Below are 57671 nucleotides of genomic sequence, written 5' to 3' on the forward strand. Positions count from 1 at the left end.
ATATTGGGGAAAGGTGGTGTCTTATTATTATAATTATATAGAAATGTTTCCAGCCGTGAAATTTATTAACTATAATCCATCTTAGCCCTGATAGAAATGATTACCCCGCAGCACGCGGAGGAAGATCAGCAGCCAGCACCGAAAGAAGGGCGCGAGGAGTATGAATGGATAGCAGGATATAGCTCCTGATATTTTTTGAATTGTAGATGATTTAAATTCGAGATATGCCTATCTATTATCAGAAAAAACGTCTGATTCCTATCTTATATATATAATACCCTATTAAGCATCCTAATGTGTCTGCTACAATATCCAGAGTTTCCATAGATCTTCCCAAACCCATTTCTTCTTGTAGGATTTCAGTAAGGAAGGCATAAATCAGAATAATCTGAAAAAAGTATGAGAATTTAATTTTGGGGAATGTGGCAATAAAAAAGAACCCTAAAGCCGCAAATATACTTACATGCAAAACTTTGTCAATGCCACTAAACATGAACCAATATTCATGGTTCTCTTCTCCCGGCTTGAGAAGCATATAAGTAAGAAATGCCCAGTAAATGGGCAAAATCTTACTGAATATTTTTGAAATTTTATCCAATGATAGCCTGGTAATCTTCTGCAGAAAGCAATTCAGACTGATCTGCACCATCAGCAACTTCTAATTTAATGATCCATCCGTTTCCATAAGGATCTGTATTCAACAATTCAGGCTGGTCTTCTAATTCTGAATTAAATTCAATAACCTTTCCTGAAACAGGTAAGAATAAATCTGAAACAGTTTTTACTGCTTCTACACTTCCGAAAACATCTCCTCCATTAAGATCATCATCTACAGTATCTACATCTACATATACGATATCTCCAAGTTCTCCCTGAGCAAAATCTGTAATCCCGATTGTAGCAACATTACCTTCGATTTTGATCCATTCGTGATCTTTAGTGTACTTTAATTCTGATGGTGTGTTCATTTTTAAATTTTTATTTTGTACAAATGTATTCAAAAATATACTAGCTTCAAAGCCTTAATAGGCATCTTCATTAAATTTTGATTGGAAATAAAAAAATCGCTGTAAGAGCAGCGATTTGAGTCAAATATTTATTTCTTGATAATCTTATTTAGATATTTTTTCCCGGTTGAATCTATAAGCGTTACCATATAGATACCTGCAGGATATTGAGATAAATTGACCTCAGTAGTATTTAGTGATAATACATCTTTGGTTATTATTTTCTTAGCATCTATAGAATATACTTCTAGAGTTTTGAATTTCTTACCATTGAAATCAATATTCAGTATATCTTTGGTAGGGTTAGGATACAGTCTTACTGCTCTATCAATAATAAACTCTTGATTTAAGTTATCATCATTTAGTACAATTTCTCCATAATATGGTTTATTCCCAAATTTCCCTATGGCCTGCTTAAGGTACAGCGTTTCATTTGGTGTTTCTGTAGTTTTAGGATTAAGCATATCATCAAAGGTGAGAGAACATGCAGGTATATCTGTAGGTAAAAGAGCTTGAGCTTTTGCCGTAAATTCTACTCCACTTGTAGCAGAAATGCCAAACCCAGGTTTCATGACAACAGAATATTTTCCATATATAACCACACTTTTATATCCTGTCAACTTCTGTGTTTTATCATCTAAAATTACGGTTTTGGTATCATATGTTGTGGCATTAAAATCATATCCAAAGTTGGGGGATCTATACAAAAACATGTTTAAGTTGGTCCCAGCTAAATTTCTAAACTCTTCTCTTCCATTGATAACAATACCACCACTAAAATAATAATTGTCCAATTTTTTGGGACGATGATAAGCCGCTGGATAAAATATATTATCATCATATCTAATATATGGATGTGCTAAATAATCAACTTCTCTTATACTAAACATCCTACGTCTTGGACCAGTACTATTAGTATAATAATCATCAGAGCTAATTATATATCGGTTGTCAAATGCTACAATATCTTTCCATTTAAGCGGGAAATTTTTATCCTTTATCCAATTTCCACCTCCATCTTTTATAAAATTCTGATAAAAGTGATTTCCATATTCTGTAGTTGCGGTTGATGTCCAACCCACTTTAGTTAGCTTGATAATTTCATTATCTTTAATAATAAAATTAGCCCCCGAACCATATACATATCTAAAGTCTGCCGGCATTGTAATATGAGAAGAGGTAGCTGAGTTTCCTGATAAATTGACTTGCATAAGCTCATAAAATCCAACACCATTGGTATTTTTATAGACAATATTATATTCGTCATCTGATTTTTTAAAGACAAATAGAGGATCACTTCCTCCGTTTGTTCCAGGAACAGATAAAAATTGATTTGACAATGATGCTTTTAAACTAAAAGCAGGTGAATTTGAAACAAGATTATAAATATCAATTTTATTTTGTCCTGATGATTGTATAAAAACTTTATCCCCTAAAATTTTTGTAAATACACCAGAAGATCCATTGGGTATTGGATTAACATCCATTGACCAGGCACCATTCTGTTCATTATAAAAACATGAGTATATTTTATTTACTGAATTTGAATTGTGACTTGCATGTAACATTAAATGCCCATTATCAAAATCATAATATTTTGAAATATTAAAATTTACCTGATCATAAAAAAGCGTTTTATAATTTTCAAATACGAGTTCATTATTTACTATTTTAAAAGATTGAAGTTCGTATGTTTTATATAATTCAAATGCTGTATTTCTCCTCCAAACTTCAATAAGAATATGAACTCTATCATTAGTCACTCCTACAACATCTATTAAACAATCATGGATTTCACCAATCGTTCCTGGATTTTTTATTGTTATTTTTGCAGGTTTTATATATTTAATTTTATTACAATCAACTATTTTATATATTCCCCAAAGCTGAAACTTAGATAAAAAATCGTTTATATTAAAATAGTATATATCATATATATTTTCACTAATGGCAAATGTATTTTGATTTGCAGACATGACTGATCTATAATAATAAAAATTTGTGTCAACCTCTTGAGAATTATAAGACCCACTTTTTTCTCTTAAATAGATTTTTTTGCCCCATGTATTAGCAGGATGTACTTTTTCCCCATTTATATCAATAGGTTCTTCTTCCCAATTGGTTTGAGGATTACCTCCACCTGGAGTATTACCAGTAATTGGCGCTCCAATTTGAATATTATAACCTGTGGGACAATATGGTCCTATAGATTGTACATTTGTTCCGGTAGGGTTTAACCATGGAGACATAGTATAATAATTATTAGAAAATCTTGAGTAGTATGTAAACCATTTATTGTTATAAATATCCGAATTATTACAATTAAAATAATTCGGATCAGGACCTGTTGATAAAGACCCTATCAATCTATCAGAACTGTTAAACAATGGGGCCCCCGAAGATCCCTTCTCCACAATGCCATTCCTCCATGAGTTTTGCAGAAATGTGCCTTGTGTATTTAGTGGCCATGGGACACCATAATATCCTGATAGACCAGATTGTTTTATAGGTTCATTGCTCATCACTGGATATATTTCCTGAACCATAGATATTTTTTTTACATCACCTTTCGGGTGATGTACTGAATATACATTCGTAGGATTTACCGAATATGCATTAGGATTGTTATCCCAGCCTGCATAACAAACTTTATATTGAGACAATGCACTTGCTGTTGTATTTAGTTTTATTAAAGCATAATCTAAAGAAGAGCTTGGGTTTTGCGTTAACAAGGTACATCCAAAAACTGAATTATTAGATAATGCAGCCGGGGCATCTGAGCCATTACTTGTACAGCTTAAGGCTTCATAGTTAAATAAAGTGATTAACTCTATACTCCAATTTATATTATTATTTGCAGCTTCATATCCTATACAATGTGCAGCAGTTAAAAAATAAGGCTCTCCATTTTGAGCAGTATTATTCATTAAGCTCCCTGAGCAGCTGGCTGAATAAGTATGTGTATTTGCTCCCCATTGGTATATGGGGTATAACATTAAACCAACAGATTTTATATTTCTTGATTTATTCTCTCCAGGATTAAATACACATGCTATATTCTTATGACAGTTACCAGCCGCACCATAGACACCACTATAAAAATCTGTAAAAGAATGAATTAACTTTTCGGTTATTAACAATGGTTTATCACTACTATCTATTGGATAAGAAAGTTCAATATAAAATGTATTCCCAGGTATTGGCTGGGTTCCAAATTCTAGTCCCTTACTTTGAGAATTGGGATTATTTTTATTATTAAACTCTCCTAATATAAATCCGTTTTCAGCGTAAAGGAAAAACTTACTATCTTTTGGCAAAAGATACTTCTTAAAATAAATCTGTAATGCTTTGGCATCTGATGATCTAATTTTGTATAAATAATAATATCTCCCATTGTATTCAATCCTATTGCTATCATCCGTTATATTAATTTCTTTATAAAAAGCTTTACCATAAATATTTTGATTTTTATATGCTTCATCTTTTAAGTTAGCAACTTCATTTATTATTTGCTGATTATTAAATCCATTTGTTTCAAAGGCCTTAATATTCTGTTTTAGTTGTAATAAAGGAATTGTTTTGCCCAGATAGTCTTTATATTCCTCTCTGATTGTAATATGGCGTTCGGAAACTAGTTTCTCATACAAAAATGGATATCCATTATCTCCTACTTGAGATTTTATAAAATTCAAGCAGAATAAAAAAAATATAATTAAATATTTCATCATTTGTTTTTATATTTTTTTTTCAATTCTTCAATTTCTTCAGCCTGCTTCTTCAATTGCTTATTCTGGCCAATTATATATAAAGTCAACTCTTCTACTTTCTGCAACAACTTAATTTGAAATTCACCAACATTCACTCCTTCTTTTTCCATTTCTTTTGCAGAGGAAATTTCCGGAAGGTGCTTTTTCTCTCTAATATGTTTCTCAACATCTTCAAGCTTTGGAAGGGCATAACTCTCTTCAAAAACAAAATCGGCAGTAGGAGTCAGAGTCACTTTTATTTCTCTAGCTTCAAGCTTACCATTTAAAGATGCATCTCCATTTTCACCATTAATTACAAATGATTTAGCCCAGTCCCAATCACCATTAATAGAATTTATGGGTGTAATATGTAATGTTTTCCTATGATCATCAGGAGTATGAAAAATCCATGAATTACTTCCCCCGCTAACAATATCCCAGAATCGACCATTACCAATTACATCAAGTTTAGCTGCAGGAGAGTTAGTCCCGACTCCAACATTTCCGGTTGAAGCATTGATTGTCGCCCCTGTTATGTTTGAATTTGGAGTGTATAATTGGGCAAAAAAAGATTGGACGAACAAAAATCCGCTAAGAAATATTATTTTCTTCATATTTTATTATTTTTATTAAAGATATTAATTAAAACTCTAAAGTTCCAACAAAAGTGAATTAATACTAAAAATCCCTTTCATTATAGAAAGGGATTAACAAATATGAGAATTGCATATTATTTTTTCCTAGAAACCACCACCATTCTCACCAAACGTAAACGTTGCAGATATACCTGCTCTGATTGTTGACAATGGGAATGCTGTAGAGATCTTATATTTTGAGGTCATCTGTTCGTAGAATACTCTCAGATTCAGATTTTCTGAAACATTATAATCTGCAGAAAGTTTAACATTTAAAAGTTTCTGACCTCCTGTTACCTGGGAATCATTTAAAAGAATATTCATAATTGAAGTTCTACTATCCCTTAGTGAAATATCACCTCTGATATTAAGGTCGCTTCCTTTTCCTCTTGATCCTCTTACATTTGTCATTCCAAGTCTGAAGTTTCTGACAATGTATCCTAACCTTACAACATATTCTGTATTTGAATCTTCAGTCAGGGTATGATTTACCAGCCCCAGTACCATCATTCTGTTTCTGTTATACTGTAACCCGAACTGCATATTATTTCTCATGGTCACATCAATTCCGATAAGCGGTGCATAGGATTCCACATATCCTACCTGGGCAAATGTAAATGGATTGATATAGTCATTATTAACATCAAATACAGCATCCGGATTGCTGAGACTGTTAAAATAATCTATACTGGACTGTACTCCTGTAGCCGTATAGGTTGCAGTATAGCCATGCAGGATATCAAACTTAGTAAACTGCCCGTTAATCATTGGAATATTTCTCAATCCGGAATAAGTAACCCTCCAGTTTGGTAAAGGGAAACCAGCTTTTTTAGGATTACTCATCTCTTTCACTGATTTACCTTCAACCGCAGCCCTGAATGCTGGAATTAAAACATATGCATTGGCAATACTATAATGTTCTGCAAATCCATCGTTGGTAATCACAGCATTAGGCCCTCCAAGTTGTCGGGAAAGAGTCTGTGCATTTGCTCTGATTGCCTGATAAACAGCCTGTCCGTCTTTAAAGGAAGTACTTAGCAGCATTGTAGAATTAGAATAGGTGATCAGATCATTTGCAAATGTATAATCCGGATTGGCGACTCCTCCATTGGTATAATTAAATCCGGTATGTGTAAAGTTTCTGTTATAGTTATGCAATATGTTCAGATCAATCCTGAAATCATTCATAGGAACAATCTGAAGGTTTGCTCTTAGTTCTTTTGTGGACATTCTTACATATGGATCTGTCATATAAGTAGAGTTACTTACCCATCCATTTTCCATAACAGTTCTTCTGATATCCGCCTGAGATCCTAATAAGAATCCAATAGTAGGACCTCCCAATGTTTGTCCATAACCATACCAGTTCGGTGCTGATAATAAACCGGGAAGTACCGTACCGTTATTCTCTGAATAATTTACATCCAGTTGTTTGAAAGAAGTCAGGAAGAATGCAGCACTTTGAAGTACTGTAAGTTTATTTTTAAACTTATAATTCTTATACCGGTATCTGTTCTTTGCCCATTGCTGAGTATACACATTATTGAGGGAATCAATTTCCTGTTTACGCTTCTGAAGTTTAGCCGAAATATTTTTAAAGTATTTGAACTGCCCGAAGAACTTCGGAATATCTGCGGTTGCTGTAACCTGAATAACATTTGTATTCTGTCCTATCGAGCCTAAACTCTCAGCTCTTTGTGTATCAGGATTAACAAAATCGTATTGAGCAGTACTTCTTGCATTCCAGTTGTAGGTAAAACCATACCCCAATTCAGCATCTATAAAATCCAGATAAGGAAGATACTGGAATGGCAATTTGTAATTTAACTGTACCCTGTGATTGTACAATACCGGTCTTCCGGCTCTGAAAACATTTCCAAAGATAGACTTATTGTCCATGGTATTTACATCCACATTATCGTTCAGTGTTCTGGTTGCAGAATTAATTTCCAGTTTTAGGGATTTGGTAAAATTAAATCCTAGCCCATACTGCCAGCCAAAATAAAAATTCCGGTTTCTCAGTGTCTCAAAATCGCCATTGGTATTCCCTCCCAGAATCGCCTCTACATTTCTAAACTCCAATTCATTGTAATTTCTGTCGATCTCTGTCCGGAATGCCAATCTTGTCGGAATCGGATTAAAGTTGAATTCCTTAACCCATCTCAGATATTTAACGGATTTTGCCGTATCACTGATCATTTTATTAAATGGTTTGATTACCCATGGTTTAAAAGTATAATTATAGTCAATATATCCTCTCAGGTATTGCCTGTAATTTTTCTTGGTGTAGATATCCCTGAAATAATCATCGTTATAAACCGCAGTTACTGAAACGTTTTCAATATCGTAGAATTTTGGTTTCTTATTCTGGTTTACTCTTTCCTTACGCATATTAACAACTCCGATACTTCTCTGTTGGGTATAGGTTCTTGCCACTTTTTTAAGCTGTTCTTTATTGGCTGCCTTACTGAACTCAACATCGGTATCCAGAGGATTGTATTTCGGATCTTCAATTGTCTGGGAATAGGAGTAGTTCAATGGAATTTTCATTCCACTTTTTTCAGGCAATAGCTTATCTACATTGATCGCGGTGTTGATACTGAATGCGGATTGAGTAGACTGGTTTCTTTCTGCAGGTTTTGAATCGATATTTCCAAACCCTACAGAGGTATAGGAAGCACTGGTATTTACTGTAGCAAAGTCACCTAAATTGAAATTCAAACTTGCGTTTCCTGCATATCCACCATCATTCTCAATTTCAGAAAGACGAATTTCATTAACCCAAAGAACTCTTGTTATAGTGGACGCCCCTCTTGGATCAGAATTTCTTACTCCAACCATAATTGTAGTAATATTTCCTAAACTAGGTCTTCCTTTGATATAAATATTTTTATAAGGTTCCTGATATATAAGGTCTTTTGTTCTTTCCGTGATTTTCACCCCAGACTTATCTCTTCTGAGTTTCGCATCTACAAAATTCTGAACATCAAAATCAACTTCATTTTCCATTGGCCAGATCTCCATAGGAGCTGTTGCTGTAGTGGGAGTCATTTTTAAAGATGATTCATATTCATAATAGTTGTCAGTAGCATCACTTCCGAAACGGATAAAGAACTTCGTTTTCTCATCAATCCCTGTGATAATATTAGATGGATCATGAGCATGAACAAACAGTTTCAGCTTTTTGTATCTTCTCATATCCAAAGTCGTATTTTTGAACACTCCTCTTGCCTCAGTCTTAAGGTCTTTTACTTTCATGTAAAGTGAAGCTTCATTCTGTCTTTGAGCTCCTGCATTTCCACTTAACACTTGTCTGTCAATTCCCGGAGGCAATACATATGGAGGCTGATTGAATGCATTCTCTTCAATATTCACACTTCCTACCTCAAAATTCGGGTCTGTAACAACCCCTACACCTTCTCCTGAACCTGGGATGTTTGTGCTGGCAATATTACTATTATATTTTCTCCAATCTGATCTTACAAGATCCATTGTTCCGAATCTTAAAGTAGACGTTTGATCAAATCCTGCCAACATTAATCTCGCAAATCTTACGTTATTTAACACAGATGGGTCTGCTGTTCCTTCAGCTGGATCATAATTCGCCACAGGAATTCTGAACAAATACCATTTAACGTCAGAAGTCTGTCCGTTCTGGAATGTTGCTTTTACTGTTTTTACGTCTACAATATTATTTGATCCAAGTGATAAACTTGGCTGGTCAAGCTTTATAACATATTGATTATAGTTTTCAGTCTGATCAAGGTTATAATCTTTGTTGATATCTTCTGCGTCCGGAGTTTGTGAAGCTACATTCAGAGAGTTTGCTTCTGAGTTTCCTTCAGGGTTTCTGAAGTATTTGTATCGTTCTATCACTGAAGCAGCCTGACTTCCTGTAAATTTATCAGAAAGATAAAATACGAAGTCATCCACTGCGGGGTCTACAATATTTGTCACCGGATTTACAAATGTATTTCCGAATCTGGCTGACTCCTGATCCGAGCTTAATCCATCATATCCTACATCCTGTATTCTTCTATCATCTCCTTCACTCGAGAAAGCATACAGAATAGGAGGCTGTTTTGGCTGTACCCCCCAATTGGAGCTAGTAGTGGTTGATGGTGTACCTGGAGTTGGAAGACCATTCTCATACTGCATTTTCCCATCTTTCAGAATGTCTTCAGAAACGTTTCCTAAATGCAATAAAAGTTTTGGATTAACTCCCAGTTGCTTACCATCTGCATAAGGGTCCATCATCCAGAATTCAACATATTCGATATTTGAGCTTATAAAGTTCGAAACACTGATCGGTCTCATAATCCCCGCCCATCTACTCTCTGCCATTTCTGCTGCTGTATTTACATTATATGGTCCTTTTTCTTTAGGGAAATAAGAGATATCAAAGGTGTTGGTATAAGTCTGCTCTCCTGCTACAAAGTCCCTGTTGTTATAAATCTCTGATAGCTGAACTCTCCTTGAGGCATGATTGGATACAGACTGCGGTGTAATCCCACCAGGAGCCTTACCTCCTATACCCCAGAATCTTGGATCAATATTATACCATGTTAAGAGCCCTCTTCCATAGCCACTCGTTAAATCATCATTAGGAGGAGTACCATTGAAAGGTGCCAACTTATTTTTCTCAGGCCTTGATGCCAGACTCCAGGCAGCAGGTTCTTTTAAAGATATTTTAGAAGTAGTCTGTTCAAAATCATCAATATATGACTGATCATTTGTTCCTTTATTTAATCCCGGAAGTAAATAGGCTGCCTCCATTTTGAAATTCAGATTGGAAGGTGCTTCAGTTTTCACCAACGGTAGTTTATCGGTAAGTCTTGTAAGGAACGGAAGCTGATTGTTATACATCAGGTTGATTCCAGCCATTGTATTGTTAACGGCTTCCTGCCCGTAATTTACCTTCTGAGTAAGTGGGGATTCAGAATAGTTAACTACAGTTCCTCCTAAGATAAAGTTTTCACTGAATCTTCTTTCCAGATTCAGTCCAAGAAATCTTTTTCGCTGTGTGTTAAAGGTTAATTGATTTTCCAATGAAATATTAATGGCCTGTCCTGACTGCTTTACATTTTCATTGATGATTGTTACTGTTCCCAGCATATAGTCGACTGTATAGTCTACCCCTTCATTAAGCTGTACCCCATTGGCTGAAACCTTTACAGATCCCTGTGGAACATTTACCGCTCCTAAGGAGATACCCTGGCCTTGAGATCCTTTATAACGGCCTTCTATGGTATACCATTGAGGTAAAGGTGATTGCGGGAGTTTTTGTTTATCATATAAGTCGTGAAGAACATATTTGGGATCATTTCCCACTAAACTCTGCATATAATCTCCAAAGGGCTGTACTTTAGTAAAGATAATTCTACCAGTTTCCGATCTGATTGTAATTCCATTAACAAAGTCAAAAATACCGTCTCCTTTGGAACCATCCTTATTATTCTGTACATCTCCATTCATGTTAAGACGGTCCCAATTCATTAATTTCAAAAGGTTCTGGTCCTGCACCGGTGTATCTGGGAGGTAATTAACCTTTCCTCCGGTTTTCTGGTCCCTATAATATAAATTCAGGATAAAGCCATCCTGAGCAACCTGTCCTGCATCCAAAGAATAAATATTCTTCATCATCAGATCCCACATCGGAGATTCGGTATTGACCCTGTTATTAGGTCTTAAAACCTTCGTAATTAAAACAGGGCTTTCTTCTGAGAATTCCCCTACTTTATAGACCTTATTGCTACCCCCTACTGTAAATGAGTATGAAACGGCTAACAGCTGATTTTCATTTAATTTTTGGTTTAATGAGATATACCCCAGCTGTGGCTGCACGGTATATTCATTGCTGTTCAATCTTCTGGCTTTTGTGTTGAAAATAAAATGTTCGCCATTATCATAAGGCTGTGTACTTCCAGGAAATACCTGTCCCTGAAAAACAGCACTATAATTTTTTCCAGGTTCCCTGGTACCGGCTGCAGTACTTATTTCACTATATAACCCGTTTAAGGAGTTATCCGGCAAAGCTGCTCCTCCTTCACCCAGGTCCCTGATCCCGATAATACTTTTTTGATAAGCAAGATTGCTATTTCCCTGATCTAATACCCAAACCTCTAACCTGGTAATGTTTATATTCGAATTGATCTGCGGATAATTGAGCAAAGCACCATCATATTTATCAAGAAAATAATGGCCGAGGAAATAGTGCTGGTTATCTTCATAGTCAATAGCATTAACTTTAAAGTTATTCATCACACCACCTCCCTGAACTACAATATTTCTTGCTTCACCCTGTTGCTGGGAAAGCACCACCGTACCAAATGTTTTTCCAAGCTGAAATTCTGTCTTTACCCCGAATAAGGACTGGGAACCCCGGATTAAGCTTGTTGAAAGCGGCATGTTTACGTTACCAAACTCAACCCTCTTGATAATTTTATCTTCGCCGCCGGCATTAGGTTTGTCCACATTTCCAAGGCCTTTACTCTGAAGATCCTTCCAACTTCCTTTGGCCTGCCATACAAGATTCATCCGGTTCTCAAAAGCAAATCCGCTCTGGGTATCATAGTTTGCTTTTAACTGGAGGTTTTCCCCTACTTTTCCTAATAATCCCAATTGAATTCTCTGATTAATATCAAAGGTAAAGCTGGTCCTGTTCTGTGGCAGGATCATAGGATTATCTATTTTCTGATAAAGGCCGGCAAAGTCAAGGGAAGCATATCCTGAAGGAATAATTTCGATTTTATTTCCTCCGAAAATTGTTTCAAACAGTTTATTATTAATCTGTAGAGAAGGAATAAGTCCTTTTTTACGGGCATCGGTTTTATCCTTTCGGAAAAGAAGGCTATACTTATCTGATTTTTCTTTGTAATATGCTCTTGTCTGGGTTGCCAGCATATACTCCTTATATTCTTCCGGAGACATTGCTGTAGGAGGTCCCGTAATGGTGTTTCCTATTTTAGGATACACGTAATACATTCCGGTTTTTATATCGTAGTAGGCTTCATACCATGTAGGATCGGCCACTTCATACTCTTTTCTTATGATCGCCGTGTCCCGGACCTGCTGTGCAAATGCACTGACAGACATACACAGGAATGACAGGAACAAAAATATGTTAAAATGCTTATTATTTGCCACCAAATGTTAAATGTTTTTTAAAATTTGTTTTACCAATTCTTCAACCGAGATGCCCGGATTTTGTTTTAATATTTTATCAGCAATCTTCTCGCTCATCCGCTTAGGAATTCCTAAAACTTCTAATGCAGATAACGATTCTTCCTTGATTTTATTATCTGCCAAGGAAGAAATATTCTCTGCCGGACCGCTGAATTTCTGGACTTTATCTTTAAGATCGACAATAATTCTTTCAGCAGTTTTTGCTCCGATACCTTTGGCTTTTTGAATTAAGGCACTGTTCCTGGAAAGGACTGCTGAAGCGATTTCGTCAAGACTTAATGTTGACAATAAAATAAGAGCAGAAACTGCTCCTACTCCATTAACGCTTATTAACAGATTGAACATTTCTTTTTCTGAACGAGTGTTAAATCCAAAGAGAAGATGAGCATCTTCACGAATGATCTGCTGAACAAATAAAAAGGTCTGCTGATTCAAAACCAGCGTCTGTGAGGTCATTAAACTGATACCTACATAGTAACCAACTCCTTGTACATTAATTACTGCGTAAGTAGGCGTAAGTTCCTGGACTGTGCCTTGTAACGAAAATATCATTATTAATTTTTAAAACTCCCAAATATAGCAATTTAAACTAATTAATATTTTCATTTCACGAACGAATGATTTTTAACTTAATTTTCAGAGGAAAGTTTAAGGAATTAACAAAAAAACAAAAGACTCCAAAAATATGGAGTCTTTTTCTATATCATTATTAATAATATTATAATATTAATGTACTAACTGATCATAATTATTTTTTCTCTCTTCGTTGAGCATCAAGAACAGCTATTGTTGCCAGGTTTACGATCTCATCTACACTGGAACGCATCTGAAGTACATGAACCGGCTGTTTTAATCCCATCAGAATCGGACCGATAACCTGTGCCACTTTCATTCCTCTGAGAATTTTATATGACAAGTTTGCACTTTCCAGATTCGGGAATATAAATGTGTTGGCCGGAGTAGTTCCTAATTTTGAGAATGGGTAATCGCTTAAGTGATCAGCATTCATTGCAAAATCCGGTTGAATTTCACCATCAACGATCATTTTAGGATATTTTTCATGAAGGATACTTACTGCTTTTGCCACTTTTTTTGAAGTATCAGAAATAGCAGCAAAGTTTTCAAATCCAAGCATTGCAATCCGTGGTTCAATAGCAAAAGATTTCACTGTAAATTCTGCCATTTTAGCAATATTTACAAGGTCTTCTGCTGTAGGATTCTGATTGATGGAAGTATCTGCAAAGAAAATAGGTTTCTTTTCGGAAAGAATCATCATCATTGCAGCTACCTTATCTACGCCTTTATCTTTTTCAATTACTTCTAAAACAGGACGTAATACAGAGGCATAATTTTTAGAAAACCCGACAATAAGACCATCAGTATCTCCATGTTTCAGCATCAGAGGCCCAAAATAATCCCGCTGACGGACAAATCGCTTTGCCTTATACTCGTTCATCCCTTTTCTCTGACGAAGCTTCCAAAGCGTTTCTCTGTATTTTTTTCTATTTTCTTTCTGATCATCATCACTAGGGTCTATGATTGGAATGTCCAGGTTGATCCCAAAACGCTCCATCTGTTCCTTGATGTATTTTTTATCTCCCAAAAGACTCGGATAAGCAATCCCCTCTTCATAAAGAATCTGAGCTGCCTTCAGTACGTTATATTCTTCAGCATTCCCAAGGGTAATTCTTTTCGGATTGGATTTTGCACGGCTCTGCATCATTCTTACCAACCTTTCATCTCTACCCATTCTGTCTAAAAGCTGATGCTCATACTCCTCAAAGTCTGCAATTGTTTTTCCGGCAACTCCACTTTCTATAGCAGCTTTAGCTACTGCGCTTGATACTTTTGTAATCAATCTGTTATCGAAAGGTTTCGGAATAAAATATTCTCTTCCAAATTGCAGGTTCTGAACATTATAAGCCAAGATTACGGCTTCAGGAACCGGTTCTTTTGCAAGGTCAGCAATAGCGTGTACTGCAGCCAGCTTCATTTCTTCGTTGATACCGGTAGCCTGCACATCTAATGCACCACGGAAGATATACGGGAATCCCAGTACATTATTAACCTGATTAGGATAATCACTTCTTCCTGTTGCCATAATTACGTCTTTACGGGTTTCTATCGCCAGATCATAAGCAATTTCCGGATCGGGATTTGCCAACGCAAATACAATTGGATTTTCATTCATGCTTAACAACATTTCCGGAGTCATTACATTTCCTTTGGATAACCCTACAAATACGTCAGATCCTTTTACAGCTTCTTCCAGTGTTTCAATATCCGTTTGCGCAATAAAATCCAGTTTTTCAGGGGTAAGATTCTCTCTCTTATGATTAATTACCCCTTTACTGTCGCACATAAGGACATTTTCTTTTTTAAGACCTAATGAAATATAAAGTTTGGTACATGCAATAGCAGCAGCTCCTGCTCCGTTCACCACCATTTTCACTTCATCGATATTCTTATTGGCAATCTGCAATGAATTAATGAGTGCAGCTGCAGAGATTATTGCGGTTCCGTGCTGGTCATCATGCATCAAAGGAATATTCAATTCCTCTTTCAGTCTCTGTTCTATATAAAATGCTTCAGGAGCTTTAATATCTTCAAGATTGATGCCTCCAAACGTAGGGGCAATTCCTTTTACAATTTCTATAAATTTATCCGGATCTTTTTCATTGATCTCAATATCAAAAACATTGATATCAGCAAAAATTTTGAACAAAAGGCCTTTTCCTTCCATTACCGGTTTTGAAGCTTCTGCTCCGATATCTCCTAATCCAAGTACAGCAGTACCATTTGAGATTACCGCTACCAGGTTTCCTTTTCCTGTATAGTCATAAACAGTCTCCGGCTTGTCATGAATTTCCATACAAGGAACGGCAACTCCGGGAGAGTATGCCAATGACAGATCTCTTTGTGAAGAGTGCGGTTTTGACGGAATAACTTCTATTTTCCCTTTGGGTTCTGCTTTATGATAATCTAACGCGGCCTGGCTAAAGGTCTTTTCGTCACGATTGTTATTACTTGACATAGAATTTTATTTTTTATTAAAGTATATATTTAATGTGGTAATCAACTAAGCTTTCAATTGGTTTCTGAACAACATGTCCCACATTTAAATTAAGTTCTGATGCAACAGAACGTAGAATATTTTCATAATAATAAGCAATAGAGCCAATGAAATTAATCTCGGCATCTTTTGCCTCATCATAAGGAAGAACCTGATACTCGAAGAAACTTTTCATCTCTTCGAAAACCATATTCTTAAAATACGGATGCTCTTTTCTTTCGATAACAAATTTATTGAAATTTGCCAGATATGCATTTGGTCTTGGTGCATGATACATATTTTTCAATGCATCTTCTATCGTAAGCTGGTAATCAGATTCAAACTCATTGTGAAGGTCAGCAGGCAGTTTTTTCATAAAATATCTGCGTATCAATTGTTTTCCGATTGCACTGCCACTTCCCTCGTCCCCAATAAGAAACCCAAGAGAAGGCAATTCAATTTTAAGATTTGTTCCATCAAAAAAACAAGAATTAGAACCTGTTCCCAGGATACACACAATCGCCGGCTTGCCACTATATGCAGCATAAGCAGCTGCCATGAGATCCTCCTTCACAATAATTTCGGCTTTTCCAAAGACCTTCTTAAGTTCATTCTCTATGGTTTCGCAGTTTTTTTGCACACCACATCCTGAACCGTAGAAAAAAACTTTGGTAATCGAATTTTTGACCAATATAAGATTGCTGTTTTTCTGTATTTCAGGGGCGATAAGTTCTTTATTTATGAAATTCGGATTAAAGCCGATGGTTTCTGTTTTCAGAAATACTTTTTTAAAATCATCAAGTATTACCCAATCCGACTTAGTAGAACCACTATCTACAATAGCAACCATATTTTAAAATTTAATTTAAGGGTGCTAAATTATGAATTTATCTTCAATTAGCATTTAAAACAACCCGGAAGCTGTCTAAAATTACTAATGTTTTATATCAGTTTTTTTTTCATTGAATTGCAAAAGCCAATCTTCAATTTCATCTTCCAGATAAGATGTCTGTAATACCATTGCATTGATAAAATCATCAGGTACAGGCTCACCAGTGGAATTCTCAAGATTCCAAAGCTCATCAGACATATTTTCATATTCAGAATATACTCTTTTGAAGCGGGAATTTTCTCTTTCAAGAGCCTCAATATTTTTCTGTTGAAGCTGGAATTTTCTGTATTTGTTTTGACGTTTCATACAAATATTATTAAAAAATTGGTCATAAAAAGTTGGATAGTATGCTTTCAATCACGCATTACAAGATAGAAAAAACCATCAACACAAGGCGTTGAAAATGAATTTATTATCAGGTGAGTATTCCATCATTTAGATTATTAAATTTAGAAATAATTTTTATTTAAAAAAATATTTTAACAACTTTTTTCAGTGTTTAACATATAGTTATAAATTTGCATTTCATACTATGAGGTATATTAATTATTGCAAGAAAAAAACTTTCTCTGACAATCAATATTATAGTAATTACATCGATAAATTATGCCTGATAATATGGAGTTTTTAAATTAATCAATGAAAGAAATACTAATACGCCAGAAACAGGTTTTATTCTTCATCATCGCAGGAGGACTTAGTGCTGTTGTAGAAATTGGCAGCTTTAAGGTATTCAGTACCTACCTTCCCCAGATTCTGGCCAGAGAAACAAATTTCCATGGCATACACTACCCTTTAAGTAATATTTTTTCCACAAGCTGCGGGATTATTACCAATTATTTCCTGAGTATCTGGTTTGTATTTGAAAGAGGAAAACATTCCAAGAGAAAAGAGTTTGTTTACTTTATGGCAGTATCCTTTATTTCAACATTATTTAGTTTAGGATTCTTTCAGATCTTTTACAGTTTCGTATTTAAAGATAATATCAATTTATTTTTTTATACCTTAAGCCCGGAAATGATCAGCAAGATTGCGGCAATTCTTCTGGTTTCAATTCTTAATTATTCTGTAAAAAAGAAAGTAATTTTTAATGGTTAGGCTGTGACAAAAGTTTTAAATTATCTCTGGAGATTTTGGTTATTGTTATTGGCGTTTGTCCTGACAGTCACGATGGGGATCCCTGTCTATATTTTATCTTTTAATAAAAAGCATTATAAATATGCGTATAAATTTATCCGCATCTGGTGTTTTGGAATGTTTTATGGAATGGGCTTCAGATATGATCTCATCAAGCTTTCTGAGCAGAAAAAAGATAGGAATAAACAATACGTTTTCATTTCTAATCATACTTCCATCATGGATATCATGCTCACCTGTATACTTTTTCCACATCATCCGATATGTTTTGTAGGCAAAAAAGAACTTGTGCAGATTCCTATTTTCGGAACTATCTACAAAAGGATATGTGTAATGGTAGACAGAACCAGTGCCAGAAGCCGTGCGGATGTGTACCGCAGGTGTGCTGAAAAAATGGAAGAAGGAAACAGCATAGCCATTTTCCCTGAAGGCGGCGTACCTGATGACACCTCTATCCTTCTGGATGAGTTCAAGGATGGAGCATTTATCCTATCCTCCAAGCATCATTCCCCGATCGCTGTTTATACCTTTGTCGGGCTTAAGAAAATGTTCCCGTTTGATAATTCCAAAGGATACCCTGGAAGGGTAAAAGTGTATTTTAATGGAATTATAGATCCCACGGATTCTCCAAAAGACTTAAAAACAGAGGCTTACCAAGAAATTAAAAAAACTTTACAAGAGCATTCTATTTAAAAGAAATAGCTATATTTGTTTGCGAAATTTTCAATAAAATATGTCAAATTATTCTAAACAAACCAATTGGGGCCAATTCATTCCGTTGGTTACTGTATTCTTCTTTTGGGGATTTGTAGCAGCCAGTAATGATATTCTGATCCCGGTTTTTCAAAAAGCCTTCAACCTTTCTCAGACTGAAAGTATGCTGGTACAGATATGTTTTTATGTAGCATATACTGTAGGTTCTTTAATTTATATGATTGTCTCAAAAGGGCTAAAGCAGGATCTGATTAATAAAATCGGATATAAAAACGGTCTTATTATAGGACTTCTTATTTCTGCATTGGGAACTCTTTTATTTTATCCTGCTGCCAATATGCATTCTTTCCCGCTAATGATCTCAGGTTTATTTATTGTAGGACTCGGATTTTCTCTACAGCAGATTGTTGCTAATCCGCTTGCTATTGAAGTAGGACCTACGGAAACAGGGTCTCAGAGATTAACCATGGCTGGAGGAATCAATAATCTGGGAACCACAATAGGCCCTCTTATTGTTGCTTTTGCCATTTTTGGTTCTGCAAGTGCAGCCAATACAGAAGCGAGCATCGAAAGCGTAAAGACTCCTTATCTTATATTAGGGGCAGCTTTTGCTCTTGTGGCTTTAATGCTTAAGTTTTCTTCCCTTCCTGCTATAACGCCTACAAATGTAGAAGATACGGATGATACAACTCCGGGAGAACACAGAACTTCCGCATTCCAGTACCCTCAATTGGTAATGGGAATGATCGCTATCTTTGTCTATGTAGGAGTAGAGGTATCCACAGCCAGCAACCTTCCTGCCTATATGGAAAAAGGATTAGGTTTTGAGACCAAAGAAGTGGCTCCTTATATTTCATTATACTGGGCTTCATTAATGATCGGCCGTTGGACCGGTGCTGTAGAAGCCTTTGATTTCAGTGCAGGGTTTAAAAAAATCCTAAGGTTCTTAGCTCCTTATCTTGCATTCGGTGTATTTTTATTGGTGAACGCTATTGCCAAGCATGATCTTTCGCCTTTCTATGTATATGGCCTGATCATTATTGCTATGATTATCTGCGATATATTAAGTAAAGGAAACCCGGCAAGAATGCTTCTGATCTTTTCTCTGGCAGGAATTACAGCGTTGCTTATCGGTATGTTTACAACCGGAATGGTTTCTGTGTATGCATTTACCAGCGTAGGTCTTTTCTGTTCTACGTTATGGCCGTGTATCTTCGCACTTGCCATCAACGGACTTGGAAAACACACCAACCAGGGTTCCGGATTCCTAATTATGATGATCATGGGTGGAGGTATTGTAAGTATGATCCAGGGATATGTTGCGGATATTACAAATATTCACTTCAGTTATATCGTAGGGGTCATCTGTTTTGCTTATCTTGCATTCTATGCGATCCGTGTAACCGGAATCCTGAAAGCTCAGGGTATTGATCTTGATAAAATATCTAAAGGCAGTGGTCATTAATTTAACAAAAACAATATATAAGAAGAAGAGATTTTGGGCAGGTATATTACTTGCCCAATTTCTTTTGTTTTATGGTTTCTCAAAATCAAAGATAATGGTTTCCTTTTTTGAAGTTTTTTTTGAGCTTCAAAAAGAACCCCATCAGATATTATTCGGCTGGATCCCTTTTTCGACAGGAGATCTTATATACATTGTGCTGGTCATTGTGCTACTGTATTACCTGATCGCTTTATTCAGAAAAAAAAGCACGAATAACTCTGTCATAAAAATATTGATCATTGCTAATGTTTTCTATTTTAGCTATCAGATATTCTGGGGAATGTTATATTTCCAGACTCCGATCATTCAAAAGCTTGCAAGCCAGAAAGCTCCGGAATTGGGTAAAGCTAAAACGTTAGCTGTGAAATATCTGGAAAAATGTAAACAAAGCCGGCAGTTTGTACATGAAAACAAGAATGGTGTATTTATAATTTCTGATTTAAAATCAATACAACAGGAAATTCTTTATCAGCAAACTAAGCTTCCCCAATACATCTCAGGGAAAAGAGCTTCTCAGATCACTTCTATTAAGCCCAGCTTATTTAAAAATATAATGAGCTTTACAGGAATATTGGGATATTATAATCCGTTTACTGCCGAAGCACAGTATAACTCTGAATTACCTTCTACTTTTATACCTTTTACCGTTGCACATGAAAGCTCACATCAATTAGGTTTTGCAAGAGAACAGGAGGCTAATTTTGTGGGGTACCTGACAGGCATTAATTCCGACAACCCCGAATTAAGATATAGCACGGAATATTTTACCTTAAAGAGCCTTTTAAGATTTATTGCTGAACAGGATCCTGCGTTTGCAAAATCTATTCTCTCTGATTATTCTCCTGCCATGCAAAGGGATCGGTCGTATGAAAAAGCTTTCATTATCAAACACCAAAGCTGGCTGGATGAATTCTTTGGATTTACCAACAATCTGTTCCTGAAGAGTAATCAGCAGGAAGGTTCTGTTACGTATTCTTATTTCATTGATCTCCTTCTAAATTACGAAAAATAAAAACAAAAAAAAGAATCGTATCAGGCGATACGATTCTAAAAACACAAATGATGAAAAAAAATTTATTACCTTGACTTGTTCCCTCATTCAAGGCGATGTAAAAGTACGACATATTTTATAATTACAAAAACATTTTTCTCCTTTTTTAAAACTTTATGAAAACTTTATGATTTTTTAAGTTTTTTTGAGTCTAACACCTACTGTCAAAAATTCTAATCAACCATTAAAATAATACTACAACAACATTTAAAGCGTAGTTAATTTACAAAAAAATCAAAAAACTAAACATTTGTTTAGAAATATATTATTTGAATTATCACTCTATTTTCACACAAAAAAAGTTTGAGTTATTGTTTAAAACTAAAAAATATTTCCAAAAAAACATATCACTTTTTTCTTCATAGATTTCAACAATAAATTTTAAAATTTAATAAAAGTTGTGCTATCAATATTTAAAGATGATGCAAAAGATAAAGTTTCAGAAAGTTTATTTAAATTCTCGCTTACTAATCAGAGATTTCATTAGATAAAATAATAAATTACTGATTATTAATATTTTAAACACACAAATTCATAAATATAAGCCAATAGATTTATAAATATATAAATACAGTATTTTTTTTATGATCCGTACTTGTGTATGTTTGTCTCAGTAAAAACAAAGATTTATTTTTTGTATGTGTACAGTACAAAATGTAAATACCGCTGATCAGCAAAACCAAGTCATAGGTATATGACACCATATTAACATTTAAAAATTAAACAAATGAAAAACTTAAGAGGAATGCAGAGAAATTTTTCTTCTGCTGAAAACAAAAAATTACAAAGAAAAGAGTTAAAAGCAATCCAGGGAGGATACAAATATGTAATGACAGAAAGTGCTACATGTGCAGACAAAGAAACTTATGATGATAACGGTAATCGTTTATCTACTTTATATGTAGGAGACTGTTAATTACTGATCAATATTGAGAGGGGTTTCTCCTCTCTTTTTTACTCACAGTTTCACTTATTTTTTTTGTATAACAGAATAAGATCATGAGAAAAAAAGCTTTCAATTATTTATTCTATCTTACCCTTGTTAGTCTGTTTACTTTTTCTTCCTGTAAAAGCGGAGAGTATAATTATATTACATACTATAATAAAGTGAATAAAATTGACAGTATTTATCGTTTTCAAAAAGATACATTATCCGTCATAAAACAATACAATAAATTATTCAGGGAATATCCTCCGAAAAATCAGGAGCGTATTGAGGAATATGCCACTTATATAAAGTTGTCAGACAAATTCAATAAAAATTTTGGAGGGAAGAAAAGTCTTTACAAGCTGATTCCTTTGATAGCGCCCTTCAATAAAGAATATAAAAAATATTATTGGCTTTATCAGAAATATGGAATAGACAGCATAGAAGTTAAGCAGGAAATAGCTCAATGGAAGAAAGGTTTAAATAAAAAAATGGTGGACTCTTTTACCATTCTGTTTATTCGTGATCAGGAAAAAGATCGTTCGGATTCCGATTTAGTAAAAATCAATGATAAAAAAAATGCAGAACTCTTCAAATGGATTCTAGAAAATGAAGGTTATCCCTCTGTACAAAAAATCGGACTTTGGGGAAATAAAGGTGTTTTCATGCCAATGAGTGCTTTTCTCAGCCATATGTCTTTCTCAGATTCTTATCCTTATTTTGAAAAAAAACTACTGGAATATGTAAAAACCGGTGACTGCCCACCACATGATTATGCTAATATGGTAGACAGACATTATCTGCAGGTTCTTAAAAAAGATATTTTGTATGGGGTATATATCGGACATAACAACATACAGGACTCTATAAAGATCAATTCAAACCGTAAAAGTATCGGGCTACCCAGCCTCAAACATACCCGGGCAATTACCATTGATTTTTTCAAACAGCTAAAAAAATAAAAATGATTCTCATTATTTCCGGAAATAAAGAAATTACCACAACTGAAGTTATAAAATGGTTACTAAGAATGGGAAAAAACTTCATCCGTGTGTATGAGGATGAGATCTTTGAAATTAAAACAAAAGAAAAAAAAATTTATCTGGAAAGTTATAGAAACAGCTTTTTTATTGATGACATCACCAGCGTATGGTACAGAAGAGGAAAGTTAAAGTTTAAACGATTACGTTATGCGAATGAATCCATCAACCATAGCATGAATGAATATCAACACTGGTTGGAAGACTATATCAAAAAAACACTGGAATCAAAAAAACATATAAACAAGGAAAGCAATAGTGATGTAAACAAACTGCTTGTCCTTGAACAGGCCCGGAAAGTGGGACTGGACATTCCGGAATATTTCCTTGCAAGTAATACAGACCAGGTAGTATTGGGTAAAACCATTATCAAAACGATCGGAGGAAATCCCCGGGTTGAAGCAATCAGTAAAGACTCTTCCGGTATGATGTATACAACAGTCATCAATGAATTTGAAAAAGAAGATTTCTATATCACCTTTTTCCAAGAAAAAATCGAAAAGGATTTTGAGATCAGGAGTTTTTATTTGAACGGAAAAATATGGTCTACTGCTATTTTTTCTCAAAATGATGAACAAACCAAAATTGATTTCAGAAAATACAACAATAAAAAACCTAACAGGAATGTCCCTTATACCCTTCCTAAGAATATAGAGAGAAAAGTACATAGACTGATGCTTTCTCTGGATTTAAACTGCGGTTCACTTGATTTTATTAAAAGCGGGAATAAATATTATTTCCTGGAAGTCAATACAGTAGGGCAATTTTTAGGATTATCAGTAATATGTAACTATTCGTTAGAAAAAGAAATAGCTGATTATTTATGAAAAAAATCATTGCCAAGGAAAAACATAAACTTCCTCTCACCTATAAATATTTAGAGTTCGTAAAAAATAAAACCCGTGAGAAACAAACCAATTCAACTATAGAATGCGAAATATACCAGACCGACCAGTATGTAAAACTCAAACCTCCTAAATTCCTGACAAGGCTATTATGACATATTTCAATTTATTCAGTAATATTTTAATTACCCGCGGAGTAAACAGAATACTGATCTCTGATCTTCAAAGGGATACTTCGGAACTATATCCTCTAGAATTCCATGATATAATAGAGGAACTAAAAACCTGTTCTATTGAAGAACTTTTTAATCAATATGATACAGAATCCGGGAAAATTTTACAAGAATACCTGGATGTTCTCCTTGAAAATGAATATGGTTTCATTACAGAGAAAGAACGGGATAAAAATTTTCCTCCTTTGTCTTATGAATACCATGATTATAATATAATTTCCGATATTTTTATAGAGCTTGACAACCTGTCATCATTATACAAAATACAATCTTCAATAAATCATCTGACTGTTAAACATTTAACTATATATTCGAGAAAGCAGCTCTCTCTTGATGAGTTCTTAGATATAGAGACAATGTTTAAAAATTCGCCATTAGAAAACATAGAAATATATTCTCCTTTTCATTCTGAAATCAGCAATGTACTCATAGCAGAACTGAATAAACACACCTCGAGAATATATAACCTGGTATTTTATAATTGCAGTAATATACCTTTTAAGGGAGGAAAATTCGGATTTACCATACATTTTACCAAAGAAACTCTTAAAATATCATCGTGTGGAAAAGTAGATTTAAAATATTTTAACACTAACCTTCCAAAAGTTCTGGAAGCAATTAATCATAACTCGTGTTTGCATAAAAAAATTGGTATTGATATCGAAGGTAATATAAAAAACTGCCCTTTAATGGAGGAAAGTTTTGGCAACATTAAGTATAATAGTCTTGAAGAATCAGTAATCCGCTCCGGATTCAAAAAATACTGGAATCTGACCAAAGATCATATTGAAGTTTGCAAAGATTGTGAATTCAGATATATTTGTACTGATTGCAGGGCTTATACTGAACGGACCCATTTTGAAAAAGAACTGGATATATCTAAACCCTTGAAATGTGGCTACGATCCATATACCTGTCAATGGGAGGAATGGGCAAAAAATCCTCTGAAACAAAAAGCAGCTCAGTATTATAATTATAAAGACCGTACAGACAGGCGTTTTTTAGTGTGAAAGTTTTAAAGCTGAAAATAAAACTATTCAATATTTTCAAAAAAACAAAATACTGATATTCAAACCAAATCTACCAACAATAGTTTATATCTCACTAATAAAAGAAAAAAATTTTTGTTTTTTTTAAAACATCTGTGTATTTTAGTTAAAAATATTAATATGATTTTCGACAAGCTAATTAACTATCTTAAACTCGATAAACAGGAGTTTATTTTTCAGTTCAATTCTCATCCCAATTATCCGTCTGCATTAGCATTCAGCGATACATTAAATTTTATGGGTATAAAAAATGATGCCTATGAACTCGACAAAGAATACTGGGATGAACTGCCGGAAGAGTTTATTGCTATTGTTGAAAATTCTTTCTCATTAGTAAAAAAAACAGGAAATACATATTCTGTTTATTCCGAAAAAGCTAAAACACTGGACAAGGAAGAACTGTATAAAAAGTCAACAGATTTCGTTCTGTTGTTTGAAAAAACAGAAGCAGCAGAAAATAAACTGGTATTTAACTTTAAACCTGTTCTTTATTCTATTTTTGCAATCGTTCTTGTTTATTCTTTTCTGACTCAAAGTATATATGAAGCTCTTTTCAATCTGCTATCACTGGCAGGCGTTTATATTTCCATAGAAATTTTTAATCAGAAATTCGGAAATGCATCAGCGGTTATCGGAAGTATATGTGGTGAGGTATCCGCAACCCAGACCACAAACGCGTGCGACAAAATTATCAAACAGGATAAAACCAGTATTTTTGGATTAAAATTCTCTGATTTTTCATTAATCTATTTTACAGGACTTGCCATACTGGGACTCTTCCTTCCTGCAACGGCCTATATTGTTAAAGGCTTTACCTTTGTTTCAGTAATAGCTATAGGTTATTCTTTATATATTCAGGCTTTTGTAGAAAAAACATTCTGTAGAGTTTGCCTTTTAATTATTTCAATATTAGTTGCCCAGCTGATCATTGGTATTTTCTTTTTCCAGAACTTATCTTTTGGGTTGGGAGCTCTTTTACTTACCATTATTCTATGGGCTCTTATTTTTTCAGCAGTCTTATACTTCAATAATCTGCTGGAACAAAAGGAAAACCTTCAAAAATCCAATGCCAAAAACCTGAGATTTAAAAGAAACTATGAGCTTTTTAAAAGTCAGTTGTTAGAAAAGGAGAAAGTGGAATTCCAGGATAGCCAGACTTTTTCTGTCGGGCAAAAAAATTCCAGGCTTCACATTTCCATAGTTTCCAATCCATATTGTGGTTTCTGTAAAGATGCTCATAAAATAATGGAACGTATTCTTGAAAAATATCCTAATGAAGTTTCTGTACAAATGCGATTCAATTATATTCCTGAAAGAGCGAATGAAAAATATTCTCAACTGATCTCAGATTTCACACACATTTATAAAAATAAACCTGAAAAAGAGTTTCTTCATGCCGTAGAAGAATGGTTTGAAACCAAAGATGAGAATAAAATCAACGGATTGTCCGGAAGAGGAAGTGCAGCAGAAGACCTGACCCCGCTGGTATCAATGTCTTTGGAAAACAGTAATGCCGGATTGAGCTTTACTCCTATTTTTCTTATCAATGGTTATCAGTTTCCGGAAAAATATGACCGTGAGGATATTTGGTTCTTTATTGATGAATTAATAGAAGATGAGGATTTTTAATTTTATAATTCCCAATTAAAAATTTCACTATATTAGGAAAGAAAAAACAGTAACAGAAAACAATAAAAAACTAAAACTATATGAAAAATATAAAAAAAATCTCAAGAGAAAATCTTAGGATATTAAAAGGAGGAATCACCAGGGAGTGTGCCATGACCCAGGCATCAGCAAGCTATTGCGAGCCAAAGACAGAACTTCCGAAAGAAGGAGCTATAGACGCATGCAACAAATGGTGCTATTTTTAGTTATCATTTTATTGACTTACACTATTTTATTGAATAAAGTAAAAATGTCGTCAAATATGACGACATTTTATAATGAATATTAGTTTTGAAGAAATTCCCTTTTTATAAGCAACCAGATGCCAAAGACTGTGGGCCTACCTGCCTCAGGATTGTGAGCAAATACTACGGCAGAAGCATATCATTACAACAAATCCGCGCGCTGTCTGAAACCACCCGTGAAGGAAGCAGCCTCCTTGGGCTCAGTGATGCGGCTGAAAATCTGGGATTCCGGTCTATGGGTGTCCAGATTGATTTCAACACCCTTGCAGAAGAAGTTCCTTTCCCATGTATTGTACATTGGAATAAAAATCATTTCGTTGTTGTTTATAAAATAGATAAAAATAACAAAGTTTATATTTCTGATCCCAGTTACGGGCTGATCACATATAACCGCGACGAATTTATCAAGTTCTGGATCGGGGAAAATGCCAATGAAAATACAGAGGAAGGTATTGCCCTCATCCTTGAAACAACACCGTCATTTTTTCAGACTGAATTTGATATTGATGAAAGCAAAGCCAGCTTTTCCTTTCTTTCCAAATACCTTTTTAAATACAAATCGCTCGTCATTCAGCTTGCAGTAGGTCTCCTCGCAGGCAGTTTACTTTCACTGATCTTTCCGTTTCTTACCCAGAGTATAGTGGATGTCGGAATACAAAATCAGGATATCAACTTTATTTATCTTGTTCTCATTGCCCAGATCATGCTTTTCCTGGGAAGAATGGGAATTGAAATGATCCGAAGCTGGATATTACTTCATCTTTCTGCAAGAATTAACATTTCTATTATCTCTGACTTTTTCATTAAATTAATGAAACTTCCTATAAGTTTCTTTGATACCAGGATGACCGGGGATATTATGCAGAGAATTAATGATCATCACAGAATAGAACAGCTTCTCACCAGTTCATCTTTGAATACATTATTCTCATTGGTCAATCTAATCATATTCAGTATTGTCCTGTTATTTTATGATTACAGACTTTTTCTTGTTTACCTCATTGGTGCAGCATTATATATAGGGTGGATCAGCTTTTTCCTGAAAAAAAGAAAAGAACTTGATTATAAAAGATTTTCACAGGTTTCACAGGAACAGAGTAAAGTTATTGAACTGATCAATGGAATGCAGGAAATCAAAATGCACAATGCAGAGAAGCAAAAAAGGTGGGATTGGGAATTCTTGCAGGTAAAATTATTCAAAATAAGAATAAAGTCTTTAAGTCTGGAACAATGGCAATCTGTAGGAGGTAACTTTATCAACCAGATGAAAGACATCCTGGTGAGTTTCCTATCTGCAAAACTTGTTTTAAGTGGAAATCTTACCCTGGGGATGATGCTTTCTGTACAATATATTATCGGACAGCTTAACAGCCCTCTCCTTCAGCTCATTGACTTTATAAAACAAACTCAGGATGCTAAAATCTCTTTGGAAAGATTAGGAGAGATTCACGATAAGGATGATGAAGAAGATAAAAATGAACAATACGCAACCGATATTCCGCAAAAGGACATTGAAGTTAATGATATATCATTCAGATATATAGGTTCCGATGTTCCCGTTTTTGAAAATCTGAGTCTTACTATTCCGTATCAAAAAACAACAGCAATCGTAGGAGCCAGTGGTAGTGGTAAAACAACGCTTCTTAAATTACTGATGAAGTTCTACGATCCTGACCAGGGAGAAATACGGATTGGCAATACCAGCCTAAAAAATATTTCTCCAAGATACTGGAGAGACCATTGTGGAGTTGTAATGCAGGAAGGATATATCTTCAATGATACAATTGCAAATAATATTGCCGTAGGAGAAGATCATATTGATAAACAAAAACTGAGACGTGCAGTAAATATTGCCAATATCAAAGAATTTATAGAGAGTCTTCCCTTGAGTTACAATACAAAGATCGGAAATGAAGGTGTTGGAGTAAGTGGAGGGCAAAAACAAAGATTGTTCATTGCAAGAGCTGTATATAAGTCACCGGAATATATTTTATTTGATGAAGCAACATCCGCATTGGATGCCAATAATGAAAGGATCATTATGGAAAACCTTGAACAATTCTTTAAGGGTAAAACTGCCGTAGTGATCGCTCACAGACTCTCAACTGTAAAGCATGCTGATAAAATCATCGTACTGGATAAAGGAAAGGTTGTGGAAGAAGGCAGCCATGCTGAGTTGGTAGATCTGAGGGGAGAGTATTACAGGCTTGTCAGAAACCAGCTGGAATTAGGAAATTAATATCAGAATCTTAAAACTGTTTCTGCGGAAACATTGATGAAATTTTACTTACAACATGAAAGAAGACGTTTTAGATAATATTGAACTCCGTTCAGAAAGTGTACAGGATATACTGACACAGCCTCCACATTGGATGATCCGCTGGGGAAATACCATTATATTTGTTATCCTCCTGCTTATCCTTGTGATGAGCTACATTATAAAATATCCGGAATTTGTTCCGGCTCCCATTATTGTAACCTCTCAGAACCCTCCTGAAAAAATAGAGGCAAGAACCAGCTCCAAGATTGAGAAAATTTTTATCAAAGATCATCAGGAAGTTAAGAAAAATGATGTTCTCATGGTTATGCAGTCAACTGCAAATTATAAAGATGTTCTGGAACTGAAAAAACTGGTAGACTCTACCTCCCCGAATCAGCTGAGTTCATTTCCACTCGCGCTGACTTCAAGATTTAAACTTGGAGAGCTTCAGGGAGACTATAATAATTTTGCCAAAGCTTTCCAGGATGAACAACTTTTTACAAGGCTACAACCTTACGCTCCTGAAAATCTTGCGGCCAACCAAAGTATTCTGGAGAATAGAGGGCGGATAGCAACATTAAAACAGCAAAAAAATCTGGAACTGGCTAAATATGATTTAACCAGGAAAAGCTTTCAGAGGTCTCAGGAACTATTTAATCAAGGGGTTATTTCTTCTATGGAACTTGAAAGTGAAAAAATAAAATATCTTCAGGCTCAGCAAAATATTGAAAATCTCAACATTTCCATTTCTCAGATGGAAGAAGGCATTTCCAATCTGAATAAAACAAAAAGCGGTACTGCCATTAATACAGAGAAAGACAAAATCACCTATTCATCTCAAACATTGCAACTCTTTGAACAATTACGCAGATCCTTAAAACAATGGGAGCAAAACTACCTTGTCATTTCTTCTACGGATGGAGTTGCCAGCTTCCAGCAATTTTTTGGTGAAAATCAGTTTGTAAAGCTCGGAGATCCTATTTTATCCATTCTTCCTAAAAATAAAGAAAAATTAGTGGGAAGGATGTCTGTTCCTACTACCAATTCCGGAAAGATAGTTCCCGGTGAAAAAGTATTGATTAAACTGGACAATTATCGTTTCCAGGAGTATGGTATTATAGAAGGTAAGGTTCAGAATATCTCGCTGATCCCTGATGATAAAGGTAACTATTATGTAGATGTAATATTACCTAAAGGACTAAAGACAAGTTATAACCAAACACTTCCATTCGATAAAGAACTTAGGGGTAATGCAGAAATTGTGACCCAGGATTTAAGATTAATTGAAAGATTCTTCTACCAGATCAGAAAGCTGCTCGGATATCAAAGTTAGCCTTATAAAAAAAGAACCCGCATGTGCGGTTTTTTTTTTATCATTTTATTGGCCTGAGGAAAAAAAGCTTATTTTTTTAGGTTTTACTATTAAAAAGATAAAGCTATAGTCCGTAGGTACACTTGTTCCTATTACTGAAGCGTTCTTATGACAATCCATACTTTGTTTGCCCTGCGCGCATATGTCTCCATTGTTGTATTTGAGATCTGATTAGGTTTAATTCTTCCTTCCATCAATAGGGGCTGCTTGTTATTATTTTTATCTCTTACCGGGTTTTCAGGCCATTGAATGTTCACAAGCTGATAATACTGCCAGACCGATAGGATTACTAGCCCTTATCAGCTGCTGCATTTCGGCATTCAGCTTCTGAACTTTTCTGGTTGATCTTATTTACTTTTACCACCTGTATAGGCATATTCAACCTGTCTTTGACGGGAAGCGGGGATTGGTTGGGCTTGACTTTTGTTTTTGGTTTATGCTTTTTGATAAGTATCTTGCTATTTTAAAGCTAGAAATTACCAGTGAGTATAGAGTATATATTTCTACCCATTTTCTCTGTTCAATGAAAAATAGGGGTCTAAAAAAATCGTCATAAAATTGGCCCGTACCAGAAATGTTATACAATCCGAAATTGTAAGATTTGAAAATTGCAGAAAGAAAGCTGATGAATGTATAAAAGAAAAAAGGAAAAGTAATAATTACTTTTCCTTTTGTTGTAGCGAAGACGGGATTTGAACCCGTGACCTTTGGGTTATGAATCCAACGCTCTAACCACCTGAGCTACCTCGCCGTTTTGGTGGTGCAAATATAGAAAATATTTCTTTACTACCAAAATTATTTTAATTTAAAATATTCCAAAACATCTCCTACATGTTCTGGTTTGTTGATTATCTTATTGTTAGCATCTAAAATAAAATAGGTCGGAGTTGCATGAATATTATAAGTTTCTACATAAGTACTGTTCCAGCCTCTCAATTCCGAATCATTGATCCATGGAAAAGCGGCAATTTTTTTAGCATAAGAATTATGGTCTACATCAAGAGATAAACCGATAACCTGGATATTTTTAGACTTTAATTCATTATACTTTTCTAAAAGTTTTGGCAGCTCACTTTCACAATGAGAACATGTAGATGACCAGAACACAATAACCTTTTTATCTGCTTTTACGCCATAAAGTGATTTTGCCGTAGTATTTACCGGAGACTGAAATTTATAATCCGGGAAAGCAGCCCCCATTTCCACATTTGAATTAGATTTTAAGGTAGAAGCAAGCCTGTCTGTGATAGTACATTTAAGATTTTTAGCAAGACCAAGATATTTGTTTTTAAACTCATCCATCTGGTATGCATCAAAGATGTCAATCAGTTCTGATAATACGGTCTGTCCTCTTGGGGTTTCAACTTTTAAACGGCCTAAAAGCTTGTCTACAGAACCTGTTACGTTTGCATTACCTCCGGAGTTAAGATAGGCTACTAAAACCGGTCTGAGTAATGATGAACTTTCCAGCATATCATTAGATTTATCCAAAAAGTTTATAACCTCATCCTGATTTACCTTTTTTGAGGGATCTGATGAATTTCCCAGAAATTTATTATAATTGGTATTATAGTATGAAATAAAAGGGTGGCTTGCTGCATCAATGGATGCTGACATTCCTGACAGTCGTCCGATTTCAGCATTTAAAGCTTTTCCGAATTCAGTATTATCTTTATAATATTCCTTAATCTGGGTTAAGGCAGGAAGAATAAGTTCTTTCTTTTGAGAACCCTCCTGCTGCTTACTCATCAGATCATTCGCTTCATCAAGATAAAATACATCTTTGATTTTATTGTTCTGAATATCTAATTTAATATTGATATTCTTATTTTCAGAAATAAAATTAATAGTATTATTTGTACCGGGGAAATAAACTTTCATCATTCCCATATAATGGTTGGGATATTTAAAAGTCCAGGTATTATTTTTACTGTGTTCTTTAGTAACAATAATATCTTTTGATCCGTTTAATGTATATAGAATGGCATCCTGATCTTTAAAATCTGCGGGAGCCTGAACTGTAACTGTGAACTGAGCCTGCAGAGAAAATGCGGCTAAAACCGCAGATAATATATAAACCTTTTTCATATAGTAAAAATAAAAAAACTCCCTGACTAATCAGAGAGTTTATTATTATTTTAATAAAATTTTTATATTTTTTGGCTTTTGTACTTTTTTGTGAAGAATACAATGAATGCAATTGCTACAGCAGAAAGTACATAGACATACATATCAATTGGTGAAGCAGCAGATCCCGGACCTACCCCTCCTGTTCCTCCGCCTGGGGGAGGTGGAATATCATCAGCTTTAACCAGTATAATAGCAGATAAGAATAAAGCAGCGGATACCAGTTTATTAATAGTTTTCATAATTATTATTTTAAGATTTTTGTGTTAACAACTTCTCCTTTATCTGAAACAACTTTTACGATGTAAGAATTTTTAATCGAACCATCAAGCTCAATTATAAAATCTCTGGATGCATCAACTGCTTTCTTGGAGAGAACCAATTTACCACTCATATCATAAACCTCAATATCTGCTTTCTTCCAGTTTGGATCGAATCTAACGATATAGTTTGTAACCTGAGGGTTATAAACAACCATTGTTCTGGAAGGTGTATTTTCTTTATCTTTTGTTGCTAAAGTAGAGTTATTAGGTTCGCCATAATATAAATCATAAGATGAAGTAGCTACAGTAATAGTCTGTCCCTGCTTAGCCTGTTGTACAGTACCGTTGGATGCTTTATAATAGAACCCGATACCTGCAGACAACTGGTGTGCTCCGGCAGGAATCAACTCTCCATTTTCTCTGATCTCAAATTTATAAGACTTAACCTTATCTGTTTTATAATTAACCAACTTAACATTTTTTCCAAGGAAATTGTTTTCGTTAGCTTCATTAATGTATAACCAATACTGACCTGTATAGTTCGGATCATAACCACCTGTTAAAGCTTCTTCAAATGTCCCGATCATATCAGCGCTGGATAGTGTAGCCTGAACCGAAGTCGCTGCAGAAGTCTGGTGTCCTGTAGTAAATGTAGGGGAAACTGCATAATATGTTCTTGCAATTTCTTTTCCGTTTACATCAAGTCCAATGATACCAAGCTGTTTAACTGTACCTGTACCGTTTTTCCCTGGTTGTACAGTTCTTGCAGCAGTAACGTCATAATCAGTACCTGCAGCTCTTACTGTTTCTTTAAATCTTCTTAGGGTATTAAAGTTCAGGGATTGAGATGAACCATCTCTTAATTTCAATACAAAAGTCTGCATTGGTTTGATGATCAATCCAACATCTCCAACAGGAATTCCATTAGGAGCAAATGTTTGGATTAGTGCACCTGTACTGTATGCGTTCCCTCCGGATCCTACAGTAACAACTCCCGGATCGTATCTTACTCCCCAGATGTTGCTAACGTTATTTCCATCAGTAACTCCACCATTTTCTACGTATCCGATTCTGGATAAGTCAAGGTTGGTAAAGAACGGGTTACCAAACTGATAAATATTCTTACCAAAAGTACCGGTCCATGGAGAAACAGAAGCTTCAAACTGATCCTGAAGATAAGAGTTATATTTTTCGTTGTAACCGTTTACGTTATTACCTCCTGTTCCAAAGTTAGGTGTTCCTGCTCCCTGAAGATTCACAGCACTTGTGAATGAAGCATTTGGACGGCCGTTAAGTGTATATACACCGGCAGGCGGATTGCTCGTATCCAGGTTATTATTAAGGGAACCTAACATGTAGTAACCTGAAGCATCACTTGTCGTAATGTTAAGGTTTGCAAAATCATCAGCTACCGCATTGGTATTGTTCCACTTCAGAATTTCATTTCCACTCCTTCTTACCGTGTTGAATGTTTTTCCAAATTCAGTAGAAAGGGATGAAAGTGCTTTACCATAGAATGGTACAGCTACCTGCTGGTAGAATTTACTTACAGAGTTGTCACCGTGTTTCTTACTTCTGAATTCTTTACTTACAATACCTGTGATGTTGGATTGGGATAATCCGTTGATGTATAGCTGCCCATACGTAGAAGTTTCGTAAGAAGCCGGGGTATTCAGTCTTAAAATAATATTACCGCCATTGGTTTTATCCGCACCGGCCGCATCTATTGTTTTAAAAGAATCTCCAAGTCCTCCTTCGATCATTACATTTCCATGTACATCCAGAATACCGTTGTCTCTGGTTTGTACACCTCCACCACTATAAACTAGTGTGCCTTCACTCACATACATATTAGCATTAGCGTCAACATGACATAGTATCTGCGCCTGAACAGAGTAACTAATTGCTAAAAGACCTATAGCAAATAAACTTTTTCTCATTGTATAAATTATTTGTGTGTTAATACAATCTTCACCCGCAAAGGTATTATTTTTTTCTTAAAAAAAAAAACATTTTATCTATTAATCAAAATATTATCTTCTGTCAGGATGATCTTTTGTTCTTCTCCAATGGCAAACATATAGTCTTCAAGCACCTTTTCTGTGGTCCCCCGAAGCCCTCTTGCTCCTAATCCTTTTTCAATGGTTTCTTCCACAATTTTTTCAATAGCCCCGTCCGTAAAAACCAATTCCGTACCATCCATCTTAAAAAGCTCCACAAATTGATTCACAATTGAGTTTTTAGGTTCTTTCATAATTCTTACCAGCGTTTCTTTTGTGAGTTTATCGAGATAAGTAATGATTGGAAATCTTCCTAAAAGTTCAGGAATTAATCCGAAAGAACGAAGATCAATTGCATTAATATTTGTTAATATATACTCATCTTCATCCACTTTATTTATTTTTTCGGAACTGAATCCTATAGCCTGCTTGTTCATCCTTCTTTCAATGATCTCCTTGATCCCGTCAAAAGCTCCTCCGGCAATAAACAGAATATTCTGCGTGTTCACCTGAATATATTTCTGGTCAGGATGCTTTCTTCCTCCCTGAGGTGGAACATTGACTATGCTTCCCTCCAGTAATTTCAGCAATCCCTGCTGTACACCCTCTCCTGAAACATCTCTCGTAATACTTGGATTATCTGATTTTCTTGCGATCTTATCAATCTCATCAATAAAAACGATTCCTTTTTCTGCTTTTTCCACATCATAGTCAGCCACCATCAGCAGTCTGGACAGGATACTTTCCACATCTTCTCCCACATAGCCAGCTTCAGTCAGAATGGTAGCATCCACAATACAGAACGGAACATTAAGTTCTCTGGCAATTGTTTTAGCCAGAAGAGTTTTCCCGGTTCCGGTCTCTCCGATCATGATAATGTTTGACTTTTCCAGCTCTACCTCACGATTTTCATCCTGGGCATGAAGCAATCTTTTGTAATGATTATATACAGCAATTGAAAGCTGTTTCTTGGCCTGGTCCTGTCCAATTACATACTGGTCAAGAAATTCCTTGATCTCTTTCGGCTTTTTGAGCTCCTCCATGCTGTCAGCAGGTGAATATCCTGTTTTGGAAACACTATCTTTAACAATAGTGTGAGCCTGCTCTATACAATTTTCACAAATAAAACCATTCTGCCCGGAAATCAGCATCTGCACTTCATTTCTTTTTCTACCGCAGAAAGAACATTGGTTTGAATTCATATTATATATATAATGTATATGTTAAAGAAAATCGTAAAAAATTACTTTTTTACGATTTTCTGTTTTTAAGAATTAATAATTGAGTTTTGGATCTCTGTATATTCTTCGTTCGTTAATTTTAATCTTTCATTTCTAAAATTCATGTCTTCCATCTTATTTAAAGGGATCAGATGAATATGCGCATGAGGAACTTCCAGTCCTACCACCGCCACTCCTACTCTTACACATGGAATTGCAGTTTTGATCTTCTTGGCTACCTGCTGGGCAAATCCCCATAGGTTTTTGTATTCTTCACTTTCAAGATCAAAAATCAAATCCACTTCTTTTTTAGGAACTACTAAAGTGTGTCCTTTCACCAAAGGCATTGCGTCTAAGAATGCTATAAAATGATCATCTTCCGCAATTTTATAAGAGGGAATTTCGCCATTGATGATTTTTGTGAATATAGTGCTCATTTTGTAAGATATTAGCGTTTAGGTATTAGAAGTTAGAAATAAAAATAAGTGTCAGACTATAAAGAAATGTCTAATACTTCAAAAGATAGTTTGTTTCCGTTTGGTAAAGTAATCTCTGCAGTTTCACCTACAGCTTTCCCTAACAACCCTTTTGCGATTGGTGTATTTACAGAAATCCTTCCTGTTTTAAGATCGCTTTCATTATCAGGCACTAATGTAAATACCTGCTCCTGTTTGGTAGCATTGTTTTTTAGTTTCACTGTTGTAAGGATGGAAACTTTTGAAGTATCTAACTGACTTTCGTCTATGATTTTGGAAGTTGCGATTGCATCTTTCAGCTTGGAAATTCTCATTTCAAGCATTCCCTGAGCCTCTTTAGCCGCATCGTATTCTGCATTTTCAGACAAATCCCCTTTGTCTCTTGCTTCTGCGATCTGCTGAGTGATTTTTGGTCTTTCCACAGTTTCCAACTGTTCCAGCTCAGCTTTCATTTTCCCTAGTCCCTCCTTGGTTACATAGCTTGCCATAATTTTCAAAATTTAGTTTTAGTATAAAAAAATAATCCGACATTTGCCGGACAATGTTTTCGTGTTGTAATCGTTTAATTTTTACAAATATATAAAAATTTAAATTGAAATGAAAAAAACTTTCTCAATATTATCTATTTTCACGTTACTGATTTTCAGTATTTTATCCATAAACTCCTGTGGCAGCAGAGAAGATACGGTAAACTGTTTTCCCAATAATCCGATTAACGTCTCTCTAAACCTGAATCTGCCTGGCTATAACGCTTTAAACTATGATAACGGATGGATTTATATCAATGAACAGCAATCCGGAACAAGAGGACTGATAGTCGTACGGGTAGGCAGTTCATTCAAGGCATATGACCGGAATGCTCCCCATATTTGTCCTGATGAAAATACCACACTTGAAGTAAAGGATAATATTGCAATTATTTGCCCGAAAGATAATATGAAGTGGATCTTAAGAAGCGGTGAACCGGATCAGTCCGGAGGCACTCCAAAAACATCTCTTCCTCCTAAGACCTATCCATACAATTATGATCCAGCAACAAAAATTTTAAATATTTATTATTAGAATGAAGGTTGTAATACAAAGGGTTTCCGAAGCCAGTGTAAAAGTTGACGGAAAGATAGTTGGTGAAATAGATAAAGGAGTAATGCTTTTGATAGGTATTGATGAAAATGATGAGAAAACTGATGCAGACTGGCTCGTCCAGAAAATTTTAAATCTGAGAATCTTTGGAGATGAAGAAGGTAAACTTAATCTTTCAGTCAGGGATATTTCAGGAGAGATACTTTGTATCAGCCAGTTCACATTAATTGCTGATTATAAAAAAGGAAACCGGCCATCGTTTATCAAAGCAGCCAAACCGGACAAAGCCATTCCCCTGTTTGAGTACTTTAAAGAAGAGATGGCAAAATCCGGGCTGAAAACAGCCAGTGGAATTTTTGGAGCTGACATGAAAGTATCACTGATCAATGACGGGCCCGTTACTATTGTCATGGATTCCGTGACTAAGAACTGATACCTGGAAATGAAAAGTAAAAATATCGTTATCCTTTATCTGATCCTGTCCTTAATCTTTGTTTTCGGGATAGCCTTACATCTCAATAAGTACAGTTATTCCGGCTATTACACAGATAAAATCATCAACTGGCTTTGGCTGGGCATGACCATTTTCATGATCATCCGGTTCTGGAAAAGAAAAATGATTAAAGTATATTTTGTTTTATTACTGGCAACGGTAATTTTAAGTATACTTCCCATGATGATCCCGTTTTTTGCGATGGTCTATTATTTTTCAACTTTTGATGATTATCAACAGATTCAGCTCAATAATAATTACAGACTTGAAAGGACCCGGCCAGGGGCTCTTTACAAGCCACAGATATACATTTACAAAAAAGAGGGGATTCTTGAAAAAAAAGTATACAAAACTCCTTATTCTGAAGTAACAGAAACAGTGCTTCAAACATCCTCTGTAAATGATATGGAAGGAGAAAAGGTACCCATCCAGCTAGCAAAGCTGGTCAAAGTGAGCGAAGACAGCATAGGAATTGAATATCAGATCAGGAACAAAAAACAGGTTTTTTATCATAAGAAAGACCTTGATTAAAGATAAACGTCTTCCATTCATGGAAGACGTTTCTTTATTCTTTATATTGTATTAATTTGCAGGAACGCTGCTGAAATTCAGTGCCACTTTAATATTCATATCGGAGGTCGTCTGATTCCTCAGTTCATATACGGTCCTTACGGTCAGCCCTGAACTTTTTACTACCTCATCTAAATATCCTGTGTCATTCAGATCTAAATTCAGACTGGATGAATTGGTGGATATATTGGAACGGGATGCAATAAGCTTCTCATTGGTTCCACTGGACGAGACATATATTTTAATGGTTTTAAAAGCGCTCAGATTTCCTCCGGAAGGAGATACCACAGATATTTTGGCATCAGAAATTCTCACATCCTTGATTTTGGCATTATTATTTCCCCCAAACCAGGTTTGTACATTAGTAGCGGTTGCTGTGGAAGAGACTTCTTTATCAGCCGGTACTCCTGTGGAAACTAAAACATTCGTTGTGTATGGAAAGGTATTCTGAACCAGCGATTGTACGGTTCCGCAGCTTACTAGTACAGCTGAAGCAGCCATTGCTGTTAGAACTATATTTTTCATAATATTAAGTTTAAAAATTTTACAATGTAATTTGCAGAAATTATACCAAATTGTACTGAACTATTCAACACTTACTGTAAAATTGCCTTTGGTATTCCCGGAAGCCATGTTGCTCTTCCCAATAATCAGCCAGACTTCTCCTTTTCCGGATGTTTCATAGGTAATGTCTCTTCCGAAAGGGCCATCGTAATCTCCGTTTGGAAGTTTAATCTGATTGAATCTGATATTAAAATCCTTCTCCTTTGTTGAAATTTTCGCTTTGATTTCGGGTTGATTATAATTGATAAGCTTTAAAACCAGCTCCTGATTATCTTCTGTAAATTGTTCTCCCAAAGTAAATGGAAGCTGGGAAGCGTCGGCTGTTCTTATGATCTGTCCATCTTTTTCATTTCTCATTACGCCTTTGCGTAATACTTCTTTGGTAGCCGGAGCATTGTTAATGATTGAATCTCTTTTTCTCAATGCTACAGAATCAGTTTTGGTGACAGAGTCCGGCATTTCTGTTACGATTGTGGAGTCCCTGTCTACGGTTTCCGATATCTTAGGGTCTTTCTTACAGGAAATAATAATCAATGGGATTAACAATAAGCTTTTTTTCATAATAACTAATCTTTTAATGTTTGATAGTAAAGAACTTTTGAAAGAAAAGCTTTGGATTTTTCATTTGTTATTTTTTTGTGAAGATCCATCTTAAGCTTTTTATCATTCTTTTCTTCAGCATATTTCAACAGTTCTTTTTCACTGAAATTCACTGACTCCAAATAATAATTGACCTCAAAATCTTTACGTTTCATATTCTGGGATGTGATAAAACTTCCCCAATTGATATAACTGCATGCTAAAACCGTTCCATAAAAGCACCATGCCATCATATTGAACAGGAATGCATTCCTTTTTTTCTTCTGAATTTTGATATAGGTCAGTACAAGCCCGATCAGAGATAATAGTAAAAAAGCAAAGACCCCCAGCCTTTTATAAGTAAATGCATAATAAACAATATATTCGTAGTTTTTCACAGCAGCTGACAATACGAGCACAGCATTCATGAATATCCATATTTTAGCTAATAATTTCATGAGCTTGGCTTTGGGATCAAAATTAAAGCCAGACTTAAAATAAAACATGATTACCAAAATGGACATAATAATGGACATGATTACGGCATTTACTCTTTCATGGGTTTCTTCCGAAAGCTGTACAGGGCTCTTTTTTACTTCATAAAATTGTTCATAATTATAAGTAATGATAAAAAACACCAGCAATATATTCAGTAAAAACAAAGAGATTACACCACTTATCCTTTCTGTGTCAAGGTCAAGAAAAGAGTAGGTTGCCTGTGGGATCCGGGCTTCCTTTTTAAAATCATTATCCAGAATATAATGAGTCTTGTAGATCAGTCTTTCTACGGCAAAATTCCAATAATTAAAAGCTATGAAAAAACCTAAAACAGAAAGACAGAATACTTCCCAAAGGTTAATATCCAGCTCATAATCTGTAAAAAGTGCTGCAAAATGATCACTCCCTGCAGAATATATCCCAAAAAATACTGATAATAACAAAAATGGAATCAGGATAAACGCTAAAGTTTTCTGCCATAATTTGGAAATATTCGCCTTCGGAAGCCATCCGTCAAAATTAAAAATCCGGCAGACTGAGGTGAAGCTGTTCACTATAAAAACAGGAATAAGAAAAAGGATTTTCATTTTTCTGTTCTTCGATCTGTAAGAAAGTAAAAAAAGTGAACTTATCACTGCCAGGAATGATGGGAAATCGCTATACCATGCAAAAGCCAAACTGGAGAGAATGCTTGTTGCAAAAAGCATATAAAATGTTTTCGTTTTATTTTGTTCCGTGGTTTTAAACATTGTCAACAGGGCATAAACGATTCCCAGAATTCCGAAATTCAGCCCCATGTCCTGTTCATAGAACAGGACAACAAATAAAGCTGTAGTAAGAAATATATAATGATGTGTTTTCATGAAATAAATGGTTATAAATAATATTAATATCCTCTTAAGCCTCACATTAGTGAAGAACTACCGGATCTTTCTGTTGGATAAAGTCTTTAAGATGTTCAAAATTCTGCCACAATAACCCTTCAAAGTCCCATTCATAAAAAGCCCTCATATTTTGTCCCTTTCGGTATGCCCTGATATAAATTTTCAGATATTCAGGTAGGATCATTGTTCCCAGAAGAATGGCTGCAAGAAGATGGGCATTAAGTTTACCATTTCCCAGTAAAAGATACTGCATCGCTATTTCATCTTCGAAGTTGGTTCCACATCCGGTGATCAGATGATGTACATCATGATTCTCCATCTTGGGAATCATTGAAAATCCATGCTTCCTGTAAAATTCCCCTAATTTTCTTCCAAGAGAATCTTCCTGAAATTCGAGCAGCTGTTTTTCATTAAACTGCCATTGTCTTTTTTTCTTTTTAAAGTATTTCCTGTACAATTTTTGAGTTTTATCATACACGAAAAGCAGAAACTGAACACGTATTTTTTTCATAATGTATTATTTAAAAAACCATATTCCATCCTAATATGGTATAGAGAACAGCAAATGGTATATTGATTAAAAGAATCCCGGCAGACTGGAAACATACTTTACGCTTAGCTTTTTCAATGGTCCCATATCCCAGCAATAGAAACAGAATGATAACATTAAAAACCGTTCCATAAGTCACGAGCACAAACCCTGAGTCGGCAAACCAGAATTCCCGGGTTATCATGTATCCGAAAAAACAGATATTTCCGGTCAGAAAAAACAGCCAGAAAACAAATTTTCCAAGATGTAAGATGTTTTGATCTTTCATAATATTTAAGTTTTTGTTAGTGTAAACACAGTGATTTCAGGACGTACCATAAACCTTATCTGAAAAGAATGCCCTATTGCCCGGTTGATATAAAGCATTCTCCCATCTTCAAGATCTATTTCCCCTGAAATGTATTTTTTATTCTTTACAGGAAGAACAGGAGTGAAAACACCGGGAATCCTGCACTGACCTCCATGTGTATGTCCGCTTAAAATCCAGCCCTGATATCCATTCCATATGTCCAGATCACATGCATCCGGATTGTGGCAGAGTACAATATTAGCCTTTGATGCATCATAATCTGCCATCACCTCTGATGGATGAAAATTGCATGACCACAAATCTTCAAATCCTATAAAGTTTAAGCCCCGGCTTTCTTTCTGTTCATTTCTCAATACTGTTATTCCACAGTCTTCAAGAGTCTGGCGGACAGTATCTGAGCATTTATGATCGTTCCAGTTTTTCCCATAATCATGATTACCCAGTATACCGAATGTGGCATAAGATCCAAGAACACAGGCTTCCATCACTTGTTTGAGATCTATAAGTTCCTGTGCTGTCCCTTTATTGACAAAATCCCCTGTATACACTACAAATTCCGGTTTAAATTTTTTTGCCTCCTGAAATGAATCAATCAGGAAGTTCCAGTCAAAACGGTTTCCCACATGCAGATCTGAAATCTGCATCACCTTTTTTCCTTCCAATTCTTCAGGAAGATTCTTTACAGGAAGTTTTTTTTGAACAAATTCTACCCAGAAAGGTTCTACCTGCCACGAATACAATGCTGGAAAAGCTCCTGCAACTGAAAGGTACATTAACCTTTTAATGAATTCTTTTCTTGTCATCTTAAACCCTGCTTTAGCTTCCCGCAAACGGGCTCCCGAAAATTCCCACCGCCAGTTCAATCCAGATCAATGCAAGAGTCAGCAAAATAAAAATGTATATCAAAATCCTATGGCTTTGTTTTTTGATTTTACTTCTAACCAGATTGATCATAAAAGCAATTGTAAAAAGTAATGTTCCTGCTATCAGAAAATCTGAAACAGACCAGTTTACTTCTTTAGAAAACAGATTTCCCATCAAAGGAATTGTCAGCACTGCCAATGGAAGGGCATAAATTGCGAGTGTTTTTTGCTTTTTTGTTATCATTTTATTTAATTTTTAATTCATAAAGTACTTTGTAATTCAAAGTTAATTTTCAAAAAAATACAGGACCTATCGTCCCAGTAATTTTTCAAGAGTATTTAAATGTTCAGTAAACGCTTCTCTCCCACTTTGGGTTACACGGTAGGAGGTTTTAGGCTTCTTTCCTACAAATTCTTTTTTAACCTCGATATATCCTGCTTTTTCAAGTGCATTGCTGTGGCTGGCAAGATTTCCGTCTGTAATTTCAAGCAATGCTTTCATTTCAGAAAAATCAACCCAGTCGTTAACCATAAGAACAGACATAATGCCCAATCTTACCCGGCTTTCAAATTCTTTATTGAGTTGGTTGATTTTGATCATTTTACTTTATCTTATTTATACTGAAATAGCCTAAAGGCGATATTTATGGATATTTACTGATTCAATTTTCATTGTTAGCTCATAACTCCATTTCCATTATTTATACTTCTTATGCATAATCAATCCATAAACAATATGCAGAACTCCGAAACCAATGGCCCAAAAGACTAATCCCCAACCTAAAACAAACAGAGAAATAAGACCTAAAATAATCTCAAGATATCCTAAATACTTTACATCTGTTAACGTATAGCGTTCCGCTGCCACCAGTGCTAGTCCATAAAAAATAAGGGTAGCCGGAGCAATGAAAACGAAAAGATGGTGATAAAGAAGTGCGAGACAAAAAACTCCCCCTGTCACCAAAGGAACTGCAAAGGTAATCAAAAGCCGCTTTGTAGTGGCATCCCAGATTTTTAAGCCTTTCCTTTTACTTTTATTGGCGGTAAAAATATACCCGCTAAGGATTGCAACTATCAGAATAACAATTCCAATGAAGACAAGCTCTTTAACCAGAGCAGAGCCTAAAATATTTCTGTCTCCATCAAAATAACTGATTCCTTCCCTCTGAAAAACAAAATATACATACACAGCTCCAATAATTGCTGTTAATCCGGCAACTACCCCAGATAAACCGCTTAAAGAAATAAATCTGGAAGACCGTTCCATCATAGAACGGATATGGGATAAGTCTTCGTGATAGTTTTTTGATTCCATAAAAAGAACTTTGAAATACAAAGTTATAAAAATTTATCAATTCCCAAATTTTTTCAAAAAAAAATTGATACAAAATATAAAAGAACCGTTGATCTTATTTAACGGTCCTTATTGGTTATAGGAATAATAATTATTTTGCTCTCAATTTTTCTTTTATTGCCCCAATATTTTTCTTGGCAGAATCTTCCAGAATCAGGCTGGCACTCATATGAATCCGGGCAGGCATTAATTCATTGAAATGATCTGTTCCTTCCCATGAAACTTTTTTGATCAGCGCTAAAGCATCACTGCTTCTTGATGCCAGTGTCTGCAAGAATTTTTCCAGTTTTTCATCCATTTCCTGAATAGTATCTGAAACAGAGTGGTAAATATTATGTTGTTCTGCCCATTCAGCAGATCTGAAATCAGCATCTATGGCCATCGCAGAAAACTGGGATTTACCTATTTTTCTTTCTACATATGGACCAATAACAAAAGGGCCAATTCCTAAATTAATTTCCGTAAGTGCTAATGCTGAATCTTTTGTAGCAAAACAATAATCTGCTCCACATGCAATGCCAACTCCTCCACCTGTAGTTTTTCCCTGAACTCTTACCACTACAATCTTACCACAATTTCTCATGGCATTTAAAACTTTGGCAAAGCCTCCGAAAAATTTTGTGGAAGTGTCAAGCTCTTCAATGGCCAGAAGTTCATCAAAACTTGCTCCGGCACAAAATGCCTTTTCACCATGGCTTCTTACCAGGATAGCTTTTACCTCATCTTTAGCTCCTTCTTCTAAAATAGTCTGTGCCAGCTTTTCAAGAATAATTCCCGGAAGAGAATTACTTTTTGGAGTTCCGAATGTAATTTCGGCAATATTGTTTTTAATTTCAGATACTACAAATTCGTTCATTTTTATTTTAATTGGATTCTTACAAAAATACTAATTACAGGGTTCTTATAAAAAATATAAACAATATAATTAGGATTAATTTATGGTATTCATATAGTCTAAGAAAACAGTGCATTGCTGATTAAAACTCCGTATAAATACGTAAGCGGTTATTTGGTACTTTGTACTCTAGCCATTCATCATAATATCCCGTTCCTTTGAACTCACAAACTATTCAAACGGAAGATACCGAAAAACAAAACAACAGGACAGGAAAATTTAATCACTAAGAATATATTATGGAAGAATACATTGGAATAATCAAATTGTTTGCCGGTAATTTTGCACCAAGAGGCTGGATGTTTTGTGATGGAAGTATATTGGCAATTTCAAGCAACTCTGCCCTATTTTCAATTTTAGGAACCACGTATGGCGGAGATGGCATCACAACTTTTGCTCTTCCAGACTTAAAGGGGCGCTTGGCAATAGGAGCCGGAAATGTGAATGTGAATACATCTTATCCGCTGGGAGGTGCAGCTGGATCTGACCATACAACGATTCTTGCGCACAACCTGCCGAGTGTTGGGAGTGGCTTTCATTTGAAGGTAGCCAATCAGAATGCAACCTCATCCATTCCCACAGCCACATCTTCTATTGCAATTTCAGGGACACAGGTAGGCAGGGATTTTAATGCTGTACCGAGTTTTGTTAATGCTGATCCTGAAACTACAATTAACAGTCTTTCTATTTCATTTACGGGGCAAAATCTGCCAATTGATAACATGCCTCCTTATCTGGGGTTAAACTATATCATCTGTACAGAAGGAATTTATCCTCCGAAAAGCTAATCAGTATAAAAAAATCATCATGAAAAAAAATATCTTTTTTATGATCTGTGTTTTACTTATATCACCCATTTTATTCGGGCAGACGAGCACAGAAACATTCGAAACAGAATCACATGGAAATGCAAGCTTTACAGACAATGGAGTCACTTTTAATATCATTTCTCATGTGAGTGTCTTTGATATTCAGGGGAATTTTCCAGGAACAGGCTGGAGCGGAACAGCCAATGACAACAGGTATATCGACAACTCAAATAACAGCGGGTTTCCTCCTTCTTTCAGCATTAAAACAACCTCTAATCTTTTTAAGGTAAACAGGTTCTGGATGTATCTTTCAAAATTAAATCTGGATCTTAATGCAGCTGGTACGCTTACAGTAACCGGGAAACTGAGTGGAGTGACCAAATTTACACAAACAAAAACGTCAGGTTTTGCAACGCAATTAGGTACAACTAACGGATATACACTGATTGATCTTTCCAACTTAAACGGACAGAATTATACCAATATCATCATTGATGAACTTCAAATTACTGCAGGAGGAGAATTCAGATATGTCGGTTTTGATGCTTTTACCTGGGTAAAAGACAGCAATATTGTACTGAGCTCAGAAGAAACCCAAAATATTCATAAAGGCATCAGTATTTATCCAAATCCCACTACCGGATCATTCTCGATCCAGGCAGAAAAATCAACAAATGCTGAAATGTACAGTACCGATGGAAAAAAAATAAAATCACTGGAAATAAAAAAAGGAATTACTGAAGTTAATATTACAGAACTTCCTAAAGGTCTCTACCTGATTAAAAACCTTAATGAAACTACAAAGGTTATTAAAAATTAATATCTCTACAACAATCACTCCCGATAAAGATTCTAATACATGAATGATAATCTCCTGAACCTGATCAGGGGATTTTTATTTTTTCAAAGCCAGAATATATTTATCAATAAACAGCTGCCGGTCTTTTGATTTATATTGCTGAATATATCTGGGGTGCTCCAGAACAGTCATCTTTTCAAATAACTTCGCTTCCTTATTAAGTTTTGAAATAAATTCTGCATTCTTTTTACCGAGAATAAATACTTCTGAAGTATCCAGATTCAGGCCGACATGCTGTTTTAATGACTCTATCATAAAATTTTTTACGGCTTCAAACAGTTCCTTGTCATCATAATAATTTGCATTAAGCCATCCATTTTTTGTTTTTCTTACAATGGCCAGTGGAAAAGGAGAATTGATATAAATATCTTTGTAAAAGAGATCCACCCCTCCATAGTCTGCTATCATATCATACATAAATACTGAAGAAACTTCATGAGTACGGGCTGAGCTCATTGTTATTCCACAGATGCTTTCCAGCCTTTTTGTATCCGTAAATGGAACCCCTGTAACCCCTGCTCCATGGCGGCTGGGATTAATCCCTATAATGAATTTTCTATTGTTAGAGTCATCATAGTATTTGTGATAAAACTTCTGCATAACCGTTATCGTTTCCGGATTATCCAGATATGGATTCAAAACCTCAAAACCCTTGGGAAGATTTCCCCTATAGCTAAGATTTTTATTAAACTCAATAACACGATCCGCAAAAGTTTTATCCATGACAATTATTATTAAAAAACAAAACTATCCGGGCTGTTCAGAATCATCGTCTTCATCTTCGGATAACATTAATTCAATATCAATAAAGTGAATATAAAGTCCAGAAATTTTTCCATGACTATCATAAGCAAAATAAACAGGGTACAGCCCATCACCGAAACCGCTTGCAAAGATTGGGATATGATAATCCGTATGGGGAACTTTCCAATTGATCCAGTCACCAAGTTCCCTCTGATGTTTAGGGTTTTCTTTGTAACTCTGAACAAAGAGTTCTGCAAAATAATCATCATATACATTATTAACATTCAGTTCTGAAAGGAACCTCTCCACAAAAGGGATAACTTCCGGATCTGTAATACAGCCCAACCCTGCATCTACTGCAAAACCGAAATATTCTCCTTCATTGATTCCCTCAAGGTTTTCAATCCCGATCAATGCTTCCTGGTAAAGTACAGGCTTTTCTTTTGTAAATTCTACTTTCACTGCTGCATACCGATCCCCCCATTCTTCTGATTGGACTACAGCAATCATCACAGGAAAATCTCCTTTCGGAACATCTACAAAATAGGGCTTTTCATCCGCATTCAGATATACAAGAGGATCTCTCACGATTACTTTTCCGGATGGCAGGGAAACATTTCCGATTTCCATTATTTCCAGCTTCTGATTCATAATCTCTGCTGAGGTAAAATAACTTTCAATATCTACAGGAGATGTTAAAATCTCTTTTACCTTATCCCATTTTTGCATCCAGCTTTCGTTCATTGCGTTATATTTGTATTGAGTTTGAAAATAATGAATAAATCCAAAGCATCAAACACAAAGGGATTTTTTAACAAAAGATTATAAAATTGTTTTAAGTTAAAAAGTCTAATGAGTGCACATATAAAATGCTCTGGCAATAATCATTAACTTTATGATCATTAAGATTACGTAAAATAAATTCTCTAATATTCTAAGGGTTTGTAGTTTCTGAAAGTTTTATAAAAGTCTTCATCATTTCCTTTGAATGGTTTTTCTTCAATAGTTTTAAACTTACCTGTAGAATCTTTTTCTTGCACCACTATTTTATCGGAAACATCAATTCTGGCAAATTCTTGTAGAGAGTCTTTTCTGATTTTAAGAAAGGATGTTATTGTAGAGCCTGTTAAAATCAGTGAGTTAATGCAATTTAATTTTGCATTATAAGTTAAGTTCGGATAAGATTCAGAATTTTTAATGTGGATGAAATCTTTATTATGAGGATCATAAACGAATAATGTCATTACTATATTTCCTCCTCTTGCAGCGATACCACTTTGATAGGTTATATCATTAAATCCGTCGTTATTGAAATCACCGATTTGAACATCCATACCAGATATTCCATCTTTATCAAATTTAAAGCTGTTTGTAAGCCTCCAGATGTCAAGATCTGTTTTCTCACCTTTTATCCATTTCTTTTCCGACTTATAAAAATTAATTGATACAAATACATCACCGTTAACTGTATACCTGAATTTCTCAAATTCAACTTTAGTTTTTCCTTTTGTTCCAGCATTCAGACTATCAACAAACTTCTCTTCAGAAAAATAACCTTCTTTATCATGTTTTGGATTTCCTGAACAAGAAAAAAGAAGTAAAGCTGGCAGAGCTAGAAAGAAAATTTTAAAAAAATCCATGATGTAAAGAATATGTATGAATTTAAGTATTTTCTGCAAATAAAATCCCCCTTCGGTACTAACCTGAAGGGGAAATTTTATTATTATTTTAAATTAAATCAATCCAAACTGCTGGAAGTGGTGAGTAAAATGCTTTCTGTGCATCAATTCCCACATTTCTTTATTCAGTTTTCCGAATACATAATTCATATGTTCTGCCTGTGGATTTTCTTTATAATAGATCACAAACTTTTTCAGGTTATCCACGAATGATTGTTTTGCAGCTTCCAGGTTTTTGTGGGTAAGTTCAGGAAGCGAACCATTCTGCGGAAGGAACGGAGCTGTAAACTCTTTTGGCATTGCTCTGTGGTTATAAAGAGAGTCCTGCCATTTTTCTAAATGTTCTTCAGGGGTAAAACACTGCTCTGCTTCAGGCTCTCCAAAACTTACCAATACAGCCTGTTCAAGATGTTCTATCATCTGCTGTGGAGACATTTTTCCCCAAAGTGCAGGAGTGCTTTCTGTTAATCCATTCAATATTTTCTGAACATTTTTAACATTCAGATCAATGAAAGGAGATTGTTTTGCTACCAATGTCAGGATTGTTGCCACGCAAACCACCTCATCTCTCTGGTTCACTACTTCAACCAGCCATTTTACAACACCTGAAGGAATGTTTCTTCCTTTTACTCCCCTGTTGATTTTTTCTTTTGCTGTTAAATAAACTGTAATGGTATCTCCGGCATATACAGGCTTGAAAAAACTGCAGTCTTCCAATCCATAGTTGGCAATAACAGGTCCTTTTTTGCCTGAAACAAATAATCCGGCCGCTGCTGAAAGGATAAAATATCCATGAGCTACAGTTTTATCGAAGATCGTTCCTGTTAAACTTGTTGCATCAGTATGGGCATAGAAATGATCCCAAGAAACATTGGAAAAGTTTACAATATCCGCTTCAGTAACTGTTCTTCCTGCTGTTTCCAGAGAATCTCCCACTTCTACTTCCTCAAAATATTTCTGGAAAGGATGTTTGTCTGAGAATCTTTTCTCTGCTCCCTGCTGGTAGATCTTAGTAATTGCTTTCAATACATCCGGCGACCCTTGAATGGCAGTTTTCTGTAAGAAGAAATGAAGACCGCTTAGTCCGCCCATTTCCTCACCTCCACCTGCTCTGCCAGGACCTCCGTGCATTAAAGTCGGAAGTGGAGAACCGTGACCTGTACTTTCCTTGGCGTTATCTCTGTTCAGGACAAAGATTCTTCCATGCTGGGAAGCCATTTTCCATGAAGTTTCAGCGATAAAGTTTTCATCATGAGAAACGATAGATCCTACCAGGCTTCCTTTTCCTCTTTTTGCCAGTGCAGCTGCTTCTTCAGCATCTTTATACGGCATTAAGGTAGATACCGGTCCGAAAGCTTCCACATCGTGAGAGATATTCTTTTCGAAAGGCTTGTCATTCAGGAATAACTTCGGACTCATAAATGCTCCGTTTTCATAGTTGGCATCTACCAGTTCGTGTTTTCCGTCATAGACAAGTTCTGTTTCTGATTTTAATAGGTTCACTTTTCTCAGAACTTCTTCGTACTGCTGCCTTCCCACCAACGATCCCATTCTGGTTTCTCTGCTTAATGGGTTTCCTATCTTGGTTTGATCCAAAGCTTTAGACAAAGCATTCTGAACATCACCAATTAAGTGCTCAGGAACGATAATTCTTCTGATTGCCGTACATTTCTGCCCGGCTTTTGTGGTCATCTCGTTACGAACTTCCTTGATGAATAAGTCGAATTCAGGTGTTCCCGGCTTTGCTTCCAGCCCAAGGATAGAACAGTTCAAAGAATCTGCTTCCATGTTGAAACGAACTGCATTTCCGGCAATAGAAGGAAGAGATTTTAGTTTTCTTCCTGTATGAGCCGAACCTGTAAACAATACAGAATCTCCATCCTGAACATAATCTAAAATATTTCCCGGTTCACCACAAATTAACTGAACAGCACCTTCAGGCAATACTCCACTTTCAATCATATCCTGGAACACCGCATTGGTAAGGTAAGACCCGAAAGGAGATGGTTTTACAATGGAAGGAACACCTGCCAGCAAAGAAGTGGAAAGCTTTTCCAGCATTCCCCATACCGGAAAATTATAAGCGTTGATTTGTATGGAAACGCCTTCACTTGGTGTTAAAATATGGGTTCCCAAATGTGTCCCGTTTGCAGAGATTTTCTGTGTATCTCCATCTACCCAGAACGGAGTATTCGGAAGCATTCTTTTTGCCAATCCGGAATACGTGAAGAAAGTTCCGAAACCTCCCTCGATATCCACCCACGAATCCACATGGGTAGCTCCTGTTTTGTATGATAATTCGTAGTATTTTTTCTTTCTTTCCAGTAGGTAAAGTGCTACTTTCTTCAACATTTCTCCCCGGTCGTAGAAAGTCATTGAAGATAGATTTTTATATCCTACAGTTCTTCCGTAATCAAGAGCCTGCTCAAAATTCAGTCCTTCCGTATCGGAAACAGCTACCTGCTCTCCTGTAACGGCATTGTATAAAGGAATTCCATTTCCGGTTCCTTCAACCCATTGTCCGTGAATATAGTTTTTTAGTTTTTCCATTTTTATATTTATCTTATTTATTTTTTTATCCATCTTTGGATCAGCCAGCATATCAAAATAGCAGTGAATAAAATATCCAGAAAAAAAACAATGTTTATAATGAGATCATAAAAGCTGTTTTCTTCAAGGGACCTTACCAGATCACCATGTTCTTTTTCCACTTCCTCCAGATGATTTGCTGACCTCCGTACACAGTAATATCCTGCTAAATTGAATGCACTATAAGCTATCAATACCCAATACCAATATGTTTTTAGCAGACGGATCATTTATACTTCCTCAATTTACTTGGGTTCCTGGTAAGGAAACATTTTCACCAGTCCTTCATATAAACTTCTGTGAAGAATGGTCGCATGGTTGTCTGTTTCCATCATTTTATATTCCAATGTCCAGTTTTTCTTTCCTGCTTTTTTCAAAACATCATAGAAAGTCTCAGCATCTTTTACCATCACCGGGTGTTCTCCTTTTCCTACAGACACGTACACAAACTTTTTAGTATCCGGAGATTTTGAAAGTAATTGTGGAGCCTGTTTTAAAAGGCTTTCATCATCCCACCATAAACTAGGGCTGATGATAAAATAGTTGTTGAACATATCAGGTTTCTTCAGCAGTATTTCAGTTGCTACAAGTCCACCAAGAGATTGTCCAAACAGATATTTGTCTGTCGTTTTAAACTGACTCTCAACATAAGGTTTTAATTCTTTTTCAAGAAAAGTAATAAATTTATCAGAATGTCCTGTGGTAGGATAATCTTTCTGTAAATCCTTTAAATCGGTGTGAAAAGTAAAGTCCCTCTTCCGGTCTGTATTAGCAATTCCTACCACCATAGTTTCCGGCATTGCATACATCAGATTAAAAAACTGAACTAATCCTGAAACATGAATAAAATCTTCATTCATACTTCCATCCAAAAGATAGATCACCGGATATGATTTTGTTTTATCATATCCCTGTGGAAGATAAATATTCAGCGTTCTGTCTTCATTTAATGTTTTGGACTTAATTGTCCTCACCTCTCCTATTGTAAGCGGTTTTGCAGTAATCGTCTGTGCTGATAGTGTACAGTTAACCAAAAACATTATGCTGCATGCAAGTACAATTTTTTTAATCATATTTATTTGTAATGGTCATTATTTTATATCATCCCAGATACTGTAATCCACAATTTTGGTAGGGGTTTGCTCTACATATTCTGTAAATGGCTCACAAGGAAGGATCGCTTTCTTTCCTTCCCTTGCCAGTTCCTGGTACAATTTTGTACCTTCAGTTTTCCAGTGAATCATCTCATCAGAAACTTCACGGATAACTTTTGCAGGACTTCCTACAATAAGCTTTCTTGGCTCACATCTAAAGTTGGCAGGAACAAAGGCCAAAGCTCCTACAATACTTTCATCACCAATATATGCCTTATCCATCACAACGGAATTCATTCCAATCAAACAATTTTTTCCAATGTGACCCGAATGAATAATTGCCCCATGTCCTATATGTGCAGATTCTTCCAATATGGTTTCTATATTCGGAAAAACATGAAGAGTACAATTTTCCTGTACATTGGCTCCGTCTTTAATGATAATTTTTCCCCAGTCACCACGAATTACCGCATTGGGGCCAATATATACTTCTTCACCAATTTCTACGTTTCCGATAATGACTGCCTGCGGATGAATGTAAGCAGATGACTTTATAATGGGACGAATCCCGTGGTATGAGTAGATGTTCATAGAATTTTAATTTAATATACCAATGTAACAATATAACAGTCTAGCAATAGATTCAATATTGTTACATTGATAAACTGTTATATTGTTACATTATTTAAAAAGCTATACTTTTTCAATCACCATTGCATATCCTTGTCCGACACCGATACAAAGAGTACACAATGCATATTTTTTATCCTGCTTCTGAAGTTCCATGGCAGCAGAACCTACAATTCTTGCTCCTGAAACTCCAAGAGGATGCCCTATTGCAATTGCTCCGCCATTTGGGTTTATTCTTGCATCGTCATCTTTCAACCCTAAAGTTCTTGTTACTGCTAAAGCCTGAGCAGCAAAAGCTTCATTAAGCTCAATAATATCCATATCGTCCAATGAAAGATTTAATCTTTTCAATAGTTTTTGAGTTGCCTCTACCGGTCCTATTCCCATAATTCTCGGCTCTACCCCTGCTACAGATGATCCTAAAATTTTAGCTTTTGGTTTCAGTCCATATTTTTTCACTGCTTCTTCACTTGCAAGAATCAGAGCTGCCGCACCATCATTCATTCCTGAAGCATTTCCGGCAGTTACTGTTCCTTCTTTTCTGAATGCCGGACGAAGTTTTGCCAGACCTTCCATTGAAGAGGAAGGTTTAATAAATTCATCTTTTTCAAAAATGACAGGATCTCCTTTCCTCTGAGGAATTTCAACTTTTACAATTTCTTCCGCCAGTCTTCCGCTTTCCTGAGCTTTTGTTGCTTTCTGCTGAGACCAAAGCGCAAATTTATCCTGATCCTCTCTGTTGATCTGGTGGATGTCAGCTAAGTTTTCAGCAGTTTCCCCCATTCCGTCAACGCCATACATCTCTTTCATTTTAGGATTAATGAAACGCCACCCGAAAGTAGTATCAAACATCTGACTGTCTCTTCCGAAAGCAGCACTTGGTTTTGACATTACATAAGGAGAACGTGTCATATGCTCTACTCCTCCGGCAATATAAATCTCTCCTTCTCCGGCTGCAATAGAGCGGAATGCATTCGCTACAGCAGACATCCCTGAAGCACATAATCTGTTGACGGTCTCTCCTCCGATTTTATAAGGAAGGCCAGCTAATAAAAGGCCCATTCTTGCAACGTTTCTGTTATCTTCACCCGCCTGGTTGGCACAGCCGAAAATAACATCTTCAATTTCCTCCACAGGAACTTCAGGATTTCTTGCTACTACTTCTTTGATAACAATAGCTGCTAAATCATCAGCTCTTACTTCTGATAATCCTCCCTGTAATTTTGAGATGGGAGTTCTGACATAGTCTATGATGTATACGTTGTTCATAATTTTTTTCTTTAGGCTATAAGCTATATACAGTAGGCTTTACCAGCTTCAAAAAAAGCTTACTGCCTATTGCCTGAAGCTTATAGCGTATTTATAATTCTGTTACTTTTTTCCCGATTTTGTAGACTGTCCCTACAAATTTTGCAATCAGCTCCTTATTTTGGTTGGTAATCTGAATATCATAAACCGCAGTTTTTCTCGTATCATTGACCAAAACACTTTCTGCTCTGAAAACATCACCTTCTTTTCCTGCTTTCGTGAAATTGATAATACAGTTCAATGCTACAGCGGCATCTCCGGTATTGTTGGAAGAAAATGCCAGTGCTGAGTCTGCAAACGCAAAGGTAACACCGCCATGAACTGTTTTAAGGCCGTTCAGCATATCTTTCTTGATTGGCATTTCCAGTAAACAGTAATTTTCTTTTACTTCAATCATCTTGATATTCATCCACTGGGAAAAATAATCCTGATTGAACATATAATCTGCTACTTGTCTTGGATTCATTTCTATTAATTATATGTTTGTTATTTCTTCATACAGCCCATCGGATAATCTGTCATAAACATTCATTGTTTTTCCCAAAATGATCTGTTCATATGAAAGACTTTCTGAATCTGATGAATTTTCAGAGGGATAGGATGCGTTTAAAGCAATTCCATTTTCGTTGGCTAATCTTTTGATCAGCTCTTTATATTTTTCATTAAACTTTCCGAGTAACTCAAGCCTTTCCTGCTCATCAATAGAGGAGGCTTCCTGAATTAAATATTGTTTCTCAATTAAAAGCCTGGTTTCCAGCTCTGCCCTGAATTCATCTATATTCATTTATTTTTAATGTAACAATTTAACAATCTATCAGTTTACCAATCTTTACAAAGTGATTGGTATATTGATACATTGGTACATTCTTTATAATTTACGGAGTAAAGGACTTTGCCTGTATCTTTCTTCCTGATATTCTTCGTAAAGGTTCTGAAGGGTTTCGGAGATTTTTGCATACCCGATTTCTTTCCCCCAGCTTAATAATCCTTTCGGATAGTTGACGCCTTTCTGCATGGCCAACTCAATATCTTCGTCATTGGCTACTCCTAATCTTTTCGCTTCAACAGCCTCATTGATCAACATGGAAATGATTCTTAAAAAGATCTGCTGGTATAAAGCATCGTCTTTCTGAGCAACAGGTTTTTCTGCTCCTTCGCTGTAATCGTAGAAACCTTTTCCTGTCTTTCTGCCGTGAAGTCTGGCTTCAGACATCCTTTGCTGAAGTAATGATGGTTTGTATTTCGGATCGTAGAAATAATCTTTGTAAACGGTAGTTGTTACGGCAAAGTTTACATCAACCCCAATAAGATCCATCAATTCGAAAGGTCCCATTTTGAAGTTTCCTAAAGTTTTCATGGCATCATCTACCTGTTCCGGTGTTGCAATATTTTCTTCAACAATTCTAAGTCCTTCCCCATAATAAGGTCTGGCAATTCTGTTGACGATGAATCCGGGAATATCTTTGGCAATAACAGGAGTCTTCCCCCATTCTTTCATGAGGTTGTAGATTTTTTCTGCTAATGTATTTTCTGTTAATAAAGATGGAATAACTTCCACTAAAGGCATCAACGGAGCCGGATTGAAAAAGTGAATTCCGATGAAACGCTCCGGTTTCTTTAGTTCTGCACCCAGAGAGGTGATAGAGATAGATGAGGTATTGGAACTAAGAATACAGCTTTCTGAAACATAATTTTCAAGCTCTGTAAACACTTTTGTCTTGATCTCTTTGTTTTCGATAATGGCTTCAATAATCAGCTCACAATCTTTGAAATCTTTCAGTTCTGTAGCAATGGAAATGTTGGCTAAAATTTCAGTCATTTTCTCCGCTGAAATTTTTTGTTTATCCACCAGTTTGGTCAATGTTTTTTCCAAACCTACCGTGGCCGTTTCTACTTGTTTTGCGTTGGCGTCATACACCCATACTTTGCATCCGTTCGTTGCGGCTACCTGTGCAATGCCGATTCCCATTGTTCCGGCACCGATAATTCCTACATATTTCATAATGTAACAGTGTATCAATGTAACAATGTAACAATCATTGTCATGCTAATCTTGTCGAAGCATCTCATTGATAAACTGCTACATTGGTACATTGCTATATTAGTTTTTATTTTCCTTTATAATTAGGTTTTCTTTTTTGTAAGAAGGCGTTTACGCCCTCGATGAAGTCTTCTGTTTCTGCAGCTTCCTGCTGAAGATCTCCTTCCAGTTCAAGCTGTTCTTTCAAGGTATTGTTATAAGAACTGGCAAATGCTTTTTTCGTAAGCTTGATGGCTGCTGTCGGCATGTTTGCCATTCTTTCAAGGATTTCCATTGATTTTGGAACAAATTCTTCCTCACTGAAAACTTCCGCTACAAGGCCATAAGCTTTAGATTCTTCTGCAGATAATTTTTTACCTGTAAATGCTAAATAATTGGCTAATTGTCTACCTAAAAGCTTCGGCAGGAAATAAGTCCCTCCTGTATCAGGAATCAAACCGATATTTGAAAATGCCTGAGCAAAATATGCTTTTTCATTTGCTAAAACGAAATCAGAGATCAAAGCCAGCATCGCTCCAGCTCCTACTGCAGGACCGTTTACTAAAGCAATAACCGGTTTTTTGCAGCGGGTAACTTCCATTACCAACGGATTGTAGTAGTCTACCACAATTTTTCTGATGATGTCCTGG

55 protein-coding genes, 1 tRNA gene and 1 pseudogene (1 of these 57 running past the window's edge) are annotated in these 57671 nt (G+C 35.6%); 18 read left to right on the forward strand and 39 right to left on the reverse strand.

The window, feature by feature from the left end:
- Positions 1–238 precede the first annotated feature (238 nt).
- The 9 genes and pseudogenes from DRF59_RS15760 to DRF59_RS15800 form a co-directional block, all read right to left on the reverse strand.
- On the reverse strand, positions 239–565 hold the full coding sequence (locus tag DRF59_RS15760; RefSeq protein ID WP_167456687.1) for a VanZ family protein: 327 nt from the start codon (positions 563–565) through the stop codon (positions 239–241).
- A 25-nt stretch (positions 566–590) separates the two neighbouring features.
- Positions 591–968 carry a glycine cleavage system protein GcvH gene (gcvH, locus tag DRF59_RS15765; protein WP_115962295.1) on the reverse strand — a complete coding sequence of 126 codons (378 nt, stop codon included), beginning with the start codon at positions 966–968 and terminating at the stop codon, positions 591–593.
- 128 nt (positions 969–1096) lie between these two features.
- Complete coding sequence (locus tag DRF59_RS15770; RefSeq protein WP_115962298.1) at positions 1097–4735, reverse strand: T9SS type A sorting domain-containing protein; 3639 nt, start codon at positions 4733–4735, stop codon at positions 1097–1099.
- Positions 4732–5055 (reverse strand): annotated as a pseudogene (locus DRF59_RS21305) (hypothetical protein); the annotation flags it as partial. The pseudogene DRF59_RS21305 and the gene DRF59_RS15770, both read right to left, overlap by 4 nt.
- A gap of 438 nt (positions 5056–5493) precedes the next feature.
- Positions 5494–12483: a T9SS outer membrane translocon Sov/SprA gene (gene sov / locus DRF59_RS15780; protein ID WP_115962301.1), complete on the reverse strand. Its 6990-nt coding sequence runs from the start codon at positions 12481–12483 to the stop codon at positions 5494–5496.
- Positions 12484–12540: 57 nt separating this feature from the next.
- On the reverse strand, positions 12541–13125 hold the full coding sequence (gene ruvA, locus DRF59_RS15785) for a Holliday junction branch migration protein RuvA (protein ID WP_115962304.1): 585 nt from the start codon (positions 13123–13125) through the stop codon (positions 12541–12543).
- A 196-nt stretch (positions 13126–13321) separates the two neighbouring features.
- Entirely contained in the window at positions 13322–15607 is a 2286-nt protein-coding gene (locus tag DRF59_RS15790) for an NADP-dependent malic enzyme (RefSeq protein ID WP_115962307.1), read from the reverse strand.
- Positions 15608–15623: 16 nt separating this feature from the next.
- The gene (locus tag DRF59_RS15795) at positions 15624–16475 is read right to left on the reverse strand and encodes a BadF/BadG/BcrA/BcrD ATPase family protein (RefSeq protein WP_115962310.1); all 852 of its coding nucleotides are present in this window, start codon (positions 16473–16475) and stop codon (positions 15624–15626) included.
- An 84-nt stretch (positions 16476–16559) separates the two neighbouring features.
- Positions 16560–16823 (reverse strand): hypothetical protein, encoded by a 264-nt coding sequence (locus DRF59_RS15800; protein ID WP_115962313.1) that lies wholly within the window; start codon positions 16821–16823, stop codon positions 16560–16562.
- A gap of 333 nt (positions 16824–17156) precedes the next feature.
- Between DRF59_RS15800 and DRF59_RS15805 the strand changes: the two genes are divergently transcribed.
- The 13 genes from DRF59_RS15805 to DRF59_RS15855 all read left to right on the forward strand — a co-directional run bounded on the left by DRF59_RS15805 (position 17157) and on the right by DRF59_RS15855 (position 30524).
- Positions 17157–17615: a GtrA family protein gene (locus tag DRF59_RS15805; RefSeq protein ID WP_115962316.1), complete on the forward strand. Its 459-nt coding sequence runs from the start codon at positions 17157–17159 to the stop codon at positions 17613–17615.
- A 3-nt stretch (positions 17616–17618) separates the two neighbouring features.
- Entirely contained in the window at positions 17619–18347 is a 729-nt protein-coding gene (locus DRF59_RS15810) for a lysophospholipid acyltransferase family protein (RefSeq protein WP_185144928.1), read from the forward strand.
- A 40-nt stretch (positions 18348–18387) separates the two neighbouring features.
- A complete protein-coding gene (locus DRF59_RS15815; protein WP_115962322.1) occupies positions 18388–19833 on the forward strand; it encodes an MFS transporter in 1446 nt (481 codons plus the stop codon).
- 94 nt (positions 19834–19927) lie between these two features.
- A complete protein-coding gene (locus DRF59_RS15820; RefSeq protein WP_115962325.1) occupies positions 19928–20884 on the forward strand; it encodes a DUF3810 domain-containing protein in 957 nt (318 codons plus the stop codon).
- A 766-nt stretch (positions 20885–21650) separates the two neighbouring features.
- The gene (locus DRF59_RS15825) at positions 21651–21839 is read left to right on the forward strand and encodes a TIGR04139 family peptide modification target (RefSeq protein WP_115962328.1); all 189 of its coding nucleotides are present in this window, start codon (positions 21651–21653) and stop codon (positions 21837–21839) included.
- Positions 21840–21922: 83 nt separating this feature from the next.
- A complete protein-coding gene (locus DRF59_RS15830) occupies positions 21923–22813 on the forward strand; it encodes a hypothetical protein (RefSeq protein ID WP_115962330.1) in 891 nt (296 codons plus the stop codon).
- Positions 22814–22815: 2 nt separating this feature from the next.
- Positions 22816–23718, forward strand: coding sequence for a grasp-with-spasm system ATP-grasp peptide maturase (gene gwsG / locus DRF59_RS15835; RefSeq protein WP_115962333.1), 903 nt, complete (start codon positions 22816–22818; stop codon positions 23716–23718).
- A complete protein-coding gene (locus DRF59_RS20800) occupies positions 23715–23891 on the forward strand; it encodes a hypothetical protein (protein ID WP_157967464.1) in 177 nt (58 codons plus the stop codon). The genes gwsG and DRF59_RS20800 overlap by 4 nt, the downstream gene beginning before the upstream one ends.
- A complete protein-coding gene (gwsS, locus tag DRF59_RS15840; RefSeq protein ID WP_115962336.1) occupies positions 23888–24979 on the forward strand; it encodes a grasp-with-spasm system SPASM domain peptide maturase in 1092 nt (363 codons plus the stop codon). Before DRF59_RS20800 ends, gwsS begins: the two co-directional genes overlap by 4 nt.
- A gap of 159 nt (positions 24980–25138) precedes the next feature.
- Positions 25139–26647, forward strand: a complete 1509-nt coding sequence (locus tag DRF59_RS15845; protein ID WP_115962339.1) for a vitamin K epoxide reductase family protein — start codon at positions 25139–25141, stop codon at positions 26645–26647.
- A gap of 80 nt (positions 26648–26727) precedes the next feature.
- Entirely contained in the window at positions 26728–26892 is a 165-nt protein-coding gene (locus DRF59_RS20805; protein ID WP_157967465.1) for a bacteriocin-like protein, read from the forward strand.
- 85 nt (positions 26893–26977) lie between these two features.
- Positions 26978–29170 carry a peptidase domain-containing ABC transporter gene (locus DRF59_RS15850; RefSeq protein ID WP_115962342.1) on the forward strand — a complete coding sequence of 731 codons (2193 nt, stop codon included), beginning with the start codon at positions 26978–26980 and terminating at the stop codon, positions 29168–29170.
- A 55-nt stretch (positions 29171–29225) separates the two neighbouring features.
- Complete coding sequence (locus DRF59_RS15855; protein ID WP_115962345.1) at positions 29226–30524, forward strand: HlyD family secretion protein; 1299 nt, start codon at positions 29226–29228, stop codon at positions 30522–30524.
- 131 nt (positions 30525–30655) lie between these two features.
- On the opposite strand, the gene DRF59_RS20810 is transcribed toward DRF59_RS15855, so the two are convergent.
- From DRF59_RS20810 to greA, 8 genes are all read right to left on the reverse strand, one after another.
- Positions 30656–30820, reverse strand: a complete 165-nt coding sequence (locus tag DRF59_RS20810; RefSeq protein WP_157967466.1) for a hypothetical protein — start codon at positions 30818–30820, stop codon at positions 30656–30658.
- Positions 30821–31240: 420 nt separating this feature from the next.
- Positions 31241–31314, reverse strand: a tRNA-Met gene (locus DRF59_RS15860).
- Positions 31315–31358: 44 nt separating this feature from the next.
- Positions 31359–32651 (reverse strand): TlpA family protein disulfide reductase, encoded by a 1293-nt coding sequence (locus tag DRF59_RS15865; RefSeq protein ID WP_115962348.1) that lies wholly within the window; start codon positions 32649–32651, stop codon positions 31359–31361.
- Between the two features lie 62 nt (positions 32652–32713).
- A complete protein-coding gene (locus DRF59_RS15870) occupies positions 32714–32932 on the reverse strand; it encodes a signal peptidase (protein WP_115962351.1) in 219 nt (72 codons plus the stop codon).
- A gap of 5 nt (positions 32933–32937) precedes the next feature.
- Positions 32938–34893 carry a T9SS type A sorting domain-containing protein gene (locus tag DRF59_RS15875; RefSeq protein WP_115962354.1) on the reverse strand — a complete coding sequence of 652 codons (1956 nt, stop codon included), beginning with the start codon at positions 34891–34893 and terminating at the stop codon, positions 32938–32940.
- 74 nt (positions 34894–34967) lie between these two features.
- Complete coding sequence (clpX, locus tag DRF59_RS15880) at positions 34968–36155, reverse strand: ATP-dependent Clp protease ATP-binding subunit ClpX (RefSeq protein ID WP_115962357.1); 1188 nt, start codon at positions 36153–36155, stop codon at positions 34968–34970.
- A gap of 65 nt (positions 36156–36220) precedes the next feature.
- A complete protein-coding gene (locus DRF59_RS15885; protein ID WP_115962360.1) occupies positions 36221–36610 on the reverse strand; it encodes an HIT family protein in 390 nt (129 codons plus the stop codon).
- A gap of 56 nt (positions 36611–36666) precedes the next feature.
- Positions 36667–37137, reverse strand: coding sequence for a transcription elongation factor GreA (gene greA / locus DRF59_RS15890; protein WP_115962363.1), 471 nt, complete (start codon positions 37135–37137; stop codon positions 36667–36669).
- Positions 37138–37246: 109 nt separating this feature from the next.
- Here greA and DRF59_RS15895 point away from each other — a divergent pair, with 109 nt between their 5' ends.
- The 3 genes from DRF59_RS15895 to DRF59_RS15905 are packed head-to-tail and all read left to right on the forward strand — an operon-like array spanning position 37247 to position 38753.
- A complete protein-coding gene (locus DRF59_RS15895; protein ID WP_115962365.1) occupies positions 37247–37711 on the forward strand; it encodes a hypothetical protein in 465 nt (154 codons plus the stop codon).
- 1 nt (position 37712) lies between these two features.
- Positions 37713–38162, forward strand: a complete 450-nt coding sequence (gene dtd / locus DRF59_RS15900; protein WP_115962368.1) for a D-aminoacyl-tRNA deacylase — start codon at positions 37713–37715, stop codon at positions 38160–38162.
- Positions 38163–38171: 9 nt separating this feature from the next.
- A complete protein-coding gene (locus DRF59_RS15905) occupies positions 38172–38753 on the forward strand; it encodes a hypothetical protein (protein ID WP_115962371.1) in 582 nt (193 codons plus the stop codon).
- A gap of 51 nt (positions 38754–38804) precedes the next feature.
- Here DRF59_RS15905 and DRF59_RS15910 read toward each other — a convergent pair whose 3' ends face one another.
- From DRF59_RS15910 to DRF59_RS15955, 10 genes are all read right to left on the reverse strand, one after another.
- Positions 38805–39317, reverse strand: coding sequence for a hypothetical protein (locus DRF59_RS15910; RefSeq protein WP_115962374.1), 513 nt, complete (start codon positions 39315–39317; stop codon positions 38805–38807).
- A gap of 60 nt (positions 39318–39377) precedes the next feature.
- Positions 39378–39917, reverse strand: a complete 540-nt coding sequence (locus tag DRF59_RS15915; protein WP_115962377.1) for a hypothetical protein — start codon at positions 39915–39917, stop codon at positions 39378–39380.
- Positions 39918–39922: 5 nt separating this feature from the next.
- The gene (locus DRF59_RS15920; RefSeq protein WP_115962379.1) at positions 39923–41296 is read right to left on the reverse strand and encodes a DUF4153 domain-containing protein; all 1374 of its coding nucleotides are present in this window, start codon (positions 41294–41296) and stop codon (positions 39923–39925) included.
- A gap of 46 nt (positions 41297–41342) precedes the next feature.
- Positions 41343–41828, reverse strand: a complete 486-nt coding sequence (locus tag DRF59_RS15925; protein ID WP_115962382.1) for a Coq4 family protein — start codon at positions 41826–41828, stop codon at positions 41343–41345.
- A 10-nt stretch (positions 41829–41838) separates the two neighbouring features.
- Complete coding sequence (locus DRF59_RS15930) at positions 41839–42135, reverse strand: hypothetical protein (protein WP_115962385.1); 297 nt, start codon at positions 42133–42135, stop codon at positions 41839–41841.
- A 5-nt stretch (positions 42136–42140) separates the two neighbouring features.
- On the reverse strand, positions 42141–42980 hold the full coding sequence (locus tag DRF59_RS15935) for a metallophosphoesterase (protein WP_115962388.1): 840 nt from the start codon (positions 42978–42980) through the stop codon (positions 42141–42143).
- A gap of 13 nt (positions 42981–42993) precedes the next feature.
- The gene (locus DRF59_RS15940; RefSeq protein WP_115962391.1) at positions 42994–43284 is read right to left on the reverse strand and encodes a hypothetical protein; all 291 of its coding nucleotides are present in this window, start codon (positions 43282–43284) and stop codon (positions 42994–42996) included.
- 66 nt (positions 43285–43350) lie between these two features.
- Complete coding sequence (locus tag DRF59_RS15945) at positions 43351–43641, reverse strand: winged helix-turn-helix domain-containing protein (RefSeq protein ID WP_115962394.1); 291 nt, start codon at positions 43639–43641, stop codon at positions 43351–43353.
- A 96-nt stretch (positions 43642–43737) separates the two neighbouring features.
- Complete coding sequence (locus tag DRF59_RS15950) at positions 43738–44355, reverse strand: hypothetical protein (RefSeq protein WP_115962397.1); 618 nt, start codon at positions 44353–44355, stop codon at positions 43738–43740.
- A gap of 130 nt (positions 44356–44485) precedes the next feature.
- Positions 44486–45250 carry an enoyl-CoA hydratase/isomerase family protein gene (locus tag DRF59_RS15955; RefSeq protein ID WP_115962400.1) on the reverse strand — a complete coding sequence of 255 codons (765 nt, stop codon included), beginning with the start codon at positions 45248–45250 and terminating at the stop codon, positions 44486–44488.
- 278 nt (positions 45251–45528) lie between these two features.
- On the opposite strand from DRF59_RS15955, the gene DRF59_RS15960 reads away from it, so the two are divergent.
- Positions 45529–46077, forward strand: a complete 549-nt coding sequence (locus DRF59_RS15960; protein ID WP_115962403.1) for a phage tail protein — start codon at positions 45529–45531, stop codon at positions 46075–46077.
- Positions 46078–46096: 19 nt separating this feature from the next.
- On the forward strand, positions 46097–46918 hold the full coding sequence (locus DRF59_RS15965; RefSeq protein ID WP_115962406.1) for a T9SS type A sorting domain-containing protein: 822 nt from the start codon (positions 46097–46099) through the stop codon (positions 46916–46918).
- A 75-nt stretch (positions 46919–46993) separates the two neighbouring features.
- Here the strand turns inward: DRF59_RS15965 and DRF59_RS15970 are convergent, their stop codons facing one another.
- The 12 genes from DRF59_RS15970 to DRF59_RS16025 form a co-directional block, all read right to left on the reverse strand.
- Entirely contained in the window at positions 46994–47680 is a 687-nt protein-coding gene (locus DRF59_RS15970) for an SMUG2 DNA glycosylase family protein (protein WP_115962409.1), read from the reverse strand.
- Between the two features lie 24 nt (positions 47681–47704).
- Complete coding sequence (locus DRF59_RS15975) at positions 47705–48445, reverse strand: DUF4241 domain-containing protein (RefSeq protein WP_115962412.1); 741 nt, start codon at positions 48443–48445, stop codon at positions 47705–47707.
- Between the two features lie 182 nt (positions 48446–48627).
- The gene (locus DRF59_RS15980) at positions 48628–49341 is read right to left on the reverse strand and encodes an XAC2610-related protein (protein WP_115962414.1); all 714 of its coding nucleotides are present in this window, start codon (positions 49339–49341) and stop codon (positions 48628–48630) included.
- Between the two features lie 93 nt (positions 49342–49434).
- The gene (gene paaZ / locus DRF59_RS15985; RefSeq protein ID WP_115962554.1) at positions 49435–51930 is read right to left on the reverse strand and encodes a phenylacetic acid degradation bifunctional protein PaaZ; all 2496 of its coding nucleotides are present in this window, start codon (positions 51928–51930) and stop codon (positions 49435–49437) included.
- A 17-nt stretch (positions 51931–51947) separates the two neighbouring features.
- Positions 51948–52199, reverse strand: a complete 252-nt coding sequence (locus DRF59_RS15990) for a hypothetical protein (RefSeq protein ID WP_115962417.1) — start codon at positions 52197–52199, stop codon at positions 51948–51950.
- Between the two features lie 15 nt (positions 52200–52214).
- Complete coding sequence (locus DRF59_RS15995) at positions 52215–53042, reverse strand: alpha/beta hydrolase (RefSeq protein WP_115962420.1); 828 nt, start codon at positions 53040–53042, stop codon at positions 52215–52217.
- A gap of 18 nt (positions 53043–53060) precedes the next feature.
- A complete protein-coding gene (locus DRF59_RS16000; protein ID WP_115962423.1) occupies positions 53061–53654 on the reverse strand; it encodes an acyltransferase in 594 nt (197 codons plus the stop codon).
- Between the two features lie 102 nt (positions 53655–53756).
- A complete protein-coding gene (pcaF, locus tag DRF59_RS16005; RefSeq protein ID WP_115962426.1) occupies positions 53757–54962 on the reverse strand; it encodes a 3-oxoadipyl-CoA thiolase in 1206 nt (401 codons plus the stop codon).
- A 91-nt stretch (positions 54963–55053) separates the two neighbouring features.
- Positions 55054–55467: a PaaI family thioesterase gene (locus tag DRF59_RS16010; protein ID WP_115962429.1), complete on the reverse strand. Its 414-nt coding sequence runs from the start codon at positions 55465–55467 to the stop codon at positions 55054–55056.
- Positions 55468–55476: 9 nt separating this feature from the next.
- Positions 55477–55785, reverse strand: coding sequence for a hypothetical protein (locus DRF59_RS16015; RefSeq protein ID WP_115962432.1), 309 nt, complete (start codon positions 55783–55785; stop codon positions 55477–55479).
- 84 nt (positions 55786–55869) lie between these two features.
- Entirely contained in the window at positions 55870–57003 is a 1134-nt protein-coding gene (locus DRF59_RS16020; RefSeq protein ID WP_115962435.1) for a 3-hydroxyacyl-CoA dehydrogenase NAD-binding domain-containing protein, read from the reverse strand.
- 106 nt (positions 57004–57109) lie between these two features.
- A protein-coding gene (locus DRF59_RS16025; RefSeq protein ID WP_115962438.1) for an enoyl-CoA hydratase-related protein crosses the window boundary here: on the reverse strand, positions 57110–57671 show its 3' portion. It continues 239 nt past the right edge of the window; 562 of the gene's 801 nt are visible here — the last part of the coding sequence; its start codon lies beyond the right edge, outside the window; the stop codon is at positions 57110–57112.

Source organism: Chryseobacterium flavum (assembly GCF_003385595.1).
Classification (GTDB): domain Bacteria; phylum Bacteroidota; class Bacteroidia; order Flavobacteriales; family Weeksellaceae; genus Chryseobacterium; species Chryseobacterium flavum.

Excerpts from the sequence above, each read along its gene's own strand:
- gcvH (WP_115962295.1), bottom strand. The coding sequence starts at position 968 with ATGAACACACCATCAGAATTAAAGTACACTAAAGATCACGAATGGATC.
- DRF59_RS15770 (WP_115962298.1), bottom strand. The coding sequence starts at position 4,735 with ATGATGAAATATTTAATTATATTTTTTTTATTCTGCTTGAATTTTATA.
- sov (WP_115962301.1), bottom strand. The coding sequence starts at position 12,483 with ATGTCTGTCAGTGCATTTGCACAGCAGGTCCGGGACACGGCGATCATA.
- ruvA (WP_115962304.1), bottom strand. The coding sequence starts at position 13,125 with ATGATATTTTCGTTACAAGGCACAGTCCAGGAACTTACGCCTACTTAC.
- DRF59_RS15790 (WP_115962307.1), bottom strand. The coding sequence starts at position 15,607 with ATGTCAAGTAATAACAATCGTGACGAAAAGACCTTTAGCCAGGCCGCG.
- DRF59_RS15795 (WP_115962310.1), bottom strand. The coding sequence starts at position 16,475 with ATGGTTGCTATTGTAGATAGTGGTTCTACTAAGTCGGATTGGGTAATA.
- DRF59_RS15800 (WP_115962313.1), bottom strand. The coding sequence starts at position 16,823 with ATGAAACGTCAAAACAAATACAGAAAATTCCAGCTTCAACAGAAAAAT.
- DRF59_RS15805 (WP_115962316.1), top strand. The coding sequence starts at position 17,157 with ATGAAAGAAATACTAATACGCCAGAAACAGGTTTTATTCTTCATCATC.
- DRF59_RS15815 (WP_115962322.1), top strand. The coding sequence starts at position 18,388 with ATGTCAAATTATTCTAAACAAACCAATTGGGGCCAATTCATTCCGTTG.
- DRF59_RS15820 (WP_115962325.1), top strand. The coding sequence starts at position 19,928 with ATGGTTTCCTTTTTTGAAGTTTTTTTTGAGCTTCAAAAAGAACCCCAT.
- DRF59_RS15825 (WP_115962328.1), top strand. The coding sequence starts at position 21,651 with ATGAAAAACTTAAGAGGAATGCAGAGAAATTTTTCTTCTGCTGAAAAC.
- DRF59_RS15830 (WP_115962330.1), top strand. The coding sequence starts at position 21,923 with ATGAGAAAAAAAGCTTTCAATTATTTATTCTATCTTACCCTTGTTAGT.
- gwsG (WP_115962333.1), top strand. The coding sequence starts at position 22,816 with ATGATTCTCATTATTTCCGGAAATAAAGAAATTACCACAACTGAAGTT.
- DRF59_RS20800 (WP_157967464.1), top strand. The coding sequence starts at position 23,715 with ATGAAAAAAATCATTGCCAAGGAAAAACATAAACTTCCTCTCACCTAT.
- gwsS (WP_115962336.1), top strand. The coding sequence starts at position 23,888 with ATGACATATTTCAATTTATTCAGTAATATTTTAATTACCCGCGGAGTA.
- DRF59_RS15845 (WP_115962339.1), top strand. The coding sequence starts at position 25,139 with ATGATTTTCGACAAGCTAATTAACTATCTTAAACTCGATAAACAGGAG.
- DRF59_RS20805 (WP_157967465.1), top strand. The coding sequence starts at position 26,728 with ATGAAAAATATAAAAAAAATCTCAAGAGAAAATCTTAGGATATTAAAA.
- DRF59_RS15855 (WP_115962345.1), top strand. The coding sequence starts at position 29,226 with ATGAAAGAAGACGTTTTAGATAATATTGAACTCCGTTCAGAAAGTGTA.
- DRF59_RS15865 (WP_115962348.1), bottom strand. The coding sequence starts at position 32,651 with ATGAAAAAGGTTTATATATTATCTGCGGTTTTAGCCGCATTTTCTCTG.
- DRF59_RS15870 (WP_115962351.1), bottom strand. The coding sequence starts at position 32,932 with ATGAAAACTATTAATAAACTGGTATCCGCTGCTTTATTCTTATCTGCT.
- DRF59_RS15875 (WP_115962354.1), bottom strand. The coding sequence starts at position 34,893 with ATGAGAAAAAGTTTATTTGCTATAGGTCTTTTAGCAATTAGTTACTCT.
- clpX (WP_115962357.1), bottom strand. The coding sequence starts at position 36,155 with ATGAATTCAAACCAATGTTCTTTCTGCGGTAGAAAAAGAAATGAAGTG.
- DRF59_RS15885 (WP_115962360.1), bottom strand. The coding sequence starts at position 36,610 with ATGAGCACTATATTCACAAAAATCATCAATGGCGAAATTCCCTCTTAT.
- greA (WP_115962363.1), bottom strand. The coding sequence starts at position 37,137 with ATGGCAAGCTATGTAACCAAGGAGGGACTAGGGAAAATGAAAGCTGAG.
- DRF59_RS15895 (WP_115962365.1), top strand. The coding sequence starts at position 37,247 with ATGAAAAAAACTTTCTCAATATTATCTATTTTCACGTTACTGATTTTC.
- dtd (WP_115962368.1), top strand. The coding sequence starts at position 37,713 with ATGAAGGTTGTAATACAAAGGGTTTCCGAAGCCAGTGTAAAAGTTGAC.
- DRF59_RS15905 (WP_115962371.1), top strand. The coding sequence starts at position 38,172 with ATGAAAAGTAAAAATATCGTTATCCTTTATCTGATCCTGTCCTTAATC.
- DRF59_RS15910 (WP_115962374.1), bottom strand. The coding sequence starts at position 39,317 with ATGAAAAATATAGTTCTAACAGCAATGGCTGCTTCAGCTGTACTAGTA.
- DRF59_RS15915 (WP_115962377.1), bottom strand. The coding sequence starts at position 39,917 with ATGAAAAAAAGCTTATTGTTAATCCCATTGATTATTATTTCCTGTAAG.
- DRF59_RS15920 (WP_115962379.1), bottom strand. The coding sequence starts at position 41,296 with ATGAAAACACATCATTATATATTTCTTACTACAGCTTTATTTGTTGTC.
- DRF59_RS15925 (WP_115962382.1), bottom strand. The coding sequence starts at position 41,828 with ATGAAAAAAATACGTGTTCAGTTTCTGCTTTTCGTGTATGATAAAACT.
- DRF59_RS15930 (WP_115962385.1), bottom strand. The coding sequence starts at position 42,135 with ATGAAAGATCAAAACATCTTACATCTTGGAAAATTTGTTTTCTGGCTG.
- DRF59_RS15935 (WP_115962388.1), bottom strand. The coding sequence starts at position 42,980 with ATGACAAGAAAAGAATTCATTAAAAGGTTAATGTACCTTTCAGTTGCA.
- DRF59_RS15940 (WP_115962391.1), bottom strand. The coding sequence starts at position 43,284 with ATGATAACAAAAAAGCAAAAAACACTCGCAATTTATGCCCTTCCATTG.
- DRF59_RS15945 (WP_115962394.1), bottom strand. The coding sequence starts at position 43,641 with ATGATCAAAATCAACCAACTCAATAAAGAATTTGAAAGCCGGGTAAGA.
- DRF59_RS15950 (WP_115962397.1), bottom strand. The coding sequence starts at position 44,355 with ATGGAATCAAAAAACTATCACGAAGACTTATCCCATATCCGTTCTATG.
- DRF59_RS15955 (WP_115962400.1), bottom strand. The coding sequence starts at position 45,250 with ATGAACGAATTTGTAGTATCTGAAATTAAAAACAATATTGCCGAAATT.
- DRF59_RS15960 (WP_115962403.1), top strand. The coding sequence starts at position 45,529 with ATGGAAGAATACATTGGAATAATCAAATTGTTTGCCGGTAATTTTGCA.
- DRF59_RS15965 (WP_115962406.1), top strand. The coding sequence starts at position 46,097 with ATGAAAAAAAATATCTTTTTTATGATCTGTGTTTTACTTATATCACCC.
- DRF59_RS15970 (WP_115962409.1), bottom strand. The coding sequence starts at position 47,680 with ATGGATAAAACTTTTGCGGATCGTGTTATTGAGTTTAATAAAAATCTT.
- DRF59_RS15975 (WP_115962412.1), bottom strand. The coding sequence starts at position 48,445 with ATGAACGAAAGCTGGATGCAAAAATGGGATAAGGTAAAAGAGATTTTA.
- DRF59_RS15980 (WP_115962414.1), bottom strand. The coding sequence starts at position 49,341 with ATGGATTTTTTTAAAATTTTCTTTCTAGCTCTGCCAGCTTTACTTCTT.
- paaZ (WP_115962554.1), bottom strand. The coding sequence starts at position 51,930 with ATGGAAAAACTAAAAAACTATATTCACGGACAATGGGTTGAAGGAACC.
- DRF59_RS15990 (WP_115962417.1), bottom strand. The coding sequence starts at position 52,199 with ATGATCCGTCTGCTAAAAACATATTGGTATTGGGTATTGATAGCTTAT.
- DRF59_RS15995 (WP_115962420.1), bottom strand. The coding sequence starts at position 53,042 with ATGATTAAAAAAATTGTACTTGCATGCAGCATAATGTTTTTGGTTAAC.
- DRF59_RS16000 (WP_115962423.1), bottom strand. The coding sequence starts at position 53,654 with ATGAACATCTACTCATACCACGGGATTCGTCCCATTATAAAGTCATCT.
- pcaF (WP_115962426.1), bottom strand. The coding sequence starts at position 54,962 with ATGAACAACGTATACATCATAGACTATGTCAGAACTCCCATCTCAAAA.
- DRF59_RS16010 (WP_115962429.1), bottom strand. The coding sequence starts at position 55,467 with ATGAATCCAAGACAAGTAGCAGATTATATGTTCAATCAGGATTATTTT.
- DRF59_RS16015 (WP_115962432.1), bottom strand. The coding sequence starts at position 55,785 with ATGAATATAGATGAATTCAGGGCAGAGCTGGAAACCAGGCTTTTAATT.
- DRF59_RS16020 (WP_115962435.1), bottom strand. The coding sequence starts at position 57,003 with ATGAAATATGTAGGAATTATCGGTGCCGGAACAATGGGAATCGGCATT.